General features: G+C 69.9%; 49 protein-coding genes (1 of these 49 running past the window's edge). 15 read left to right on the forward strand and 34 right to left on the reverse strand.

Annotation, left to right across the window (positions count from 1 at the left end; translation table 11 throughout):
* Positions 1-13: 13 nt before the first annotated feature.
* Together Pka01_RS26750 and Pka01_RS26755 are read right to left on the reverse strand one after the other, a co-directional pair.
* The gene (locus tag Pka01_RS26750) at positions 14-814 is read right to left on the reverse strand and encodes a hypothetical protein (RefSeq protein ID WP_203885656.1); all 801 of its coding nucleotides are present in this window, start codon (positions 812-814) and stop codon (positions 14-16) included.
* Between the two features lie 2 nt (positions 815-816).
* A complete protein-coding gene (locus Pka01_RS26755; protein WP_203885657.1) occupies positions 817-1,722 on the reverse strand; it encodes a hypothetical protein in 906 nt (301 codons plus the stop codon).
* Positions 1,723-2,340: 618 nt separating this feature from the next.
* On the opposite strand from Pka01_RS26755, the gene Pka01_RS26760 reads away from it, so the two are divergent.
* The gene (locus Pka01_RS26760) at positions 2,341-6,780 is read left to right on the forward strand and encodes an FtsK/SpoIIIE domain-containing protein (RefSeq protein ID WP_203885658.1); all 4,440 of its coding nucleotides are present in this window, start codon (positions 2,341-2,343) and stop codon (positions 6,778-6,780) included.
* A 127-nt stretch (positions 6,781-6,907) separates the two neighbouring features.
* Here the strand turns inward: Pka01_RS26760 and Pka01_RS26765 are convergent, their stop codons facing one another.
* On the reverse strand, positions 6,908-7,180 hold the full coding sequence (locus Pka01_RS26765; RefSeq protein ID WP_203885659.1) for a WXG100 family type VII secretion target: 273 nt from the start codon (positions 7,178-7,180) through the stop codon (positions 6,908-6,910).
* Positions 7,181-7,369: 189 nt separating this feature from the next.
* Between Pka01_RS26765 and Pka01_RS26770 the strand changes: the two genes are divergently transcribed.
* From Pka01_RS26770 to Pka01_RS26780, 3 genes are all read left to right on the forward strand, one after another.
* On the forward strand, positions 7,370-9,115 hold the full coding sequence (locus tag Pka01_RS26770) for an acetyl/propionyl/methylcrotonyl-CoA carboxylase subunit alpha (RefSeq protein WP_203885700.1): 1,746 nt from the start codon (positions 7,370-7,372) through the stop codon (positions 9,113-9,115).
* A gap of 262 nt (positions 9,116-9,377) precedes the next feature.
* On the forward strand, positions 9,378-10,766 hold the full coding sequence (locus Pka01_RS26775; RefSeq protein ID WP_203885660.1) for a hypothetical protein: 1,389 nt from the start codon (positions 9,378-9,380) through the stop codon (positions 10,764-10,766).
* Between the two features lie 581 nt (positions 10,767-11,347).
* Positions 11,348-12,547 carry a pentapeptide repeat-containing protein gene (locus tag Pka01_RS26780; protein ID WP_203885661.1) on the forward strand — a complete coding sequence of 400 codons (1,200 nt, stop codon included), beginning with the start codon at positions 11,348-11,350 and terminating at the stop codon, positions 12,545-12,547.
* Here Pka01_RS26780 and Pka01_RS26785 read toward each other — a convergent pair.
* Positions 12,524-13,915: an NAD(P)H-quinone dehydrogenase gene (locus tag Pka01_RS26785; RefSeq protein WP_203885662.1), complete on the reverse strand. Its 1,392-nt coding sequence runs from the start codon at positions 13,913-13,915 to the stop codon at positions 12,524-12,526. The genes Pka01_RS26780 and Pka01_RS26785 overlap by 24 nt on opposite strands.
* Before the next feature lie 142 nt (positions 13,916-14,057).
* Between Pka01_RS26785 and Pka01_RS26790 the strand changes: the two genes are divergently transcribed.
* The 3 genes from Pka01_RS26790 (at position 14,058) to Pka01_RS26800 (ending at position 17,065) form a co-directional block, all read left to right on the forward strand.
* Entirely contained in the window at positions 14,058-14,510 is a 453-nt protein-coding gene (locus Pka01_RS26790; RefSeq protein ID WP_203885663.1) for a gamma-glutamylcyclotransferase family protein, read from the forward strand.
* A 73-nt stretch (positions 14,511-14,583) separates the two neighbouring features.
* Positions 14,584-15,387 carry a purine-nucleoside phosphorylase gene (locus Pka01_RS26795; protein ID WP_239115331.1) on the forward strand — a complete coding sequence of 268 codons (804 nt, stop codon included), beginning with the start codon at positions 14,584-14,586 and terminating at the stop codon, positions 15,385-15,387.
* A 28-nt stretch (positions 15,388-15,415) separates the two neighbouring features.
* Entirely contained in the window at positions 15,416-17,065 is a 1,650-nt protein-coding gene (locus Pka01_RS26800; protein WP_203885665.1) for a phospho-sugar mutase, read from the forward strand.
* Between the two features lie 7 nt (positions 17,066-17,072).
* On the opposite strand, the gene Pka01_RS26805 is transcribed toward Pka01_RS26800, so the two are convergent.
* From Pka01_RS26805 to Pka01_RS26820, 4 genes are all read right to left on the reverse strand, one after another.
* The gene (locus Pka01_RS26805) at positions 17,073-17,672 is read right to left on the reverse strand and encodes a PH domain-containing protein (RefSeq protein WP_203885666.1); all 600 of its coding nucleotides are present in this window, start codon (positions 17,670-17,672) and stop codon (positions 17,073-17,075) included.
* Entirely contained in the window at positions 17,669-18,757 is a 1,089-nt protein-coding gene (locus tag Pka01_RS26810) for an adenosine deaminase (protein WP_203885667.1), read from the reverse strand. Before Pka01_RS26810 ends, Pka01_RS26805 begins: the two co-directional genes overlap by 4 nt.
* A gap of 79 nt (positions 18,758-18,836) precedes the next feature.
* Positions 18,837-19,190 (reverse strand): cupin domain-containing protein, encoded by a 354-nt coding sequence (locus Pka01_RS26815; RefSeq protein ID WP_203885668.1) that lies wholly within the window; start codon positions 19,188-19,190, stop codon positions 18,837-18,839.
* A 13-nt stretch (positions 19,191-19,203) separates the two neighbouring features.
* Positions 19,204-19,878: an AMIN-like domain-containing (lipo)protein gene (locus tag Pka01_RS26820; protein ID WP_203885669.1), complete on the reverse strand. Its 675-nt coding sequence runs from the start codon at positions 19,876-19,878 to the stop codon at positions 19,204-19,206.
* Positions 19,879-20,016: 138 nt separating this feature from the next.
* Between Pka01_RS26820 and Pka01_RS26825 the strand changes: the two genes are divergently transcribed.
* The gene (locus Pka01_RS26825; RefSeq protein WP_203885670.1) at positions 20,017-22,206 is read left to right on the forward strand and encodes a hypothetical protein; all 2,190 of its coding nucleotides are present in this window, start codon (positions 20,017-20,019) and stop codon (positions 22,204-22,206) included.
* Between the two features lie 45 nt (positions 22,207-22,251).
* On the opposite strand, the gene Pka01_RS26830 is transcribed toward Pka01_RS26825, so the two are convergent.
* Positions 22,252-23,667, reverse strand: coding sequence for an MFS transporter (locus Pka01_RS26830; RefSeq protein WP_203885671.1), 1,416 nt, complete (start codon positions 23,665-23,667; stop codon positions 22,252-22,254).
* A gap of 108 nt (positions 23,668-23,775) precedes the next feature.
* On the opposite strand from Pka01_RS26830, the gene Pka01_RS26835 reads away from it, so the two are divergent.
* Positions 23,776-24,246, forward strand: a complete 471-nt coding sequence (locus Pka01_RS26835) for a MarR family winged helix-turn-helix transcriptional regulator (RefSeq protein ID WP_203885672.1) — start codon at positions 23,776-23,778, stop codon at positions 24,244-24,246.
* A 9-nt stretch (positions 24,247-24,255) separates the two neighbouring features.
* Here the strand turns inward: Pka01_RS26835 and Pka01_RS26840 are convergent, their stop codons facing one another.
* From Pka01_RS26840 to Pka01_RS26870, 7 genes are all read right to left on the reverse strand, one after another.
* A complete protein-coding gene (locus Pka01_RS26840) occupies positions 24,256-25,542 on the reverse strand; it encodes a thymidine phosphorylase (RefSeq protein WP_203885673.1) in 1,287 nt (428 codons plus the stop codon).
* An 8-nt stretch (positions 25,543-25,550) separates the two neighbouring features.
* Positions 25,551-25,940 carry a cytidine deaminase gene (locus Pka01_RS26845; protein ID WP_203885674.1) on the reverse strand — a complete coding sequence of 130 codons (390 nt, stop codon included), beginning with the start codon at positions 25,938-25,940 and terminating at the stop codon, positions 25,551-25,553.
* Positions 25,937-27,208, reverse strand: a complete 1,272-nt coding sequence (locus tag Pka01_RS26850) for an ABC transporter permease (RefSeq protein WP_203885675.1) — start codon at positions 27,206-27,208, stop codon at positions 25,937-25,939. The genes Pka01_RS26845 and Pka01_RS26850 overlap by 4 nt, the downstream gene beginning before the upstream one ends.
* Before the next feature lie 67 nt (positions 27,209-27,275).
* Positions 27,276-28,400, reverse strand: coding sequence for an ABC transporter permease (locus Pka01_RS26855; protein ID WP_203885676.1), 1,125 nt, complete (start codon positions 28,398-28,400; stop codon positions 27,276-27,278).
* A complete protein-coding gene (locus Pka01_RS26860) occupies positions 28,397-29,929 on the reverse strand; it encodes an ABC transporter ATP-binding protein (protein ID WP_203885701.1) in 1,533 nt (510 codons plus the stop codon). The genes Pka01_RS26855 and Pka01_RS26860 overlap by 4 nt, the downstream gene beginning before the upstream one ends.
* A gap of 100 nt (positions 29,930-30,029) precedes the next feature.
* A complete protein-coding gene (locus Pka01_RS26865) occupies positions 30,030-31,064 on the reverse strand; it encodes a BMP family lipoprotein (RefSeq protein WP_239115334.1) in 1,035 nt (344 codons plus the stop codon).
* 189 nt (positions 31,065-31,253) lie between these two features.
* A complete protein-coding gene (locus Pka01_RS26870) occupies positions 31,254-32,273 on the reverse strand; it encodes a BMP family lipoprotein (protein ID WP_239115336.1) in 1,020 nt (339 codons plus the stop codon).
* Between the two features lie 331 nt (positions 32,274-32,604).
* On the opposite strand from Pka01_RS26870, the gene Pka01_RS26875 reads away from it, so the two are divergent.
* Entirely contained in the window at positions 32,605-33,852 is a 1,248-nt protein-coding gene (locus Pka01_RS26875) for an AI-2E family transporter (RefSeq protein WP_203885678.1), read from the forward strand.
* Between the two features lie 69 nt (positions 33,853-33,921).
* Here the strand turns inward: Pka01_RS26875 and Pka01_RS26880 are convergent, their stop codons facing one another.
* From Pka01_RS26880 to Pka01_RS26890, 3 genes are all read right to left on the reverse strand, one after another.
* Positions 33,922-35,133, reverse strand: coding sequence for an amidohydrolase (locus Pka01_RS26880; protein ID WP_203885703.1), 1,212 nt, complete (start codon positions 35,131-35,133; stop codon positions 33,922-33,924).
* 275 nt (positions 35,134-35,408) lie between these two features.
* On the reverse strand, positions 35,409-36,581 hold the full coding sequence (locus Pka01_RS26885; protein ID WP_203885679.1) for a glutamate--cysteine ligase: 1,173 nt from the start codon (positions 36,579-36,581) through the stop codon (positions 35,409-35,411).
* 28 nt (positions 36,582-36,609) lie between these two features.
* The gene (locus Pka01_RS26890; RefSeq protein ID WP_239115346.1) at positions 36,610-36,810 is read right to left on the reverse strand and encodes an SCO4848 family membrane protein; all 201 of its coding nucleotides are present in this window, start codon (positions 36,808-36,810) and stop codon (positions 36,610-36,612) included.
* Between the two features lie 98 nt (positions 36,811-36,908).
* Between Pka01_RS26890 and Pka01_RS26895 the strand changes: the two genes are divergently transcribed.
* Positions 36,909-38,219 (forward strand): D-alanyl-D-alanine carboxypeptidase family protein, encoded by a 1,311-nt coding sequence (locus tag Pka01_RS26895; protein ID WP_239115348.1) that lies wholly within the window; start codon positions 36,909-36,911, stop codon positions 38,217-38,219.
* Here the strand turns inward: Pka01_RS26895 and Pka01_RS26900 are convergent.
* The 3 genes from Pka01_RS26900 to Pka01_RS26910 all read right to left on the reverse strand — a co-directional run bounded on the left by Pka01_RS26900 (position 38,210) and on the right by Pka01_RS26910 (position 41,609).
* On the reverse strand, positions 38,210-39,151 hold the full coding sequence (locus Pka01_RS26900; RefSeq protein WP_239115350.1) for a YihY/virulence factor BrkB family protein: 942 nt from the start codon (positions 39,149-39,151) through the stop codon (positions 38,210-38,212). The two genes, Pka01_RS26895 and Pka01_RS26900, sit on opposite strands and share 10 nt — an antisense overlap.
* A gap of 75 nt (positions 39,152-39,226) precedes the next feature.
* Positions 39,227-40,231 (reverse strand): tryptophan--tRNA ligase, encoded by a 1,005-nt coding sequence (trpS, locus tag Pka01_RS26905; RefSeq protein ID WP_203885681.1) that lies wholly within the window; start codon positions 40,229-40,231, stop codon positions 39,227-39,229.
* Positions 40,232-40,274: 43 nt separating this feature from the next.
* Positions 40,275-41,609 (reverse strand): hemolysin family protein, encoded by a 1,335-nt coding sequence (locus Pka01_RS26910; protein WP_203885682.1) that lies wholly within the window; start codon positions 41,607-41,609, stop codon positions 40,275-40,277.
* A gap of 166 nt (positions 41,610-41,775) precedes the next feature.
* Between Pka01_RS26910 and galE the strand changes: the two genes are divergently transcribed.
* Positions 41,776-42,738 carry a UDP-glucose 4-epimerase GalE gene (galE, locus tag Pka01_RS26915; protein ID WP_203885683.1) on the forward strand — a complete coding sequence of 321 codons (963 nt, stop codon included), beginning with the start codon at positions 41,776-41,778 and terminating at the stop codon, positions 42,736-42,738.
* A gap of 49 nt (positions 42,739-42,787) precedes the next feature.
* Here the strand turns inward: galE and Pka01_RS26920 are convergent, their stop codons facing one another.
* Together Pka01_RS26920 and Pka01_RS26925 are read right to left on the reverse strand one after the other, a co-directional pair.
* Complete coding sequence (locus tag Pka01_RS26920; protein ID WP_203885684.1) at positions 42,788-43,618, reverse strand: COG1361 family protein; 831 nt, start codon at positions 43,616-43,618, stop codon at positions 42,788-42,790.
* 96 nt (positions 43,619-43,714) lie between these two features.
* A complete protein-coding gene (locus Pka01_RS26925) occupies positions 43,715-45,160 on the reverse strand; it encodes an MDR family MFS transporter (protein ID WP_239115352.1) in 1,446 nt (481 codons plus the stop codon).
* Positions 45,161-45,215: 55 nt separating this feature from the next.
* Between Pka01_RS26925 and Pka01_RS26930 the strand changes: the two genes are divergently transcribed.
* The gene (locus Pka01_RS26930; RefSeq protein ID WP_203885686.1) at positions 45,216-45,779 is read left to right on the forward strand and encodes a PadR family transcriptional regulator; all 564 of its coding nucleotides are present in this window, start codon (positions 45,216-45,218) and stop codon (positions 45,777-45,779) included.
* Here Pka01_RS26930 and Pka01_RS26935 read toward each other — a convergent pair.
* The 4 genes from Pka01_RS26935 to Pka01_RS26950 form a co-directional block, all read right to left on the reverse strand.
* Positions 45,776-47,899, reverse strand: a complete 2,124-nt coding sequence (locus Pka01_RS26935; RefSeq protein ID WP_203885687.1) for a serine/threonine-protein kinase — start codon at positions 47,897-47,899, stop codon at positions 45,776-45,778. The genes Pka01_RS26930 and Pka01_RS26935 overlap by 4 nt on opposite strands.
* 221 nt (positions 47,900-48,120) lie before the next feature.
* Complete coding sequence (locus Pka01_RS26940; protein ID WP_203885688.1) at positions 48,121-49,338, reverse strand: NADP-dependent isocitrate dehydrogenase; 1,218 nt, start codon at positions 49,336-49,338, stop codon at positions 48,121-48,123.
* A gap of 93 nt (positions 49,339-49,431) precedes the next feature.
* On the reverse strand, positions 49,432-49,719 hold the full coding sequence (locus Pka01_RS26945) for a DUF3017 domain-containing protein (RefSeq protein ID WP_203885689.1): 288 nt from the start codon (positions 49,717-49,719) through the stop codon (positions 49,432-49,434).
* A gap of 10 nt (positions 49,720-49,729) precedes the next feature.
* Positions 49,730-50,851, reverse strand: coding sequence for a citrate/2-methylcitrate synthase (locus Pka01_RS26950; protein ID WP_203885690.1), 1,122 nt, complete (start codon positions 50,849-50,851; stop codon positions 49,730-49,732).
* A 181-nt stretch (positions 50,852-51,032) separates the two neighbouring features.
* On the opposite strand from Pka01_RS26950, the gene Pka01_RS26955 reads away from it, so the two are divergent.
* Complete coding sequence (locus Pka01_RS26955; RefSeq protein ID WP_203885691.1) at positions 51,033-51,689, forward strand: FHA domain-containing protein; 657 nt, start codon at positions 51,033-51,035, stop codon at positions 51,687-51,689.
* A gap of 10 nt (positions 51,690-51,699) precedes the next feature.
* On the opposite strand, the gene Pka01_RS26960 is transcribed toward Pka01_RS26955, so the two are convergent.
* The 4 genes from Pka01_RS26960 to Pka01_RS26975 are packed head-to-tail and all read right to left on the reverse strand — an operon-like array spanning position 51,700 to position 54,820.
* Positions 51,700-52,170 carry a hypothetical protein gene (locus tag Pka01_RS26960; RefSeq protein WP_203885692.1) on the reverse strand — a complete coding sequence of 157 codons (471 nt, stop codon included), beginning with the start codon at positions 52,168-52,170 and terminating at the stop codon, positions 51,700-51,702.
* Entirely contained in the window at positions 52,163-52,735 is a 573-nt protein-coding gene (locus Pka01_RS26965) for a hypothetical protein (protein ID WP_203885693.1), read from the reverse strand. The genes Pka01_RS26960 and Pka01_RS26965 overlap by 8 nt, the downstream gene beginning before the upstream one ends.
* Positions 52,736-52,741: 6 nt before the next feature.
* On the reverse strand, positions 52,742-53,569 hold the full coding sequence (locus tag Pka01_RS26970) for a hypothetical protein (protein WP_203885694.1): 828 nt from the start codon (positions 53,567-53,569) through the stop codon (positions 52,742-52,744).
* A 21-nt stretch (positions 53,570-53,590) separates the two neighbouring features.
* Complete coding sequence (locus Pka01_RS26975; protein ID WP_203885695.1) at positions 53,591-54,820, reverse strand: hypothetical protein; 1,230 nt, start codon at positions 54,818-54,820, stop codon at positions 53,591-53,593.
* A 205-nt stretch (positions 54,821-55,025) separates the two neighbouring features.
* On the opposite strand from Pka01_RS26975, the gene Pka01_RS26980 reads away from it, so the two are divergent.
* Complete coding sequence (locus Pka01_RS26980) at positions 55,026-55,274, forward strand: hypothetical protein (RefSeq protein ID WP_203885696.1); 249 nt, start codon at positions 55,026-55,028, stop codon at positions 55,272-55,274.
* Positions 55,275-55,390: 116 nt separating this feature from the next.
* Here the strand turns inward: Pka01_RS26980 and Pka01_RS26985 are convergent, their stop codons facing one another.
* Both Pka01_RS26985 and purH read right to left on the reverse strand, forming a co-directional pair.
* Positions 55,391-56,236: a bifunctional methylenetetrahydrofolate dehydrogenase/methenyltetrahydrofolate cyclohydrolase gene (locus tag Pka01_RS26985; protein ID WP_203885697.1), complete on the reverse strand. Its 846-nt coding sequence runs from the start codon at positions 56,234-56,236 to the stop codon at positions 55,391-55,393.
* 62 nt (positions 56,237-56,298) lie between these two features.
* Positions 56,299-57,671: the 3' portion of a bifunctional phosphoribosylaminoimidazolecarboxamide formyltransferase/IMP cyclohydrolase gene (gene purH / locus Pka01_RS26990; RefSeq protein ID WP_203885698.1), read on the reverse strand. The gene runs 172 nt beyond the window's last position; 1,373 of the gene's 1,545 nt are visible here — the last part of the coding sequence; the start codon falls outside the window, past its right edge; its stop codon occupies positions 56,299-56,301.

The raw sequence follows: 57,671 nt of genomic DNA on the forward strand, positions 1-57,671 counted from the left end.
CAACGTTCATCGCTCACTCCCCCGTGTACGCGATCGCCTCAGACCCGCGAGCAGTGGCGGACAGGCGCGAGACGATGGTCGCGGCCACCTCGCGCGCCGAGCGGATGAGAAGCGTGCGGTCGAGCCGGCCGCCCCACTCCCCGCGCAGCAGGTCGGCGCCCTTGACGTCGAAGGCCAGGCCGCCCAGGACCACGTCGGGCAGGCCGGCCGCCTGCATGACCCGGCGCACCTCGGCGAGCGACTTGCCGTACTCCCGTTGCTCGGCGATGACGACGACACCGATCTGCGACGGTTTCTGACTGCGCTGGCGAAGCGTGCGCTGGAGCGCGATGACGCGTTCGCGCAGGTGCGCGACCTGCTCCAGAGTCGGTCGTGCGAACAGGAGCACCATGTCCGCCTGCGCGACCAGGCCCAGGGTCTCGGGATTGGATCCGACGCGGCCGCAGTCGGCGAGGACGTCCGCTGGCATCGTGCTCAGAGCCTGGCCGAGGGGTTCCCACAACCAGGCGAGACCGCCGGCCTGCTCGCTCGTCTGAACCCCGACCAGTACCTCGAGGCCGCCGACCAGGTGTTGCGTGTGCTCCTGGATCTGCTGCGGGTGAAGGCCACGACGGGCGGTCGCACCCAGGCTGAGCAGACCACGGGACGGGTCGAGCGCCGTCCCGTCCTCTGCGGGCAACCGGTACACGAGGTCGCCTCCCGCCGCGTCGCACTCCGCCACGAGGACGGGACGCGGCCACACGGCGCCGAGAGCCGTGGCAGCGGTCGTCACGCCGGGGGCGCCCTTGTCCGCGGCCAATGCGATCAGCGCCATGGTCAGCCCTGTCCGTTCGCGGGAGGGGAGTTGCGCGGAGTCTGAGACTGCTGGCCGTTCTGGGTGTTCTGACCGTTCTGGCCGTTCTGGGTGTTCGACTGAGTGCCCTGCTGATTACCCTGCCCGGTCGTGGACCCCGTGCCGGTGGCCCTGCTGGACGGCGTCGTCCGGGGAGTGGGAGCCGTCGCCGGATCGGATTGCGCCGAGGGCTTGGCCCCGGGCAGGTAGGCGAGAGCGATCCGCCCGCTCGCGGCGTACCCCACGACCTGCGGAGAGATGCTGTCGTTCACCACGACGGAGACCGTGACGTTGGCCGAGCCGGTCGCACTGTCCCCGCCGCGCACCGAGTTCACCAGCGCGCTGCGCGCGAGGAGCCTGGACGAGCCGTCACCGTTGTCGCCTGGCACGTAGACGACCTGGACCCGCTGCCCCGCCTGGAGGTTGGGCGGCATCTGGTTCGGCTTGAGCGAGAGACCCACGACCGCCTTGCCGGGGACCAGCTCCGCCGAATCCTCACTGATCATGTTCTGGTTCAGCAGGGTGCCCGGCATGAGGTCGACCGCGGCGTAGTACCGGGTCATCTCCTCCGCGGCCGACCAGTAGACGAAGGCCGGGCCGTCCTGTGCGATCTGCACCTCTTTCATGGCGCTGATCGGGATCGGCTGCCCCGCACCCACCCGCTGGCTGATCTCGATCGCGGCCACCCGGTCCCCGCTGCGCAGGACCAGCGTCACGGTCAGCAGCGCGCCCCCCACGATCAGCAGGACGGCCAGAGCGGCGAGGCCGGGCTTTCGGTCCCGGGGCGCCGTGGGGAGCCCACGTCCGGACCTTGAGGGCTTCGACGGCGTCTGGTCGGCCAGACGTTGTGCCTCAGGACTGCGCGACGGCGCTTGTTCCGTGACCCTCATCAGCAGGACTCCACAGCCGGGGACGCTGGTGCCGAAAACAGACAATAGCGAGACAAGAGCGTGTACGTATCTCTGGCCCCGTCAGACGATATTTCCACATGACGCATGAAAGTACTTGCCCCCACAATCCCGCCCTCGGAAGCACTTAAATTGACAAACCGGACAAACAGCCCAACTCACCCTCTCGACCAAGCGGAGGTGGCTATGCTGCGGCTGTGGCGGAAGTAACGAATCCCCTGTATAGCCATTTGACGCAACTTCTAACCCGAGTCCACAAAGTACAGGATGAACTCCGGACGAAGCTGGATAATCCCACTAAGAACATGGCCGGGGGCGGGGTGTGGACGAGTCCCACAGCTCAACAGTGGGGCGGCCGACTTTCTGACCAGCGCAATAAGTACAACAGCGCTGTCGACCGCCTCGATGACGAACTGGTTGCGATGATCGCGAGGACACCGGAGAACTCGTCCCGCTGATGCCCGACGGTCTCCCGGACGCCGATGTCGCGGGGATCGCCGCGTACCTGACGGACGAAGGCGAGCGGAAGCCCGGCGAGCCCTAGCAGCCCCCGAACCGCGAGCGACCCCCCGACCACCAGAGACTTCAGGAAATCGAACGTTGCGTATCTCTCTTACGGCGCTCACCCCCGACGGCCCGCGGGACGTCCTGGCCAGCGCCGACGACCAGGCCACGGTGAGCGGGCTCGCCGAGGCGCTCGCGCGGACGCTGGACGTGCGCGGGGAGCGCCTGGCCGAGGTGGTCCGGCATCCCCGCTGGGGCGGCGACGAGCGCATCCCCGCCCGCGTGGACCTGTGGGCCAACGGGCTGCGGCTCGACCCGCAGGCCATCGCGGGCCAGGCGCTGCGCGACGGCGACCTGGTCACGCTCGACTCCGGCGCGGCCGCGGCGACCCGGCTGGACGAGCCGCGGGGCGTCGTCGAGATCAGGATCTCCGGCGGGCCGTCCGCGGGGAGGGTCCACCGGCTCGGCTTCGGCACGGCCGCCCTGGGCGGCGCCGGCGCGATCGCGGTCGACGACCCGCTGATCCCGCAGACGGTCGCCCACGTGCACGTGTCCGCCGGTCAGGCCGTGGTCGAGCCCGTGGCGGGAGCCGTGCTCACCCTGGACGCACGGCCGCTGACGGAGGCCGCCCCCTGGCCGGACGGCGGGGTGCTGCGCGCCGGCGCGTCGACGTTCACGCTCCGGACCCCCGAGAACCCCGACGCCCATCTGACGCCGCTCCCCGACGGAGGGCGAGCCTACAACCGGCCGCCCCGGCTGGTCGGCCCTGCGCGGACGCGGAGCATCGAGGTGCCGGTGGAGCCCAGACGTCCAGAAGGCCACCGGCTGCAACTGCTGTCCACCATGATCTTCGCCGTCGGCGGCATCGTCATGGCGACCGTGTTCCACCAAGCGCTGTTCCTGCTCATGGCCCTGCTGACCCCACTGGGCATGGTGGGGCAATGGTGGAGCGACCGCCGCTACGGCAGGAAGCGGCACCGGCAGGCGCTCAAGGAGTACCGCGAGAAGAGGGCCAGCTTCGCCGCCGAACTCGACCGCCTCACCGACGTCGACCAGGCGGAACGCAGGGCTGAGTGCCCCGACCCCGCCGAGGTGCTGCTCACGGCGACCGGCCCGCGCAGAAGACTGTGGGAGCGGCGGATCCACGACGTGGACACGCTGAGCCTGCGCGTCGGCCTGGCCGACCAGCCCGCCAACATCGAGCTCGTCCCCGAGCGGGGCTTCGGCGACGACAAGGACCTGCCCGAGGTTCCCCTCTCGCACGCCGTGCCGGTCACCGTGCCCCTGGCCCGGCTCGGCGTGATGGGCGTCACCGGTGCGCGGCCGGCCTCCAGGGCACTGGCACGCTGGCTCGTCGCCCAGGCGGCGGCGCTGCACAGCCCCCGCGACCTCGCCATCGTCGTGTTGTCCGCCGACCCTGAGGCGGAGCGCAGCTGGAGCTGGGTCCGGTGGCTGCCGCACTGCGCTCCGCACGAGGGAGAGGACTGCGTCGCTCTGGTCGGAACCGACCAGGAGTCGGCGGCGCGCCGGGTCACCGAGCTCGTCAACAAGATCAACGAACGCCGGGCGGCCGCCTCGTCGGCCACCGGGTTCTCGGACGCGCCCCAGGGATACGCGAACGCCCGGCCGTACAACATCCTGGTGGTGCTCGACGGCGCCCGCGTGCTCCGCGGCCTCCCGGGCATGCCCCAGGTGCTCCAGCTCGGCCCGACCGCGGGCGTACACGCGATCTGCGTGGACGACGACCAGCGGTTGCTGCCGGAGGAGTGCGCCGTCGTCGCGGCCTGCGACGTCGAGCGCCCCTGGCTCGTACGGCTGCGCGGCGCCGGGCTCGACCTGCAGCAGGAGATCCTCGGCGACCAGGTGACCCTCGGCTGGTGCGACCGCACGGCCCGCGCGATGGCCGCCGTGCGCGACGTCAGCCGGGAGGACGCCGACTCGGCCATCCCGAACTCCGCCCGGCTTCTCGACCTGCTCGGCATGCCCGATCCCCGTCCCGAGCAGATCGAGTCCTTCTGGCGGCACGGGCGCACGACCAAGGTGCCCATCGGCCTGGGCGCCGACGGGCCGTTCCTCGTCGACCTCCGTCTGGACGGCCCGCACGGCCTGGTCGCCGGCACCACCGGCGCCGGAAAGTCCGAACTCCTTCAGTCGATCATCGCGTCGCTCGCCGTGGCCAACCGGCCGGACGAGATGACGTTCGTCCTCATCGACTACAAGGGCGGCAGCGCGTTCAAGGACTGCGCCAAGCTGCCTCACACGGTCGGCATGGTCAGCGACCTCGACGGCCACCTGACGATCCGCGCGCTCGAATCGCTGGCGGCCGAGCTCAAACGGCGTGAGCACCTCCTGCTCGACGCCGACGCCAAGGACATCGAGGACTACAACGACCTGCGCGACCGCGCCATGGCCTCCCCCCAGTACGGCCAGGCCGAACTGGAGCCGATGCCGAGACTGCTGCTCGTCATCGACGAGTTCGCGGCGATGGTTCAGGAGCTGCCCGACTTCGTGGTGGGCCTGGTCGACATCGCCCGGCGTGGACGCTCGCTGGGCGTGCACCTCATCCTGGCCACGCAGCGGCCCGCGGGTGTCGTCACCCCGGACATCGCCGCCAACACGAACCTGCGCATCGCGCTGCGGGTGACCAGCGGCGGCGAGTCGAGCGACGTCATCAACTCCCCCAACGCGGCGGCCATCTCCAAGTCGACGCCGGGCCGCTGCTACGTGAGGTCGGGGGCGTCGTCGCTGCACGCCGTGCAGTCCGCCCGGATCGGTGGGAGGCGCCCAGGTAACGGACCGGCGAAGGCCGAGCCGATCGACGTGCTCCCGCTCGGCTGGACCCGCCTCGGCCTCCCCCTCCCCGCGCGGAAGGACGACGACGGCGACGAGTCGATGGTGACCGACCTCGCCGTCCTCGTGGACACGATCGGCCAGGCCGCGCGTGCGGCCGGCGTGCCCGTCCAGCGCAGCCCCTGGCTTCCGCCGCTGCCCGACGCGCTCACGCTCGGCTCGCTGCCTCTGGAGCACTGGAGCCGGCTGCCGTTCGGCCTCGCCGACGTCCCCTCGCAGCAGAAGCGCGCACCGGAGTGTTACGACCTCGCGGCCTCGGGCCACCTGCTCATCAGCGGCGCGAGCCGCAGCGGCCGCTCGACGGTTCTGCGGGCGCTCGCCGGCGCGGTCGGCGTCCACACCGACCCGCGTGACGTGCACCTGTACGCGGTCGACTGCGGGAACAACGCCCTGCTGCCCCTCGTCGGCCTGCCCCACACCGGTGCGGTGGTCGGCCGTGACTCCCCCGAACGGCTCAGCCGCCTCACCGACCGGCTGCTGGCCGAGATCTCGCAGCGGCAGCAACTCCTCGCCACACAGGGGTTCGCCGACGTGTCCGAGCAGCGCGCCGCCTCCGACGTGCCGCTGCCGTACGTGCTGGTGTTGTTCGACCGGTGGGAGGGCTTCATGGCGGCCTTCGAGTCCTACGACAACGGCACCCTGGTCGACAAGTGGCTGCAGATCCTGCAGGAAGGCGCGGGCGCGGGCATCAAGGTCATCATGTCGGGCGACCGCTCGACTCTGGTGGGCCGGATCTCCACGCAGTTCGACGACCGGCTGGTGCTCAAGCTGACCGATCCCATCGACTACTCCTACGTCGGCATCAAGGCCAAGGACGTGCCAGAACACCTTCCGCCTGGGCGCGGTTTCCGGGCCGCGACCGGCATCAGGGAGGTACAGATCGCGTTGCTCGCCGAAGACCCGGCCGGCACCGCCCAGGTCGCCGCCCTGCACGAGATAGCCCGTACGGCACGGGCACGCGCGGGCGACGTGCCCCGCGCCGCGCGGCCGTTCCGCGTCGACGCGCTGCCGGCCGTCATCGACCTGCCGGAGGCGCTCAAGCTCGCGGAGGGCCCGGTGCCGCAGGACGCCGTCGTGTTCGGCGTGGGAGGCGACACGCTCGGCCTGCGCTACTTCCGCGCGGAGGAGCACGGCCCCGGCATCGTGGTCGCCGGGCCGCCGAAGACCGGCCGCAGCACGGCGCTGTGCACCATGTTGTGCCGGCTGCTCGACCATTCGTACGAGGCCGTGCTCATCACCCCGCGGCGCAGTCCGCTGCGTGACTTCGCGGACCGTCCGGGTGTGCGGGGCTCCTTCACGGCCGAGGCATCCGTCGACGAGGTCAGGCAGGCGCTCGGATCAGGCAGGCACGTGCTGATGATCGACGACCTGGAACTCCTGGGCAGCGACAGTGAACTGGCCGAGTGGGTGACCGAGCACGTCGGGCTGCTGCGCGACACGGGCTCGCTGGTGATCGGCGCGGGCAGCGCCGACGACCTCGACTCGATGTATCGGGGGCCGATCGTCGCGATGAAGAAGTCCCGCACCGGCCTGCTCCTGCGCCCCAGTTCGACCGGGCAGGGCGACCTCCTCGGCGTACGGCTGCCGCGCAGCCTGGCCAGTGGAGCCGGCCCGGCCGGACGCGGACTCATGGTGATCGGCGGATCCTGGGAGCAGATCCAGGTCGCCGCGCCGTCGGCGACGTGAGCTCTTGGGGAGGGGCCTCTCGGTAGGGCCTCACGCGGCCATCGGGTGAGAGTAGACGCCTCTCAGGGCCGGAAAACGAAAAAAGGGGCCGCGGCCTGATCGGCCGGGGCCCCCTGCGTCCCGAGATTCACGAACCGGTCGCGGCGGCGATCGCCTCACGGTTCTTCTTGATGCCGTCCTGCGCCTCGATCAGGGTCTGCTGGACGTTCTCGAAGGTCTTCTTGTAGCTCTCCCACGCGTCGAGGAACTTCTGGGCGTTCGGGCCGGACCAGGCGACCGGGATCTTCTTGGCCTCGGCGTCGAGCGCCTTCTGGACCGAGATCACGGCGTCCCCCTGCGCGCGGAAAACCTGGGCCATCTTGTCCATGTCCGGCAAGATTCCGCCGACCTTGTCGCTCATTGGAATTACCCCCTTCGTCCCATTTGTCTCATGGTCAATCCGGACCCACAATAACGAGTTAGATCGACTTGGGAGGCTTTTCAGGAAATCTGAGCAGACGCGCTATATCGGGGCCGCGGATCTCACGCCAGGGGTGGCCGCTTACACTCCATGGAGGCTCGCCAGGCCGAGAAGGAAGGTAAGACGCCGGTGCACAAGGTCCTGATCGCCAACCGTGGCGAGATCGCCGTACGGATCGCCCGCGCCTGCAAGGACGCGGGACTGGCAAGCGTCGCGGTGTACGCCGACCAGGACCTGGACGCCCTGCACGCCCGGGTCGCCGACGAGGCGCACGCGCTCGGCGGCCAGACCCCCGCGGAGACCTACCTCAACATCGGCAAGCTCCTCGCCGTCGCGAAGCAGACGGGCGCCGACGCCGTCCATCCCGGCTACGGCTTCCTGGCCGAGAACGCGGACTTCGCCCAGGCCGTCCTCGACGCGGGCCTGATCTGGATCGGCCCGCCGCCCGCCGCGATCACCGCGCTCGGCGACAAGGTCCAGGCCCGCCACATCGCGCAGCGCGTGGGCGCGCCGCTCGTGGCCGGGACGCCCGACCCCGTCTCCGGAGTCGAGGAGGTCGTCGCCTTCGCCGAGCAGAACGGCCTGCCCGTCGCCATCAAGGCGGCGTTCGGCGGCGGAGGCCGCGGGCTGAAGGTCGCACGGACGATGGAGGAGATCCCCGACCTCTACGAATCGGCGGTCCGGGAAGCCGTGACCGCCTTCGGCCGCGGAGAGTGCTTCGTCGAGCGCTACCTCGACCGCCCGCGGCATGTCGAGACGCAGTGCCTCGCCGACCAGCACGGCGACGTCGTCGTGGTGAGCACGCGCGACTGCTCGCTGCAGCGCCGCCACCAGAAGCTCGTCGAGGAGGCCCCCGCGCCCTTCCTCAGCGACGAGCAGCTCGAACTGCTCTATTCGTCGTCGAAGGCGATCCTCCGCGAGGCGGGGTACGTCGGGGCCGGCACCTGTGAGTTCCTCGTCGGCCAGGACGGCACGATCTCCTTCCTCGAGGTCAACACCCGCCTGCAGGTCGAACACCCGGTCACCGAGGAGGTCTCGGGGATCGACCTGGTCAGGGAGATGTTCCGCATCGCCGACGGCGAGCCTCTCGGCTACGGCGACCCCGTGCTGCGCGGGCACTCCATCGAGTTCCGGATCAACGCCGAGGACGCGGGCCGCGGGTTTCTGCCCGCTCCCGGCACGCTGACGGCGATGCGCACCCCGTCGGGCCCGGGCGTGCGACTCGACTCCGGCTACGAGACCGGGATGACGGTTCCGCAGTCGTTCGACTCCCTCGTGGCCAAGCTCGTCGTCACCGGCGCCTCCCGCCGCCAGGCCCTGGAGCGGTCGCGGCGGGCGCTGGCCGAGTTCGAGATCGAGGGCATGCCCACCGTCCTGCCGTTCCACCGCGCCGTGGTCGAGGACCCGGCCTTCACCTCTGAGCCCTTCTCGGTCCACACCCGGTGGATCGAGACGGAGTTCGCCAACGACATCCCGCCCTTCGAGGGACCCGCACTGGAGGCCGAACCCGCGGCGCGCGAGCGGATCACGGTCGAGGTCGGCGGAAAGCGCCTGGAGGTCGTGCTGCCCGCAGGCCTCGGCGGCGCCGGCCGTACGCAGGCGAAGGCGTCGCCGCGGCGAAGCGCCCGCGGCGGCGGCAACCAGGCAGCGGCGGGCGGTGACGCGCTGGTGAGCCCGATGCAGGGCACGATCGTCAAGGTCGTCGTGTCCGACGGGGACACCGTGGCCGCCGGCGACACCATCGTCGTGCTCGAGGCGATGAAGATGGAGCAGCCCCTGCAGGCGCACAAGCCCGGCACCGTCACCGGCCTGGCCGCCTCGGTCGGGCAGACCGTCTCCGCCGGCGCCGTGATCTGCGAGATCAAGGACGTGTGAGCCGCTCGGGCCGTACGGCATGACCCGGGCCGGACAATCGCAGGGTAAATGTCCGTTATGGCGCTTTGCTGCACATTTTCATTAAACGGTGCTCGTGGGGCGCCTGAGGGTTGAACGCGTTGTCCGCGAGACCCGTGATGCCGACGCGCGCTCATCGCCGTCGGGAACATCGAGGCGGTTCCGCCACGAGAGCCGATAGCGTTTTCCCGAGGAACTATCGCGCCCTGTCGTTCGTCCAGTAGGGCGAAGGAGGCTTGAAGCCGTGACGATCAATCATCCGCTGAGCCGCGTGGGGGCCACGCTAGCGGCGCTAGCCGTCGGTCTCTTGGCGTTGTTCGCGTTCTCCCCGGCCGCCCTGGCCGCGGCCCCGCCCGACCCCGCCACCGTGCTCGCGGGATGGCGAGGCGGAGACCCGCTCTTCGTCCAGAGCGGTTCGCCTCTGTCAGGTGGCCAGCAGGGCGACATCCGCAAGGCGCTGGAGGAATCCAAGTCCAAGATCTACGCGGTCGCAATGCCCGACGGCACCGTGACCACGGCTCAGGCCGGGCAGTTCATCACCACCCTGGGCACGGAGCTCGACAAGGCCGGCCGGTCGAGCGCGACAGTGATCGTCCTTGACGGCACCAGCGTCTTCGCCGGCTCGAGCGCCCTGCCGCGCGGCGTCACGGCGGGCCAGCTGGCCAGGCTCTCCACGGGTAACAACCCCGGGGAACTGGTCACCGGCATCCAGGACTTCGTCAACCGGGTGAACAAGGCCGTTGAGGGCGACGTCAACGGCGCCCGCGAGAGTGGCAGTGCGGCAGGCGGCGGTGGCGGCACCGGCATCCTGGTGGGCATTCTCGGAATCGCCGTCGTCGGAGGTGCCGGTTTGTGGGTCGTGTCGCGCCGGATGAAGCGCAAGCGCGAGGAGCGGGAGGCCGCCGGACTCGCCGCCGTGAAGCAGACCGTCGAGGAGGACGTCACCAAGTTCGGTGAGGAGATCACCGCCCTCGACGTCGACGTCAAGATGCTGCCGCAGGCCGAGACCTCGGGCGACTGGCAGCGCGCCCTCGACTCCTACGAACGCTCGAAGACCGAGCTGGCCGCGGTCAAGCGCCCGGATGACCTGCGGGCCGTGACCTCCTCCCTCGAGGACGGCCGCTACGCCCTCGCGTGCGTCAAGGCCCGCGTGAACAACCAGCCGCTGCCCGAGCGGCTCCCGCCGTGCTTCTTCAACCCGCAGCACGGTCCGTCCGTCCGCAACGTGCGCTGGGCTCCGCCCGGCGGCGCCGTCCGCGAGGTCCCGGCCTGTGCCGCGGACGCCGAGGCGGTCGAGCGCGGCTTCGACCCGCAGATGCGCGAGGTCGTCGTCAACGGTCAGCGGCGGCCGTACTGGGACGCGGGCCCGGCCTACCAGCCCTACGCCTACGGCTACTACGGCGGTTTCGGCGGCGACCTCATGACCGGAATGCTGGTCGGCACCATGCTGGGCGGCGCCTTCGGCGGCTGGGGCGGCGGTTACGGCTACGGCGGCGGATACGAGGCCGGCTACCAGGACGGCGTCGACGCGGGCGGAGGCGACTTCGGAGGCGGCGGCGACTGGGGCGGCGGAGGCGGCGACTGGGGTGGCGGCGACTTCGGCGGAGGAGACTTCGGCGGCGGCGACTGGTGACCCAGCCCCACCCTTGGGTGTGATCATGCACAGGTTCGGGATCGTGCCGGTCGACCTGCGGTCATCTTGTTCGTGATCATGCACAGATTCGAGATCTTGGGCTTCTACCAGCGGATTCACAGTTCGTGATCATGCAAAAGCCCCGAGCGGGCGGGCATTGACCCACCGCACCAACCGTGTGGCCTTGCACTCCATTCGAGAGTGCAAGGCCACACGTGTTCCATGGCATCGCGTTCCGACCTGGCCCGCGCATCAACCTGACCCGCGCATCTCAACCTGACCCGCGCTCCCAACCTGGCCCGCGCTGCATGATCACCAAATGAGACACCCCCGGTCAGCTGTCCCGCAGCCGAATCCGTGCATGATCACGAGCTGAGAATCCGCAGGTCGAGCGGCGCGATCCCGAACCTGTGCATGATCACGCCGGGTGAAGGCGCAGGTCACGAGCCGCGACCGCGAATGTGTGCATGATCACGCCCAAGGGTGGGGGTGGTCAGACGGCTCGATCCCGAACCTGTGCATGATCACCACCAGCGGTAGGATCGGGTGAGACACTCGGGGGGTTTGTTCAGGAGGCCCCTTTGCGTCGCGTCACCCCCCTTGTTCTCGCCGCATTCCTCGCAATCGCCCCGGCGACGGCCGTACTCGCGGCTTCGCAGGCCGCCGCAGCGTCGGCGGCGCCGTGCAAGAAGGGCAGCGGGCCCCATCTCCGCGGCAAGGACTTCACCGACGGCACTCCCCTCCCCTCCGACCTGCGGTGCGCGGACCTCACCAGGGCCAAGCTCGACGAGGTGGACCTGACGCGGACGGACCTCACCGGGGCCGTCCTGCGAGACGCCTCCCTCAAGGAGGCGGATCTGACGCAGGTCCACGTGGAGTACGCCGATCTCCGCGGCGCCGACCTCAGCGAAGCGGACCTCGGCCAGTTGCGGGCCAAGCAGGCCGATTTCCGCGGGGCCGTCCTCATCGACGCGGAGGCGGGCCAGGCCGAGTTCCCGCACGCGGACCTCACCGAGGCCGTCCTCACCAGGACCGTGCTGACCCAGGCCGATCTCACCGACGCCACGCTCAAGGCGGCCGACCTCCGGGGCGCCGAGCTCGGCCAGGTCAGGGCGCGTACGGCGGACTTCACGGGAGCCCGTCTGCGGGACGCCACCTTCGACCAGGCGGAGCTGCAGTACGCCGTGTTCAAGGACGCCGACCTGACGAAGTCCTCGTTCACCCAGGCCAACCTCCAGGGGGCCGACCTGCGGGGGGCCGACGTCGAGGACGCGAGCTTCACCCAGGCCGACGACCTCAATCTCACCGGGGCACGGGGCTCGGCCGAGGACGTCCCCGACGACGCGATCGTGCCCGACGGCGCAGGCAACCCGATCACCGGCGTGCTCGGCGGCTCAGGCCAGGGCCCGTCGACGGCCGTGGTGCTGATCGTCCTCAGCACGCTCGGGCTGGGCGCGACGCTCATGATCTGGGGGGCGGCCCATCGGCACCGGCGGCGCTCCGCGGCTGCCTACGCGGCCGCCCGCCGGGCGGCGGAGGAGGACGTCACCCGGTTCGGCGAGGAGATCGACGCGCTGGACTTCGACATGAAGATCAACCAGCTCAACGGGCCCAACGGCGAATGGCAGGCGGCCCTGGACGCCTACGAGGCCGCCAAGCGGTCGCTGCTCATCGCGCAGACGCTGCAAGAGCTCGACGGCGCCGCCGCGGCCGTACGGCACGGGCGGCAGGCGCTGGAGGCGGTCAGGAGACGGCTGTCAGATGTCCACCGACAGGGGTGACGTGAGCCGCCGGGCAGCCTCGGGGATCGAGCCGGACAGCGAGGGGTACACGGCGAAGGTGTGAGCGAGCTGGTCGACGGTCAGCCGGTGCTGGACGGCGACGGAGACGGCGAAGATCAGCTCGGACGCCCTGGGCGCGACCACGACGCCGCCGAGGACGATGCCCGTGTTCGGCCGGCAGAACAGCTTGACGAAGCCGTCGTTGAAGCCCTGCATCTTGGCCCTGGCGTTCGTGGCGAGCGGCAGTTTGACGACGTTGGCCTCGATGTCGCCGCACTCGATCTGCTTCTGCGAGATGCCGACGGCGGCGATCTCGGGGTCGGTGAAGATGTTGGAGGCGACCGTGGCGAGCCTGATCGGCTGTACGGCCTCGCCGAGGGCGTGCCAGACGGCGATCCTGCCCTGCATGGCCGCCACGGAGGCGAGCATCTGCACGCCGGTGCAGTCGCCCGCCGCGTAGACGCCCGGCGCCGAGGTCCTGGAGACCTTGTCGACCTCGATGAAGCCGTTCTTGTCCAGCCGCACGCCGTTGTCCTCGAGGCCCAGCCCGGCGGTGTTGGGGATCATGCCGACGGTCATCAGGCAGTGGGTGCCCTCGGCTGTCCTGCCGTCCTCGAGGGTGACGACCACGCCGTCCTCGGTCCGTTTGACCGACGCGGCCCGTGAGCGGCCCATGACGTTCATGCCTCGGCGGCGGTAGACCTCTTCGAGGACCTCGGCCGCGTCGGCGTCCTCGTTCGGCATCATCCGGTCGCGGGAGGACACCAGTGTCACCTCGGAGCCGAGGGACCGGTAGGCCCCGGCGAACTCGGCGCCGGTCACGCCGGATCCGACGACGATGAGGTGCTCGGGGAGCTCCTTCAGGTCGTACAGCTGCCGCCAGCTCAGGATGCGCTCTCCGTCGGGCTCGGCGCCGGGCAGCACGCGAGGGTGCGCTCCGGTGGCCACGATGACGACGTCGGCGCGGACGGTCCGGTCGCCCGCGCGGACCCGCTGCGGGTCGACCAGCCGGCCCTCCGCCTTGATCACCTCGACGCCTTCGGCGGCCAGCCGGGCCGCGACGTCGCCGGACTGCGCCTGGGCGAGCTCCTTGACACGCTTGTTCACCAGCGGCATGTCCGCGAGGACGCCGCCGACGTCGCCGTCCTCGCCGCCGCTGAAATGCACGCCGAGCGACGGCGCGTCGAGCAGTGCCTGTTTGCGGACCGATGTGGCGATCAGGGTCTTCGACGGCACACAGTCGGTCAGCACACAGGCCCCTCCGGGGCCCTCCCGCTCGACCACTGTGACCTGTGCTCCCAGTTGCGCGGCGACGAGCGCCGCCTCATATCCTCCGGGTCCGCCGCCGATGATCACGATTTTCGTCACGCCGTCCATTCTTCCGTATCCCGCCGGGCTGCTCCCGAACAGGGCCGCGTAACCACCCGACTACACCGATTTCCCTCCGACACCGGGTGTCCGGGCGCTCTCTTCGTTCAACTTTCGGGATCTTGGATTAATCTTGTGTGCCGTGCCTGTTTACGCCGCCTATGGCAGCAACATGGACCCGAAGCAGATGGCGGAGCGTGCTCCGCACTCACCGGTGCGCGGCACCGGCTGGCTGTCGGGCTGGCGACTGACGTTCGGCGGGGAGGACGTCAGCTGGGAGGGCGCGCTCGCCACGATCGTCGAGGACGCCTACGATCAGGTCTTCGTCGTCCTCTATGACGTCCCCGAGTGGGACGAGACGTCCCTCGACAAGTGGACGGGCACCGAGCTGGGCTATTACCGCAAGGTACGGCTCCGCGTCGCCACGCTGGACGGCGACGTGCTGGCCTGGTCCTACGTGCTCGACTCCTATGAGGGCGGCCTGCCCTCGGCGCGCTATCTCGGCATCCTGGCCGACGCGGCGGAGAAGGCGGGCGCCCCCGACGACTACGTGAGCGCGCTGCGGACCCGCCCCTGCAAGTCCCTCGGCGACTGATGCCGTCACGGGCCGGGAGCATCGTTCAGGTGTCCTGGTCGGGATGCTTCGCACCTTCTGTACGCTCACTAAAGTGACCAACGACGCTTACGGCTTGGCGGCAGAGGCCGCGACCACGCTGAGGAATCTGACCGGTATCGGATCCTTCGACGTCGCCATCGTCCTGGGGTCGGGCTGGGTGCCCGCCGCGGACGCCATCGGCGAGACCGTCGCCGAGTTCCCCGTGACCAAGCTGCCCGGTTTCACGCCCCCCTCCGTCGCGGGGCACGCGGGCACCCTGCGGGCCGTACGCACCGCCGCCGGCCTCAACGCGCTGATCTTCCTCGGCCGCACGCACCTCTATGAGGGCAGGGGCGTCGAGCCGGTGGTCCACGGAGTCCGTACGGCCGTCGCGGCCGGAGTCCGCACGGTGGTGCTGACCAACGCGGCGGGCGGGCTCCGCCCGGAGACGCAGCGCGTCGGGGAGCCGGTGCTGATCAGCGACCACATCAACCTGACGGGCAGCAACCCGATCACCGGCGCGACCTTCGTCGACCTCACCGACGTCTACACGCCGCGCCTGCGCGAGCTCGCCAGGGAGGTAGACCCGTCACTGGCCGAAGGCGTCTACGTGGCGTTCCGCGGCCCGACCTACGAGACCCCGGCCGAGATCCGCATGTTGCGGACGCTGGGCGGCGACCTGATCGGCATGTCGACCGTGCTCGAGGCGATCGCCGCCCGCGAGGCGGGCGCCGACGTGCTGGGCGTCTCGCTGGTCACCAACCCGGGCGCCGGCCTCGTCGGCGAGCCGCTCAACCACGAGGAGGTCCTCGAGGTGGGCCGGGCCACCGCGGCCCGCATGGGCGGGCTCCTCGCCCAGGTCGTCGACAAGCTGTAGCCCCGTTTCCGCGCACTGGAGAACGACGTTGACCTCCACCGACTTCGTACGGCCGGCTCTCGAATGGCTCGCCCAGGACCCCGACCCCGCGACCCGGGCGGAACTCGAGGACATCCTCGGCCGGGAGGACCACGCCGAGCTGGCGGAGCGGTTCGGGGCCAAGCTGGAGTTCGGCACCGCGGGGCTCCGCGGTGAGCTGGGCGCCGGGCCCAACCGGATGAACCGGGTCACCGTCATGCGGGCCGCGGCCGGGCTCGCCCGCGTGCTCGGGCCGGGCAGTCACGTGGTCGTCGGGTACGACGCCCGGCACAACTCGGACGTCTTCGCCGCCGACACCGCCGCGGTCCTGACCGGAGCGGGCCTGCGGGCGTCGGTCATGAAGAGCCACTGGCCCACGCCGGTGCTGGCCTTCGCCGTGCGGCACCTCGGCGCGGACGCGGGCGTCATGGTCACCGCCTCGCACAATCCGCCGCGGGACAACGGCTACAAGGTCTACTGGGGTGACGGGGCGCAGATCGTGCCGCCGATCGACGCCGACATCTCCCGCGCCATCGACGCGGTCGGCCGCGTGGACGAGCTTCCCCGGGGCGAGGGCTGGACGACGCTGGGATACCAGGACATCGTCGAGCCGTACCTCGACGCGGTCACGTCCCTGCCGATCGGGGAGGCCCGGGAGCTGACGATCGCCTACACCCCGCTTCACGGCGTGGGCGGGCAGGTCCTCTCCGACGCCATGGTCAGGGCCGGTTTCAAGGCGCCGGTGATGGCGGAGCGGCAGGCGGCGCCCGACCCGGACTTCCCCACGGTGTCGTTCCCCAACCCGGAGGAGCCGGGCGCGATGGACCTCGCGCTCGAACTGGCCGGTGAGTCGGGCGCGGACCTCGTGCTGGCCAACGACCCGGACGCCGACCGGTGCGCCGTCGGCACTCCCCTGCCCGGCGGCGGCCACCGGATGCTCACCGGTGACGAGGTGGGCGGCCTGCTCGCCGAGCACGTGCTGACGCACACGTCGGGCGACGGGCGTCGCGTGGCAACGACCATCGTCTCCTCGTCGCTGCTCGGGAAGATCGCCGCGGAACATGGCGTGGCGTACACCGAGACCCTCACCGGCTTCAAGTGGATCATGAAGGCGGGGGCCGGGCTCGTCTTCGGATACGAGGAGGCACTCGGGTACAGCGTCGGCTCGGACACGGGCCTGCCCGTCCACGACAAGGACGGCATCGGTGCCGCGCTCGCGATGGCGGGCCTGGCGGCCCAGGCCAAGCGGGACGGCAGGACGCTCATCGACCTGCTCGACGACCAGGCGCGCCGCCACGGGCTGCACGCGACCGCCCAGCTCTCCGTCCGCGTCGGCGACCTCTCGCTGATCACCGACGCGATGGCGCGCCTGCGGGCCGTGCCGCCCGCCGAACTGGCGGGCCGCGCCGTGGTCTCGGCCGAGGACCTGGCGGCGGGTACGGCAGGCCTGCCGCCGACCGACGGGCTCCGCTACCACCTGTCCGGCGACGCCCGCGTCGTCGTACGGCCCAGCGGCACCGAGCCCAAGCTCAAGTGTTATCTGGAGATCGTGATCCCGGTCGGGGACGACTCCGAAGGCGGCGTGGCCGCCGCGCGGGCGCGAGCCGTCCGGGACCTCGACGCCCTCAAGAGCGACGTGGCCGCCGTACTGGGGCTGTAGCGGGGCCTCAGATCGAGGCGACGATCGTCACCACGACGAGCACGGCGGCCGCGGCCACGGCGGCGATCGCGTAGGGCGACCAGGTCACCGTCGTCTCGCCCGTCGAGTCCGCGGCCTTGGAGACGCTCAGCTCCGTCAGCTGCAGCGCGACCCAGTCGGCGTGCGTGCGGCCGACCAGCAGTTCCGCGGCCGCCTGCTCGCCCTTGGAGACGTTCGCCTCCATGACCGGCTTCTTGCCGCGCTCGGCCCGGCGGGTCGCCTTGGCCCGCTCACGGGCCGTGGTCTGCGGCGTCCAGCACCGGATGGCCGCGTGTCCCGTCTCGATGATGATCGCGTGGGTGACGAGCACCTCGCCGACGTCCTTCCAGGGGACGTAGGCGTCCCTGAGCGGATTGCGGACGCGGACGCCCCCCGCCTCGGCCACGATCGCGGGGCGCAGCGCCAGCAGGAACACCAGCGCCGTGAGAACGCCGAGCACCGCACCCGCGATCAGCGCCGAGGGCATCGTGCCGTGGGCGACGAGGTCGTAGACGTTCCAGGCGACGAACACCAGCCACACCCAGCCGAACAGCCAGGCCACCTTCGACCGGAAGATCTGCTTTTTCACCCGCGCCGCGCCATCTGGGCGAAGCCCGGCTTGATCACGTCGTTGATGAGGGCGAGCCGTTCGTCGAACGGGATGAAGGCCGACTTCATCGCGTTGACCGTGAACCACTGCAGGTCGTCCCAGCCGTACCCGAACGCGTCGACCAGTGAGGCGAACTCCCGCGACACGCTGGTGTCGCTCATCAGCCGGTTGTCGGTGTTGACGGTGACGCGGAAGTGCAGCCGCCGCAGCAGCCCGATCGGATGCTCGGCGATCGACGGAGCGGCCCCCGTCTGGACGTTGGACGCGGGGCACATCTCGAGGGGGATGCGCTTGTCGCGCACGTACGCGGCCAGCCTGCCGAGCTTGGCCTCGCCGTCGCCCGACACCGCGACGTCGTCGATGATGCGGACGCCGTGGCCGAGCCGGTCGGCGCCGCACCACTGGATGGCCTGCCAGATCGAGGGCAGCCCGAAGGCCTCACCCGCGTGGATGGTGAAGTGCGCGTTCTCCCGCTGCAGGTACTCGAACGCGTCGAGGTGACGCGTGGGCGGGTAGCCCGCCTCGGCGCCCGCGATGTCGAAGCCGACCACGCCGACGTCGCGGTAGCGCACCGCGAGCTCGGCGATCTCCATCGACCTCGCCTGGTGCCGCATCGCGGTGAGCAGCGTGCCGACCCGGATCCTGGGCCGGCCGTCCGGGCCCGCCGACCCCGCGCGGAAGCCCTCCAGCACGGCCTGTACGACCTCGTCGAGGCTGAGGCCCCCGGAGGTGTGCAGCTCCGGGGCGTACCTGACCTCCGCGTAGACGACACCGTCGTCGGCCAGGTCCTGGGCACACTCCGCGGCGACCCTCTCGAGCGCCTCGCGTGTCTGCATGACACCCACGGTGTGCGTGAAGGTCTCCAGGTAACGCTCGAGCGAGCCCGAGTCCGAGACCTCACGGAACCAGGACCCGAGCGCGCCGGCGTCGGTCGTCGGCAGCGTGTGACCGCAGTCGCGGGCCAGATCGATGATCGTCGCAGGACGGAGACCGCCGTCCAGATGGTCGTGCAGCAGCACCTTGGGGACCGCGCGGATCTCCTCAAGAGTCGGCAGCCGGCTCATGCGCCCTCCTCGCTCCCGTCACTCATCCCTCAACCCTACCTTCGCCGACATGGGCGATCTCGCAGGATATGACGGGAGATCACTCGTCCCGGTTGGCCGTCTCGGGCGAGAAGGCGGGAAGGCAGATGGCGACGTATTCGGCGCCGGAGGGCCCCGAGCTGTACCGGATCTTCTCCCCCGCGTCGCTGGAGAACGCCTGACCGGCCTCCACGACCGTGGTGCCCCCGGCGTGCTCGACGATCACCGATCCCTTGAGGACCACGGTGTACTCGGCGAACCCCGGTGTCTGCGCCGGCTCCTCCCATCCGGGGGGCGCCACCATGTGCGCGATGGACACCTGGTCGTCGCCGCTGTTCACGCGGCCGAAGTACTCATCTATCAGCTTGCCGCCGGGCACGGGAACGCGTGCCGGCGCGTCGATCTTCCTGACCATGCCGTCCAGTGTGTCAGTGCGCCACGTCGATCACGAGCCGGGTCGGCGACGACTGCTCGGACACGCGGAAGCCGGCCTTGTGCTTGAGCACGAGCCCGACGCCGACCACGCCTTCGAAGTCGCCGGTCTTGACGACGTGGGTGACGTTCGGCAGCTTGGCGGCGACCTCACGCGGGCCCTTCCAGGTCGGCCGGCCCGCGTCGTCGTGCGCGTAGGCGGGGAACAGCGTCACCTGGAGGTAGGCACCCCCCTTGATCTTGACGACGGCTCCCGAGCCGTCCTGGACGAGCCTGGGCACGAACTTGACCGCGTAGCCGGTCCTCGCCCCCGCGAAGTCGACGACGACACGGTCGAAGGCCGGGTGGCGCGCGTACCTGACTCCGGTGACCGTGGGAGGGGGCACGGGGGAACGTTCCACACTGATCGGCGCCGTCGAGGACGGCGGCGGAGGGGCGGCGGGCCTGGGCTGAGTGACGGGCTTCGCCGACGCGGTCGGCGTGGTCGGGACGCCCTCGGCGGGTGACTCGACGGGCTCGGGCGTGTCCTCTCCGCCCGTGTCCGGGGATGTGGGGGCGGACGCGGCCGGAGTCCCTCCCTGGGACGGCAAGGCCGACGACTCCGCCGAGGTGCCTGCGCAGGCCACCAGGCCGGCGAGGGGCAGCGCCGCAAGGGCGAGACGGGTCTTCATGGCGAACGGCTCTCTTTCTCCTGATCCTGACCCATTAGACGTGATGATCAAGCGCTCGGTTCGCGAGTTCGCCGGAAAACATGGCCTGAGCAGCAAAGATCAGCTATATGCTTTTCCGGCTAGAAAGCGAGGAAAGCCGTGAACGTCCCACCTGGTGCCCGGCCCTTCCCGAACGCTCCGACGGGAGCGGCCGCCAGGGACCTCCCCGGCTTCGACGCCTTCGCCGCGGACCAGGCCCCCGCCCTCGCCCGTACGGCTTTCCTGCTCACCGGGGACGGCAGGGCCGCACGCCTGCTGGTCGTCGCGGCGGTCACCTCGGTCGCCAACCGGTGGAGCACTCTGCGGTGGTCCTCACCCGCCCGGGCGGCGACGAGGGAGCTGTTCGCGGCCTTCCTGACCCGCCCCCCGAAGGCGGTGCCGATCGTGACCCGGCCTCCGAGCGGCGAGCCGGGGACCTGGCAGGGGGCACGGCAGGACGACGAGGGCCTCCTTCCGCTGGCAGAGGCGCTGGGGGCGCTGACCCCTCGCCGCCGTGCGCTGATCGTGGCGCGCTTCCACGTGGGCGTGCCGGTGGAACTGGCGGCCGCCCTGTGCCGCGTGGACGTCCGCACGGCCTGGGCAGAGATCGGCGCCGCCCTGTCCGAGCTGATCGGCCGACTGCCCGTCCTCACGGCCGCTCCCGGTCCGGCCCCGGCCTCCGCCGCGCCCGCCGAGCCGCTACCTGCCGAGCCGCTACCTGCCGAGCCGGACGAGAGCGGCGCCACCGAAGCACCGGCCGCGGCGAGCATGGCGACCCGGGAAGGCGCCGCCGGCCCTGAGCCCGCGAGCACCCCCTGGGCTGCCCCTGAGCCCTCGAGTTCGCCCTGGGCGCCCCCCGCGCCCCAGAGCGCGCGCTGGGCCGCCCCCGAGCAACGGAACACCCCTGCGGCCTCCTGGGCGCCGCCGGCGCCCCCGGTGCCCCACAGCGGCCCGCACGGCGTCCCCGCCGGCCCGCACGGCGTCCCGGCCGGCCCGCCTCCGGTCGCCGCCACGCGGCCACCTGTCGCCGCCCCACCGCACGCGAGGCCGCACCCGGCCCCCCTCCCGGGGCCTCTGGTGGCCGAGGACCCTGCGCACGAGGCGCTGCGCCGCCACATCCACCTGCTCGCCGCGCAGGCCCCCGCCGTCGACGTCCCCGGTGTCACCGGCGAGATCCTCCGTACGGCACGGCGGCGGCGCATACGGCGGCGCGTGGTGGGCGCGACGGCCGGGATCACGGTGGCGGCGCTCGTCGGCACCGCCGTCATCGCGGGGATGTCCGCCCTGGTCGACGGGGTCCGCGACAGCGCCCGCCGTGCGGACCCCGGCCTTCAGGCCATCGACGACGGCGGCGACCACGGCGAGGACGGCGGCGCCCGATCCAAGCTCGACGATCTGCCCGGCACGGTCGCCGGCTCGTTCCAGTACGCCTACCGGCCTTACTGCGACCCCGACGACTCGATGTTCGGCGAGGAGACGGGCGACTGCACGAGCTGGCGTGTCCTGGGCGGGGCAGTCGAATGGCGCATCCCCGATGCGGAGACCCGCGCCGACCGCGCGTTGTTCGCGATCAGCTCGAACGGCCACCGCCTGGCCTACTACGACACCCGGCTGTCCTCCCTGGTCATGGCGGACGTGGACGACACCCGGCCGCAGACGACCGACCTCGTCCCGGACCCCGGCCAGATGGACTACGGCACCGATCTGCTGTTCTCGCCCAAGGGGCGGTGGCTTGCCGTCGACTTCGGACAGGACAGGGGCGCACCCGCGCCCCGGCTGCACGACTTCTCCACGCACCGGACCTGGCCCCTGCCGCTGTACATGGATCTCCTGGCCGTCTCCGACGACGGCACGGTCACCGCCACGATGACCGACGACGTGAAGAACGAGGCCGGCCGCGTACACACCACCACCCTCGTCCGGATGCGGCCGGACGGCCACGTGCTGAGCCGCGTACGTGTGGAGCCTGAGTTGTTCGACAACGGTGAGGCGCTGTCCGGCGACGGCAGGGTCCTCGCCCTCTCCGTGGAGTCGGCCCATCCGAGAGACGACGGGCAGAACCGGCTGGTCATGCTCGACGCACGCACCGGAAAGGTCCGCGCTCTGCTGGATGCGGCCCTTCCGATGTACACCTACATCGACGACATCCGTGGCTGGGTGAACGATCGCGAGGTCCTCGTCGACGTTTCCGACGACGATGACGAGTACTACACCTACGTCGTCGACGTGACCACGGGATCCGTACGGGAGATCAGCGACACCGCCCAGTACGGCACCACCGAGGTGTGGGCCGCCGGGACGCTCGAATAGGCCGAAGGGGCGCCCCGGCACCGGGACGCCCCCACGATCCGGCGATCAGATCATCTCGTAGACCTTCTCCTCCGAGGTGGTCCGCACGCGGGACCGGAACCGCACGCCCGTCAGGGCGACGACGAGCCCGACGAGCGCGAACGCGACCGACACCGTGATCGCCGCCTTGAAGCCCCCGATCGGGTCGGACTGCGTGCCAGACGTCAGCACCGCGGTCACGACCGCCAGGACGACGGCTCCTCCGACCTGGCCCGACGTGTTGAGCAACCCCGAGGCGAGGCCCTGCTCCTCGTCGCGGACGCCGTTCGTGGCCTGGATGTTGAGCGAGGGGAAGGTCAGCGCGAACGCGATGCCGAGCAGGACCATGCCGGGCAGCACCATCGTGGCCAGGCTGGGGTGCTCGTCGATCCTGAGGAACTGGACGTAGCCGGCGATCAGGGAGAGCGTGCCGAGGGCGATCAGCTTGGCCGTACCGAACCGGTCGGCCAGCTTGCCCATCTTCGTCGAGGTGATCGCCACCAGAAGGCCGGCCGGCAGGAACGCGAGGGCGGTGTGCAGGGCGCTCCAGTCGAGCAGGTTCTGGAAGTACTGCATGGCGACGAACTGGAAGCCCACGTACGAGCCGAACAGGATCACGAGCCCGATGTTCGCCCGTACGAGCGGCGCCGAACGCAGGATGCCCAGGCGGACCAGGGGATGCCTCACCCGGCGTTCGATCACGACGAACAGGGCGATCAGCGCGACGACCCCGACGGCGGACAGGGTGGTGCGGACCACGCTGACCTGCGGCGCCTCCACGACGGTGAAGACCAGGAGCAGCATGGCCGCCGTGATCGCGGCCGCGCCCAGCAGGTCGTGCCCGCCCTCGCCGCGTTCCCCATCGCGGCGGAGCAGTCGCAGGCCCGCGACGAGGGCGATGATGGCGAACGGCACCGGCATGAGGAACGTCCAGCGCCAGCCGATCTCGGTCAGCAGGCCCGACAGCACCAGGCCGAGGGAGAAGCCGCTGGCGCCACAGGCGGAGAAGATGCTCAGCGCCCGGTTGCGGGCGGGCCCCTCGGCGAAGGTCGTCGTGATGATGGACAGGGCGGCCGGAGCGGTGAAGGCCGCGCTGACGCCCTTCACGAAGCGGGCGGCGATCAGCAGGGTTCCGTCGGTCATGAGCCCGCCGAGCAGCGAGGCGACGGCGAAGACGGCCAGGGCCGTGAGGAACACCCTGCGCCGGCCGAGCAGGTCGGCGGTCCGGCCCCCGAGAAGCAACAGGCCGCCGTACCCCAGCACGTAACCGCTCACCACCCACTGCAGCGACGAGGTGGTCATACCGAGGTCGGACTGGATGGCGGGCAGGGCGACGCCCACCATCGAGACGTCGAGGGCATCGAGGAACAGGACTACACACAGAACCGAGAGGGCACCCCACAGGCGCGCCCCCCAGCGCTCATCCTTAACAGGAGGGGTCATGGGGTAGAAGGTACATGCACATGCATTGAATGCACAAACATTTAATGCTTTTGCATATATTGCACAATCATGGTATGGTCGCGCGCAGAAAGGCGGTCGTGAAGACGCATGGATGACACCGGCTTCGTGGTTATGGCATGGCGTGAGCTGCTCGCCCGGCACGCCCAGGTGTCGTGCGCGCTGGATCGCGAGCTCGGCGACAAGCACGGGCTCGGGGTGAGCGAGTTCGAGGTGCTCGACCGGATGGCCGAGGCCAGGAGCTGCGGCGACGACACGGCCAAGTTCAAGTTCCGGGTGCAGGAGCTGGCCGACCAGGTTCATCTCAGCCAGAGCGCGATGTCGCGGCTGATCGCCCGCCTGGAGCGCGAGGGCCTGGTCGCCCGGGCGATGTGCGCCGACGACCGGCGGGGCGTGTTCGTCCAGATCACCGAGGACGGCCTCCGGCGGCAGGCCGAGGCCGCCCCGACACACCGGGCCGTGCTCAGCTCGGAGCTCTTCCCCCACCTCGCGAACGTGCGATGCCTGGACAACGCCCCGGACGCGGAGCACAGCGGCTCCGCGCCCGTCCCCTCCGCCTGACGGTGACGGCTACGCGGTGATCCGGCCGATGACCAGGGGAAGCAGGTCTGCTTCGCCGTCCGCGCCGATCGTGTAGGCGCCTTCCAGCGCCTCCAGCGCCCGCTCGAACCTCGCGGTCTCGTCCGCGTGCAACGTCATGAGGGGCTTGCCCTCGGTGACGACGTCGCCCGGCTTGGCGTGCAGCATGACGCCGGCTCCCGCCGACACCGGGTCCTCCTTGCGGGCCCTTCCCGCTCCCAGCCGCCAGGCGGCCACGCCGACGGCCAGCGCGTCCAGCTTCGTCAACACCCCCGACGCGGGCGCGGTGATCTCGACGAACTCGCCCGACTTGGGCAGGGCCGCGTCGGGGTCGCCTCCCTGTGCGCTGATCATGCGCCGCCAGGCGTCCATCGCCGAGCCGTCCTTCAGCGCCTCCTCGGGGTCCTTGGCGCCCCGGACGCCCGCGGCCTCCAGCATCTCCCGTGCCAGCCGTACGGTCAGCTCCACCACGTCGGAGGGGCCGCCTCCGGCGAGGACCTCGACCGCCTCCTCGACCTCCAGTGCGTTGCCCACGGCGTATCCCAGGGGGCGGTCCATGGCGGTGAGCAGGGCGACGGTCCGCACGCCCGCGTCCGTGCCGAGCTCGACCATCGTCCGCGCCAGTTCCCTGGCGTCGTCCACGTTCTTCATGAACGCGCCGGAACCCGCCTTCACGTCGAGCACCAGGGACCCGGTGCCTTCGGCGATCTTCTTCGACATGATCGACGACGCGATCAACGGGATCGACTCGACGGTGCCGGTGACGTCCCGCAGGGCGTACAGCTTCTTGTCCGCTGGGGCCAGGCCGCTGCCCGCCGCGCAGACGACCGCCCCTGCGGCGCGGATGACGTCCAGCATCTCGGCGTTGGACAGGGACGCGCGCCAGCCCGGAATGGACTCCAGCTTGTCGAGCGTGCCCCCGGTGTGGCCGAGCCCGCGGCCGGACAGCTGCGGGATGTAGGCGCCGCACGCCGCGACGAGCGGAGCCAGCGGCAAGGTGATCTTGTCGCCGACTCCGCCGGTGGAGTGCTTGTCCGCGGTGGGCCGGTCGAGGACGGACCAGTCCATCCGCTCCCCCGACCGGATCATGGCCTGGGTCCAGTCCGCGATCTCCCTGCGGTCCATCCCGTTGAGCAGGATCGCCATCAGCAACGACGACATCTGCTCGTCGGCCACCGCGCCCCGCGTGTACGCGTCGATCACCCAGTCGATCTGGGCGGTGGACAGCGCGCCACGCTCCCGCTTGGTGATGATGACGTCGATCGCGTCGAAACCCATGCTTCCCCCTATCGCGACAGGTCGTCGGGGCCGAAGGCGAACGGCACGAGGTCCGCGAGCCGCCACGGCCCCTCAGGCGTCTCCACCAGCAACTCCGGCCCGCCGTGCTCGAAGAGCAGCTGGCGGCAGCGGCCGCACGGCATCAGCAGCTCACCGTGGCCGTCCACGCAGGTGAACGCCACGAGACGGCCGCCTCCGGTCGCGTGGAGCGCGGAGACCAGCCCGCATTCCGCGCACAGCCCGAGGCCGTACGACGCGTTCTCGACGTTGCACCCGGTGACGACGCGCCCGTCGTCGACGAGCGCTGCCGCGCCCACCGGGAACTTGGAGTACGGAGCGTACGCCTTCGCCATGGCCTCCCTGGCCTCGGCGTGAAGCGTCTCCCAGTCGATGGTCATGTCGTCTGCCCCCTCCGGTACGGAATGCCGTCGGCGGCCGGCGGACGCAGCCGTTGCGAGGCCAGCGACAACACCAGCAGCGTGGTCAGGTAGGGGGTGAACGAGGTGAACTGCTCGGGCACCGTGTCCGTCACCGCGAACACCACGAAGACCACGACCGCGCCGATCCCCGTGATCAGCGCCGCCTTGTTGCGCCTCTGCCGTACGAGCTGGTAGACCGCCACGGCGGCGAGCAGCAGCGCGACGACGAACAGCAGCGCGTGGACCGAGGTCCCGCCCTGCCGGAGTTGCAGCGCGTCGGTGTATCCGAACAGTGCCGCGCCACCGGCGAGGCCTCCGGGCCGCCAGTTGCCGAAGATCATGGCCGCGAGGCCGATGTATCCGCGGCCGCCTGTCTGCCCATCACGGTAGATACCCGCCGCCACAAGGGACAGGAACGCGCCGCCCAGCCCGGCGAGGCCGCCGGAGAAGAGCACCGCGATCCACTTGTACAGGTAGACGTTGACGCCGAGGGACTCCGCGGCGACGGGCCGCTCGCCGACCGACCGCACCCGCAGGCCGAACGCGGTGCGCCACAGCACGTAGTACGTCAGCGGCACGAGCAGGATCGCCAGGATCGTGAAGGCGGACACGTTCTGGGTGAGCCCGCGCAGCACTCCGGCGAAGTCGGAGAGCACGAACCAGTGCTTCGCCTCGAGCGTCCGCAGCGGTTCGCCGATCCACGGGACGCTCAGCGTGCTCATCGAGGGGAGCGGCGGGGACTGCTTGGCGCCGCCGCCCGGCATCCCGTCGAAGACGAGCTTGGACAGGTACTGCGTGAAGCCGACGCCGACGATGTTGATCGCCACACCGGAGATGATGTGGTCCACCCCGAAGGTGACGGTCGCGACGGCGTGGATCGCGCCGCCCAGCGCACCGCCGATCGCGCCCGCGACGACCCCGGCCCAGGGGTTGTCGAACTGGAGCGCGCCCCAGGCGCCGAACCACGTGCCGAGGATCATCATGCCTTCGAGGCCGATGTTGACCACGCCGGCCCGCTCCGACCACAGGCCGCCGAGGGCCGCCAGCCCGATCGGCACGGCCAGGCCCAGCGCCGCGCTGACGGTGCCGCCCGAGGTGATGTCGTTCGCCCCCGTGACCATCCGCGCGACGGACAGCAGCACGATGAGGCCCGCGACGCCGAGCAGCAGCATCGGGAAGGTCAGCCTGAACCGCCGGTTCGGCGGCGCCTCCACGGGACGGTCCGCAGTGAGGCCCGTCGCGCTCATGACTGCTCCTCGGTGAGCGTTCCGGCGGCGCTCACCGGCCGCCGGCAGTCTTGTGTGGGTCGCTGGCTCATGCCGCGGCACCTTCCGCCTGCTGGGGGGTGGCCAGCTCGCGGCTGACCCGCCGTTGCTCCGCCACGATGCGGTACCGATGGACCAGCTCGTACGCGATGATCACGGAGAGCACGATGACTCCCTGCATGATCGCCACGATCTCCTTGGAGATGTCGAGCAGCTGGAGCGTGTCGGACGAGTTGTCCAGGAAGCTCCACAGCAGCGCGCCGATCGCCATGCCCACCGCGTTGTTGCGGCCGAGCAGGGCGATCGCGATGCCGGTGAATCCGAGGCCCGTGGGGAAGTTGGTGCTGTACTTGTACGACGCGCCGAGCAGCTCGGGCATGCCGATCAGTCCCGCGACCACGCCGGAGACGACCATCGTGATGACGATCATCTTCTTGACGCTGATCCCGCTGGCCACCGCTGCCGTCTCCGACTGTCCCGTGGCCCGCAGCTCGAACCCGAACCTGGTCCGGTTCAGCAGGACGTAGTAGGCGACGCCGAGGACGAGCGCCAGCACGATGAAGCCGGTGACCTGCAACTGGGTTCCGGGGATGAGCGCCATGCCCGGCACTCGGGAGTCCCCGGGGATCTCCTTGGTGGCGAGCTCGTTGCCCCTGAGGACTCCGAAGTGGTTGGTCACCAGCCACGAGCCGATGCCGGTGGCGATGGAGTTCAGCATGATCGTCGAGATGACCTCGCTCACGCCGCGGGTCACTCTCAGCAGGCCCGCGATCGCGGCCCACAGGGCGCCCACGACCACCGCGACCACGACGATCAGGATGATGTTGAGCACGCCGGGGAGCAGGGCCGCGCCGCCGACGCCCGCCGCCACCACGGCGGCCAGCCGGTACTGGCCGTCCACGCCGATGTTGAACAGATTCATGCGGAAGCCGATGGCCACGGCCAGGGCCGAGATGTAGTACTCGGTGCCCGTGTTGACGATGACGGCCATCGTCCGCGGCTGGGAGCCGTACTGCGCGAGGGCCTGGAAGGTCTCCAGCGGAGCCTTGCCCGTGGCGAGGAGCACGACAGAGGTGATCACTACGGCGAACAGGACGGCGAGCAGCGGGGCGACCAGGGCCAGCCAGCCGCTCAGCTTCACCCGTCCGAGGAGCCGGTCGACAAAGGTGCTCATGCGCCCTCCCCGGCGCCCGTCATGGCCGAGCCGAGCCGCTCGGGAGTCACGGAGGTCGGGTCGATGTCCGCGACGATCCTTCCGCGAAGGATCACCTTGAGTGAGTCGGACAGGCCGATGAGCTCGTCGAGGTCCGCCGAGATCAGCAGCACGGCGAGACCGGCGGCTCGTGCCGTCCTGAGGTGGTCCCAGATCGCCGCCTGCGCGCCCACGTCGACGCCGCGCGTCGGGTGGCTGGCGATGAGCAGGACGGGGTCGCCGCTCATCTCCCGGCCCACGATCAGTTTCTGCTGGTTGCCGCCGGACAGCGCGGCCGCGTCCACCTCGATGCCGGGGGTGCGGACGTCGTAGTCCTGGACGATCCTGCGGGTGTCCGCCCGCGCTCCCGCGCGGTCGACCCACAGGCCCTTGACGTTGGGCCGCCGGGTCTGGTGGCCGAGGATCCGGTTCTCCCAGAGCGGCGACTCGAGCAGCAGCCCGTGCCGGTGCCGGTCCTCCGGGATGTACCCGATGCCCGCCTCCCGCCGTTTCAGCGTGGACCACTGGCTGATGTCCTCGCCGGCGAGGGTGATGTCGCCGGTCGAGCCGCGCATCCCCATGATCGCTTCGACGAGTTCGGCCTGCCCGTTGCCCTCGACGCCCGCGATGCCCAGGACCTCGCCCTTGTGGATCTCCAGGGTGACGCCGTCGACGATCGCCCGGCCCGTGTCGCTGCGTACCGTCAGGTCCCGTACGGCGAGCGCCACGACGTCGGTGACGGTCGACTCGCGGGTCTCGGGGCTGGGCAGCTCGCTGCCGACCATGAGCTCGGCGAGCCGGCGCGCGGTCACGCCCTTGGGATCGAGCGTCGCGACGGTCGTGCCGCGGCGGATGACCGTGATCGCGTCCGCGACCCGCAGCACCTCGTCGAGCTTGTGGGAGATGAACAGGATCGTGAGGCCCTCGCGGACCAGTCCTCGCAGGTTGTCGAAGAGCTCGTCGACCTCCTGGGGAACGAGGACGGCGGTCGGCTCGTCGAGGATGAGGATGCGGGCGCCGCGGTAGAGGACCTTGAGGATCTCGACTCGCTGGCGGGCACCGACCCCGAGCTCCTCGACGGGGACGTCGGGCTCGATCGCGAGGCCGTACGCGTCGGAGATCTCCTTGATCTTCTTGCGGGCGGCGCGGAAGTCGAGTGCGACGCCGCCGCGGCGGGGCTCGCTGCCGAGGACGACGTTCTCGAGCACGGTGAGGTTGTCGGCCAGCATGAAGTGCTGGTGGACCATGCCGATGCCGTGGGAGATGGCGTCACCGGGCGTGTGGAAGACGACGGGGGAACCGTCGACCTTGATCTCGCCCTCGTCCGGACGCTGCATGCCGTAGAGGATCTTCATGAGGGTGGACTTGCCGGCGCCGTTCTCTCCGACGATGGCGTGGATCCGGCCCTTCGCGACCTGCAGATCGATGTCTCGGTTCGCGACGACTCCGGGGAATCTCTTGGTGATTCCGGCGAGCTCTACAGCAGGTTCTGTGGCGGTCGCGGTGGAAATGGCGGCCTCCTCCTTGCGGAGTGCCTGGTGACGGACATTGTTTTGTGACAGTAGACCAAGGGGCCCGGGGCTATGCCCGCGGGCCCCACGTCAGTGCAGATCAGGAGGAAGGAACCGTGATCTCGCCGCTGATGATCTTCTGCTTGTAGTCGTCGAGCTGCGACTTGATGTCGTCGAGCTGGCCACCGGTCACGGAGTAGTCGACGCCGCCGGCCTTGAGGTCGTAGATGGTGGGGCCTTCCTTGACCGTGTTGGACACGTAGTGCTGGAGGAAGTCGAAGACCGCGACGTCGACCTTCTTGATCATGGAGGTCATGATGACGTCCTTGACGCCGCTGTAGGCCGGGAGCGCGCCCTGGTCGGAGTCGACGCCGATCGCGAGGCCCTTCGCGGCCTTGGCCGCGTCGAAGACGCCGCCGCCCGAGCCGCCCGCGGCCTGGTAGACGATGTCGGCGCCCGCGTCGAACATGCCCTCGGCCGCGGTCTTGCCCTTGGCCGGGTCACCGAATCCACCGAAGTCCGGGGGCTGGGTGAGGTACTTCGACTGGATCTTGATGTCCGGCTTGACCGCCTTGGCGCCGGCCTCGTAGCCCGCCTGGAACTTGTGGATCAGCGGGACGTCGACGCCGCCGACGAAGCCGATGTTGCCCGACTTCGACTTGAGCGCGGCCGCCGCGCCGACCAGGAACGAGCCCTGCTCCTCGGCGAACAGCAGGTTGGAGATGTTCGGGGCCGCGACCGGGTCGTCGACGATGGCGAACTTCGTGTCGGGGAACTCCTTCGCCACCTTCCCGAGCGGCACGGAGTAGGCGAAGCCCACCGCGATGACCGGGTTGTACCCGCCGGAGGCGAGCAGCCGGAGGCGCTCCTCCTTCTGGGCGTCGGTCTCGCCCTGGGTCGCCTCCAGTTCCTTCTTCTCGACCTTGAGTTCGGTCACGGCCTTGTCCAGGCCGGCCGCGGCGGCGTCGTTGAAGGACCCGTCTCCGCGACCGCCGATGTCGTATGCGAGACCCACCTTGACCGCGGCGGCGGCAGGCGCCGAGGCACCGGTGGTGGATTCCGATGTCGTGCTGTCACTACCTCCACACGCGGCGGCGGCCATGAGCATGGCCCCCGCGGCAGTGGCGGCGGCCATCTTGCTAACTCGATTGCGGAGCAAGGTGTACTCCCCTTCCGTGTCCGCGCCGTCCAACTTCCGGTGCACGCACGCAGAACGCACGGCAACCCTGCACGGAAGATAGTTGTTTGACCTGCATAGACCAAACCCGCACACAAGTCCGCAATAGGTCCGTTATGCAGCTCACGCCGCCCCGTGACCAGGAGGTCAGGCGGCACGCACCTTGATCTTGCCGACGATGATCTGCTGCTTGAGCTCCTCGAGCCGTGGCTGGATGTCCCGGATGTGGCCTCCGGTGGTCGAGTAGTCCACTCCGCCCAGCCTCAGATCGTAGACAGTCGGGCCCGACCTCACCGTGCCGTCCAAGATGTTCGCGATGTAGTCGTAGACGGCCACGTCGACCTTCTTCAACATCGAGGTCAGGATGTTGCCGCGGACGTCGGGCGCGGCCGTCCTCGCCTGGTCGGAGTCGACGCCGATGGCCCACGCGTGATGCTCGTACGCGGCCTCGAACACGCCGGCCCCCGATCCCCCGGCGGCCTGGTAGACCACGTCGGCCCCGGCGTCGTACATGCCCTGGGCGGCCAGCCGGCCCTTGGCCGGGTCGTCGAACCCGGTGAGGTCGGGCGGCTGGGCCAGGTACTTCACGTCGACGGTGTCCTCAGGTTTGATGTGCTTGACCCCCTGGACGAAGCCGATCTCGAACTTCTTCACCAGAGGCGACTCGACGCCGCCCACGAAGCCGACGTGTCCCGTGCGCGACTTCAGCGCGGCGGCGGCGCCGACGAGGAACGAGCCCTGCTCCTCGGCGAACAGCAGATTCGAGATGTTGGGCCCCCTGGCCATCGTGTCGTCCACGATGGCGAAGCGGGTGGCGGGGAAGTCGGGGGCGACCCTTTTCATCGGTTCCGAATAGGCGTAACCCACCGCGATGATCGGGCTGTATCCCGCCTCGGCCAGAACACGCAGCCGCTCGGCCTTCTGCGCGTCGGTCTCCCCGTGAGTGGCCTCCAGTTCCTTCACGGTCCGGAGTCCGAGGTTTCTCTTGGCGTCGTCGAGCCCGGCCGCGGCGGCGTCGTTGAACGACTGGTCCCCGCGCCCGCCGATGTCGTACGCCAGCCCCACCTTCATCGAGGAGGCGTCCGATCCGGAGAATTCAGGCGGTTTGCCACCGCACGCGGCGGCTACGACCAGAGTTCCGGCCATGAGCACGGCGATCGACCGCAAGAGACCTCCTTCACTGACGTTGACCCACTAATGTGGCTTATGTCGGGTAAGAGATAACTAGCGACCAATACAATATTTGTCCAAATTTGTGGACTTTATTCCGAATTGTGGGTGACCGCGGGCCTGGCGGCACCACCGGCGTCCCACTCTTCACCTGAGAACGCCTTTTCTCGCGCCGTACGGCGAAGCCGGCCGTGATGTGCCCGTTATCGGCAATTTCACGCGTTTCTCATCGGTCACCGCCGCGAATTCCGGTTCGGACCGACCGCCCGTCCTCGAGGTAGAGCGACCGCCTCGGGATGGCGAGGCGTCGACGAGAGGAAGTGCCGCCATGGCGGACGAGCACGCCACCGGCAAGGGAGTGAATCCGGCCGACAGCGGCACCGCGCAGGAGGGCGGCACCGGACGGCAGACGGACGAGACCGGCTCACCGCCGGCACGGCCCACCGCGCAGGGACACGGCCGCACGGACCCGGCCGCCGCACAGCCTGCGCAGGTCGCCGCGGACGCCCGCGCCGGCGACGACCGGCCGCTCGGCAGGCTCGGCCGCCCCTTCAACCACCGGTCGCCCTTCTTCATCGGGATGGCCGGCGCCGCCGGGATCGCGGTGACGTACGCCCTGATCCAACTGGTGATCAGCGTGCGCGACGTCCTGGTGCTGATCGGGCTCGCGATGTTCCTGGCCATCGGCCTCAACCCGGCGGTCGAGTGGCTGGTGGGCAGACGCCTGCCGCGATGGGCGGCGGTGACCGCCATCGTGCTGGCGACGCTGGGACTGGCGGGCGGATTCCTCGCCCTGGCCATCCCCGCCCTGGTCGACCAGGGCGGCCAGTTCGCCAAGCAACTCCCCGGCTACGTCCACAGCCTGCAGGACCGTCACTCCGTGCTCGGCAGCCTCAACCAGCGCTTCCAGATCGAAAGGCGCATCACCGAACTGACGACGTCCGGGACCGGGCTCTCGCTGGCGGGCGGCCTGCTGGGCGCCGGCCGGATCGTCCTGAGCACGGCCGCGTCCTTCCTCATCGTCTGCGTGCTGATGATCTACTTCCTGGCGGACCTGCCGCGCATCACCGGCACCGTCTACCGGTGCATCCCCCGCTCCCGGCGGGCGAGGGCCGTCCTCATCACCGACCAGGTCCTGATGAAGGTCGGCGCGTACGTGCTGGGGAACCTGATCACCTCGGTGATCGCCGGCGTGGCCACCTTCCTGTGGCTGGTCATCTTCGGAGTGCCGTACCCGGCGCTGCTCGCCCTGTTCGTCGCCCTCGTCGACCTCGTGCCGGTGGTGGGGTCCACGATCGGCGGAGTGGTCGTCTGCCTCGTGGCGCTCCTGGTCTCGTTCCCGGTCGCGCTCGCCACGCTGGGCTTCTACCTCGCCTACCGGTTCGTGGAGGACTACCTGATCGTCCCCAAGATCATGGGGAAGGCCGTCGACGTGCCCGGAGTGGTCACGGTTCTGGCCGTCCTGATCGGCGGAGCCCTGCTCGGCATCGTCGGCGCGCTGATCGCGATCCCCGTCGCGGCCGCCATCCGGCTGCTGCTGAACGAGATCGCCTTCCCACGCCTGGACCGCTCGTGACCGCCCCGCGCCGGGGCGGCCGGCCAGCGTCAGTTCTTGACCGCCCCGCGCCGGGGCGGCCGACCGGCGTCAGTGGGCGTCGGCCCCCCAGAGCGCGGTCAGTGTCGTCGCGGCCATGACCTTCACCCCGTAGCCGATCGCCCGCTCGTCGACGTCGAACTCCGGACGGTGGATGTCGACCTCGTCGATCGCGCCCGGCGACCTGGTGCCGAGCCGTGCCAGAGCGCCGGGCACCGACTCGACGTACCACGAGAAGTCCTCGCCGCCGAGGCTCTGCGGCGTGGGGACGGCCGCTCCCTCTCCGAGGATCTGGTCGATGGCGTCGTGCAGCATCTGGATGCTCGTGGCCTCGTTGACCGTGGGAGGCGTGCCGCGCTTGTAGTTCAGCTCCGCGTCCACGCCGTACGCCCCGGCGACCGAGTCGAGCAGCGCCTTGACGAGGTCGGGCGCCTGGTGCCAGGCGTTCTCGTCCAGGGACCGGATGGTCCCCTGCGCAGTGCCGACGTCCGGGATGGTGTTGAAGGCATAGCCGGCGGTGATCTGACCCCACACCAGGCTGAGGCTCGACCGCGGGTCGACCCGGCGGGACAGGGCGGCGGGAAGCTCCGTGATGATCTTGCTGAGCGCGTAGACGAGGTCGACGGTCAGGTGCGGGCGGGCGGTGTGCCCGCCGGGGCCGGACACCTTGATCTGGATGTGGTCGCAGGACCCGGTGATGGGACCGGTGCGCAGGCCGATCTGCCCGACGTCGATCCTGGGGTCGCAGTGGAGGGCGAAGATCCGGTCGACCTCGTTGAGGCCGCCGTCACGCATGACCTCGAGGGCGCCGCCCGCGACCTCCTCGGCCGGCTGGAAGATCAGACGCACGCGGCCGGGCAGGGCGCCGGCGTCCGCCTGCGAGGCGAGGAACAGCCCGGCTCCGAGGACGACCGCGGTGTGCACGTCGTGCCCGCACGCGTGGCAGGCCTCCGGGTTCGTCGACCGGTACGGAACGTCCTTCTCGTCCTCCATGGGCAGCGCGTCGATGTCGGCGCGCAGCGCCACCGTGGGCCCGCTGGCCTCGCCGAGGTCGACCCACAGGCCCGTGCCACGGGACAGCAGCCGGGGCGTCAGGCCCGCGTCCGTCAGCCGCTCAGCGATCTTCTCGGTGGTGCGGTGCTCGCTGAAGGCGATCTCCGGGTGGGCATGGACATCGCGCCGGAACTCGATCAGCTCATCGTTGTGCTCGCGAAGGAAGCCCGCCAGCTGCCCAGCCAGGTCGTTTCCCCCGGGCGGAGCCATGTCAGGCGGGGCGAGCTTCGATGAGGTGGTCACAGGTCTTCCCTTCTCCGGCGAGCCGTCCAGCCACGGATCGCGGGATCGTCGAAAGCAATCGAGCCGAGGAGATCGCGCTGAAAGCTCGAAAGGGTCGTGCGGGCGTCACGCCACCACCGACCCTTCCTTCACAATCTTTCCACGCATCGACCGTCCTAGGCGGTGGATTGCCCAGTATTTACACCGGCAACTGCGTGATGCCAGAAGTCGGTTTCCTTTGACGTACAAATCAGACATACGTATCAGGCACTCGAATGTCCGGACCCTCGGTTGGGGTTCGAGGTCACGAACCGGTCCTCGGCGAGTTCGATCAACGTCGCGTCCACGATGTCCTCGAGAGTTCCCCCTTCAGCGAGGATCGCCCGCTGGCGCTCACAGGAACTCCCTTGTTCCAGCACGTCGGTCATGACGGCGAGCTCCTCGGCACAGCCGAGTCTTTCTGCCACCGGTTCCAGTTCGCGCTGAAGTTCATACAATACGTCGCGCATGGGCGCGGTGCTGCCATGGTCGTCGGTGATGACGTCCGCGTCGAGGCCGTAGCGCGTGGCGCGCCACTTGTTGTCGCGCACGACCCAGGCCGCGGGATGCGGCAGCTTGTACCCCCGGTCGATCTGCTGGTCGAACTGGTGCACGAGGCACTGGCTCAGGGCGACCACCATGCCGACCTCGCGCGGTGTGGGGATGCCGTCGAACATCCGCACCTCGATCGTGCCGAAGTCGGGATGCGGCCGGATGTCCCACCACACCTCCTTGATGCTCCTGATCGTCCCCGCGCGGAGCAACGTGCTCATGTACTCCTCGAACTCGGCCCAGTCGGCCAGCAGGTGCGGCGGGCCCGCGGTCGGCAGGGCGCCGAAGACGATGGCGCGGCTCGAGGACAGCCCCGTGTCCTGCCCTCCCCAGTAGGGGCTGGACGACGTCAGGGCGAGGAAGTGCGGCAGGTGCGCCGCCAGGGCGTTGACGATCGGGATGACCTTCTCCCGATCCGTGACGCCCACGTGGACGTGCACCCCGAACGTCTGGATCCGCCACGCGAGCCACTGCATCTCCTCGACCAGCTCGGCGTACCGCTGCACCGGCGCGTAGACCGCGTCCCGCCAGTCGCTGATGGCGTGCGTCCCGGTGCAGGCCAGGCCCGTTCCGCGCGGCTCCACCACCTCCTGGAGGCGCCGGAGGCTCCGCTTGAGGTCCTCCACGGCCTCGCCCGCCGTGTTGCAGACGTCGGTGACGATCTCGATCTGCGACTGCATCAGCTCGTGCATCGCCTTGGGACGCCGGCCCTCGCTCAATTCGGGAACGGCGGCGAGCACCTCCTTGGCGTCCTGCCGGAGCTGACGGGTGTGCCTGTCGACGAGCTGAAGCTCCCACTCCACACCGAGCGTCGTACCGCGCGAAGGGTTGAATTCGATCGCCACCGCATGCCTCCGTGACTCGGGATCTCGTCTATGGCCTACCCCTCTTCCACGCCCGCACGCCGATGGTCCCGAGCACGAGGGCGAGGATGATGTTGACCGCGATCAGCACGCCGTGGACGACATAGAAGGCGGTCGGATGCCCGTCCGCCAGGTTGAATCCCAGGTTGATCCATTCAAAGATCATGAAAGCGGCGAGGGCCAACAGAAAGCCCGATACACGTCTCGTCATCCTCACAGTATCGGCGGAGGCCTCCGGGGACTGTGTCTTCGATCTTTGGGGGACATGTCCTCACATGCGAAAAGACGCGAAGCTAGGCTGATCCCCCTATGGGGACGAACCACCGGGCCCTCGTGGCCGCGCTCATGACGACGACGCTGATCGGGCTGACGGCCGCACCCGCCGCCGGCGCGACGATCGTCCGCGGAAGTCTGGCCGACGGGTCCGGCCTCGAGACCGGCGCCCCCGACACGGCGACCCTCGACGCCGAGAGCTCCGCGTCCGCCAGTCCCGACACCGGGAGGCTGAACGGCACTCAGACGGCGGCGAACCCGATCGGCGGGCAACTGCTGGGCCGCCGCGGCCTGATCGTCCCCGCGGGGATCGCCCCGCCGCCCAAGACCGAGGCGTCGGCATTCCTCATCGCGGACGCCGACACCGGCCAGGTGCTCGCGGCGAAGGACCCGCACGGGCACTACCGGCCGGCGAGCACGCTGAAGACCCTCACCGCGGTGACGCTCATCCCCAAGCTCGACAAGGACCGCTGGGTGAAGCCGAGCCAGTGGGCCTGCAACGAGGAGGGCAGCGCCGTCGGCATCGTCCCCGAGCCGATCTACCAGATCGACGACCTGATGCGCGCCATGCTGATCGTCTCCGGCAACGACGCGGCCGACGCCCTCGCCGAGGCCAACGGCAGCCTGGCCAAGACGCTGGCCGACATGAACAAGGAGGCCAAGAAGCTCCAGGCGTACGACACGGTCGCCAAGACGCCGAACGGCCTCGACAAGCCGGGGCAGCGCAGCTCGGCCTACGACCTCGCCCTGATCGCCAGGGCCGGGCTGGCCATGCCCGACTTCCGCAAATACGTCAGCACCAAGACCGCCAAGTTCCCCGCGCCGAAGGACCACGGCAAGAAGAAGGATCGCGACAGGCAGGGCGACGACGACCGTGAGTCACCCACCCCGACGACTACCCCGCCCGCCTACTACGAGATCGCCAACCACAACAAGCTGCTCGGCAAGTACAAGGGCATGATCGGCATCAAGAACGGCTACACCACGAAGGCGCTCGGCAGCTTCGTGGGGGCGGCCACCCGCAACGGCCACACGATCATCGTCGTGATCATGCATCACCCCGGCGGGTTCTGGGAGGAGGTCGCGAAGCTGCTCGACTGGGGCTTCGCCGCCGACGGCAAGGTCACCCCGGTGGGCGAGCTGGTCAAGCCCGCTGCCCCGCCAACGCCCAAGCCCTCGTCCCTGGCCGTACGGCACTCGCCCGCGGCGCAGGCGCCGGTCTCCGGCGGCGGGTGGACCGACCACGCCCCGCTGGTGACCGCCGCGGTCCTCGGCGTGGGGCTCGCCGGAGCGCTCGCCCTCGGGTACGGCCTGCGCCGCCGCAGGCGGGCCGCCGATCAGCCCTGACCTCCGAGGGCGGACGGCACGGGCGTCGGCTCGGGAGGCGGGCCCAAGGTGGCCGTCGCCGTCCAGGCCGCGGAGTAGAGGATCACCCTGGCCGCCAGGTTGATCCACAGCAGCAGGCCCACGATCACGGCGAAGGCGCCGTAGACCGGATTGCGCAGCGTGCCCGCGAGGATCAGCGCCGCGAGCTGCTTGAGCAGCCCGAACATCACGGCCCCCAGCAGTGAGCCCTTGAGGATCACCAAGAAGGGCTGCGCGGGCTTCGCCAGCCAGCCGAGCATGATGAGGAACAGCAGGATGTCGGCCGCGAGACTCACGAGAAGTCCGGTGATCCACACGGACGGCCCCGAGAGGATCGTGCCGCCCAGCCCGAGCCAGCCGGTGACCGTGCTGGTCGCGCTGGTCGCGAATCCGCCCACGGCCACGGAGACGAGCATGGTGACGCCGACGAGCACGAGCGCGACCAGGTCCCTGAGCTTGCCCAGGAAGTAGTTGAGCGGCGGCTCGGCCACCATCCAGATTTCCCGCAGGGCGGAGCGCAGCGCCTCCATGGCGCCCAGGCCCGCGTAGAAGAGGCCGACCAGGCCGAAGACGCCCGCGCTCGTCTGGACGTCCTTCAGCTTGTCGATCTGCAGCCTCGACGCCAGCCCGGGGAGCTGCTCGTTGATCGCCTTGATGAGCGTCTCCACCACGTCGGGCGTGAAGAACTGGATCACCGCGAAGGCGAGCGCGATCAGCGGGAAGAACGACAGGAACGCGAAGTAGGTGAACGCCCCGGCCAGCCGGTCGCCCGACTGCACCTGGTACCGCTGGACCGTCCGGATCAGATGGTCGATCCAGCGGTGACGGATGCGCTGGGTCTCGATGACGTCGCGGCCCCGCGCCCTCAGCGCGTCGGCGCGCCGCGTGACCCGCTGGACGATTCCTGTTCCCACGGCCGGTGCCTACCCCACGAGGCGGTCACGACGCAAGGGCGCGGCTCTGTGTGGGTGCCCGCCGCTCATGAGCCGTCAGGGCGTGGGGAGCAGCCCCAGCCGGTCGCGGACCTTCTCCATGGTCTCCTGGGCGACCGCACGAGCCTTGGCGGCGCCCGCGGCGAGCAGCCGGTCGAGCGCGGGCTCGTCGGCGAGCAGTTTCTCCGTACGCTCGCGGATCGGCCCGAAGGCCTCCACGACGAGCTCGGCGATCTCCTTCTTGAGGGTGCCGTAGCCCTGGCCGGTGAACCGCGCCTCCAGGTCGGGGATGGAGACGCCCGAGATCGCCGAGTGGATCCTGAGCAGGTTGGTGACGCCCGGCTTGTTCTCCTCGTCGGCGACGATCTCGCTGCCGGTGTCGGTCACGGCCCGCATGACCTTCTTGCGCAGCGCCGCCGGGTCCTCGAGGACGTCGAGGATGCCCTGCGGGCTCGACGACGACTTCGACATCTTGGCCGTCGGTTCCTGGAGGTCGCCGATCTTCTCGACCTCCTTCAGGATGTACGGGTTCGGCACCTTGAAGGTCGGGCCGTACCGGCTGTTGAACCGCTGCGCGAGGTCGCGGCTGAGCTCGAGGTGCTGTTTCTGGTCGACGCCCACCGGCACCTGGTCGGCCTGGTAGATCAGGATGTCGGCGGCCTGGAGGATCGGGTAGGTGAACAGGCCGACGCTGGCGGCGTTCTCTCCGTACCTGGCGGACTTGTCCTTGAACTGGGTCATCCGGCCGGCCTCGCCCATCCCGGTCTGGCAGATGAGGTACCACGCGAGCTCGGAGTGCTCGCGGACGTGGCTCTGCGCGAAGACGGCGGCCCGCTCCGGGTCGAGCCCCGCCCCGAACAGCTGGGCGGCGGCGACCCTCGTCCGCCGGCGCAGCTCGTCCGGCTTGGGAGTGACGGTCAGCGCGTGGAGATCGGCGATGAAGTAGAACGCCTCATGCGTCTCCTGGAGCGCGACGTACTGCCGCACCGCGCCGAGGAAGTTGCCCAGGTGAAAGGAGTCGGCGGTGGGCTGGATGCCGGACAGAACGCGAGGTCGGGCCATGACATCCCATTCTGGCAGGGTTCGACGGGTAGCCGCGACAGGGTCACTCCCCGGCCTGCGGCGCGTCGCCCTCGGTGTGCCCCTCGACGGGCGGAGCCGTCGCCGTCGGGGCGACGCGGACCCGGGACACCCGCCTGCCGTCCATCTCGGTCACGGTGAGCCTGACGCCGGGCGCGTCCGCTGAGTCGCCGTTCTGCGGCAGATGCCCGAGGGCGGCCATCATGTACCCGCCGAGCGTCTCGTAGGGCCCGTCGGGGAGCCTGACCCCGGTCTGGTCGGCGAACTCGTCGAGGTTGACCAGCCCCTCGACCTCCATCTCGCCGGCGATCACCCGGACGGCCCGGCCGTCGTCGTCGTACTCGTCCCTGATGTCGCCGATGAGTTCCTCGACCAGGTCCTCCAGGGTGACGATGCCGTCGGTCCCGCCGTACTCGTCGACGACGATCGCCAGGTGGTGACCCTCGTCGCGCATCTCGGCCAGGGTCACCAGCACCCGTTTGCTCGCGGGGACGAGTTTGACCGGCCGGATCGGGATCAGCTCGCTGATCGGCTCGATCCTGCCGGTCAGCACCGGATCCAGAAGGTCCCGGACGTGGACGAAGCCGATGATGTCGTCGTAGGAGTCCCGGTAGACGGGGAAGCGGGAGTGCGGGAGGCCGGCGGCGAGGATCGCGGCCTCGGCGAGCGGGGTGTCCGCGGCCATGAACTCGACCTCGGTGCGGGGTAGCAGCACCTCCCTGAGCTGCCGCTTGCCCGCGGCGAAGACCTCGGCGATCACGTCGCGCTCGTCCTGGGTGAGCTCCTTGTGGCCCACCACGATGTCCCTGAGCTCTTCCGTGGTCATCGCGGCGCGGTCGGCCAGCGGGTTGCCGCCGAGCAGCCGGACGATCCCGTTGGTCGACTTGGACAACACCCAGATCACCGGCCTCGACAACGTCGCGATGCGATCGAGCAGCGGCGCGACCAGGAGGGAGAACGACTCGGCGCGCTGGCGCCCGAGGCGCTTGGGCGCGAGTTCGCCCAGCACGAGCGACACATAGGAGATGGCGAGGGTCACGATCACGAACGCCACCGGGGCGGCCACGGCCTCCCTGAGGCCCCAGCCGGTCAGCACCGGCCGCAGCCTGTCGGCCAGCGCGTCGGCGCCGAGCGCGGCGGACAACACCGTGGCGACGGTCACGCCGACCTGGATGGCGGACAGGAACCTGTTCGGGTCGCGGGAGAGCTTCTGGACCCGCGCACCCCGGCGGCCGGCCCCGCTCAACCGCCGGATCTGGCTCTCCCGCAGTGAGACCAGGGCCATCTCCGCGGCGGCGAAGAAGCCGCCGATCAGAATGAATATCAGGACCAGTGTGATGGTCAACGCGACGTTGTCCACGTCATCAGTCCGTTCACATGCTTGGGATCGCGCCTGCTGGCCATTCGCGATCTCGTGCCGGCGTCTTAGATCACGGTACTGCCTGGGGCCCCGACCCTCTCCCCCGCGAAGCGCGTAAGCTAGGGCCAGCCGTACATAATCAAACAAAACCCAACAGGAGTACACAGTGAAGCTGCTGGTTACTGGTGGAGCAGGGTACATCGGCAGCGTCGTGGCGTCCCAGCTTGCCGAGGAGGGGCACGACGTCACGGTGCTGGACGACCTGTCGACCGGGCACAGGGACGCCGTACCGGCCGAGGCCCGGTTCGTGGAGGGCTCGATCACCGAGGCGCACGGCCTGCTGACCGAGGGCTTCGACGCGGTGTTCCACTTCGCGGCCAAGTCGCTCGTGGGCGAGTCGGTCGAGAAGCCGGGGCTGTACTGGTCGCACAACCTGGGCGGCACCCTGACCCTGCTCGACGCCATGCGCCAGGCGGGAGTCGGCCGGATCGTGTTCTCCTCCACCGCCGCGACGTACGGGGACCCGTCCGCCGACGGCACCGCCGCCCGGCCGATCGTGGAGACCGACCCCACCCGGCCGACCAACCCCTACGGCGCGTCGAAGCTGGCCGTCGACACCGCGCTGACCGCGTTCGCCGGTCTGTACGGACTGGCCGCGGTGAGCCTGCGCTACTTCAACGTGGCCGGCGCCTACGGCCGGTACCGCGAGCGCCACACGGTCGAGACCCACCTGATCCCCAACGTCCTCAAGGTCGCCCTGGGCGAACGGGAGTCGGTGAGCGTGTTCGGCGACGACTACCCGACCCCCGACGGCACCTGCATCCGCGACTACGTGCACGTCTCCGACCTCGCCCGCGCCCACCTGCTCGCCCTCGACGCCTGTACGGCCGGCACCCACCGGATCTTCAACCTCGGCAACGGCACGGGCTTCTCCGTGCGGGACGTCATCGACGTGTGCAAGGAGGTCACCCGGCACGAGATCCCCGTGGTGACGGCGCCGAGGCGGCCCGGCGACCCCGCCTTCCTGGTGGCGTCGTCGGACAAGATTCAGCGGGAGCTCGGCTGGAAGCCCGACCACACCTCACTGGAGGGCATCGTCGCCGACGCCTGGGCGGCGCTCACACGCTGACCTCGCGGACCGTGCCGGAACCGGCCGTCTCGGCACGGACGGCACGGGTCTAGCCGCGGCGGAGCGCGACCCGCATCCGCGCCTTGTTGTTGGCCGGCCGGCGGTCGCCGAGACGGCGGGAGTACACGGTGGCCATCGTGGCCACCGCGTGCGACGCCCGGGACGGCACCCGGAACACCAGTTGCAGCAGGCCGGTCGACCCCGACCTGATCGGCGGGAGGGAGCACCCGACGAAGGCGGGACCGCGGCGGCACCTGCCCCCGGTCGCCGACTCGAGCCTGGCCTCCCGCGGCTGCAGGAAGACGTAGGCGTCGCGGACGACCCGGGGCCCGCGGTTGCGCACCTCGGCGCGCACCGCGAACCAGTGGCCGGGCCTGGTGAACCTGGTGGACCGGCCGAACCGCACGGCGAGGTCGGCGCCCCCGTCGACCTTGGTCACCGTCTCCGCGGTGTTGTCCGACCTGTCGGAGTCCACGATCTCCGACGACAACGTCGCCTCCGCGCGGAGCGGTCCTTCCGCGCCCGGCTTGATGAGCCCGGTGATCGTCATGCTTCCCGAGCCGCCCGCCAGGACGTCCTGCGACGCCCTGCAGATCACCTCGTTCATCCCCCGGCCCGGCGTGCATTCGGCGACGTCGACGTTGATGATCTGAAAGTCGCGGGGCGTGTGGACCCGCAGAACCGGCAGCACCGCGTCTCCGGGGCCGTCATTGTGCACCTTGATGCGATAGGTCAGCGGCTGGCCCGGCTGTGCGACCTTCGGCGAGGCGGCGATCCCGACCGAGAGGTCGGCGGTTCCCCATTGCTCCCCAGCGAGCGCCGGTTGCGGCGCTCCTGCGACCAGAACGCACATCAAACCCGTGACGACCCTGCGACCCATACCGTTTCCCCCGAAACACTCGAGATCAATTCAATCGTGTGCGGGCGCGCTCCCATCCGTTCGACACGCTGGGGAGACCTTCGTTCTCCCGGGATGTCACACCGGTTCCGGACGGACCTGTGCGGCTGCGAGGTCGGGAGCGGTCGACGAGCGCCGCAGGCCGCCCTCCGGCATCAGCGCGAGCGCCAGCAGGGCGATGACGGCCCCCGCGACGCCGAGCCACGGGATCACGGTCGCGGTCGCCGCGGCGTGCGCGGACGGAAGGCCGTGCAGCGGGGCCTCCCTGACCACCACGGAGCTGTAGGCCGTGCCCGCGAGGGCCAGCGCGACCGAGCCCCCGATCTGCCGGAAGAAGGTCAGGTTGGCGCTGGCCGTCCCTGTGTGGCGGGGCGGGACGGACCCCTGGATCGCCACCGTGAGCCCGGACAACATCGGGCCCATCCCGAGGCCGATGAGGGCCATCCACACGACGAGCGCCGGCGTCGCCGTGTCGACGGCCAGGTTCGCGCACAGCAGCGTGCCGGCGATGAGGAAGACCGGCGCGACGAGGAGCCAGGGCTTGTAACGGCCGGTCCTCGAGATGAGCGCACCCGTCAGCCCGCTCCCGACGACCATGGCGAGCATCAACGGGTAGATGTGCAGGCCCGATGAGGTGGCGCTGAGCCCGTGCGCCTCCTGGAAGTAGCGGGGCAGGAACACGACCCCCGCGAACAGGCTGAACGCCGTGGAGAACGAGGCCACGTTGACGAGCGTGTAGGTCCGGTTGGCGAACAGCTCCAGCGGGACGATGGGCTGCTCCGCGCGCCGTTCGACGCCGACGAAGACCGCGAGCAGCACGAAGGCCGCCGCGATCGGTCCCAGGACCGGTGCGCTCGCCCACGTGTGGTCGTCGAGGCCCTTCTCTGTGAGGCCGAGCAACAACGCGCTGATCGCGGCCGCGAAGATCGCGATGCCGAGGTAGTCGGGGCGCGCGCCGCGCCCGGTCCCCGGCCGGTGGGGCAACCTCAGCCAGATGATCACGAGCAGGGCGACGCCGATCGGCACGTTGACGTAGAACGCCCACCTCCAGCTCGCGTGATCGGTGAACAGGCCGCCGAGGAAGGGGCCCGCCACGTAGCTGAGCGCCATCACGCCGCCGAGCGCGCCCTGGACGCGCCCGCTGCGCTCCGGCGGGAACAGGTCGACCACCAGCGCCAGCGACAGCGGGAGCAGCGCGCCGGCGCCGAGCCCCTGGAGCCCGCGGAAGGCGATGAGCTGGCCCATGCTCTGCGCGGCCCCGCAGAGGATCGAGCCCACGAGGAAGACCACCACACCGATGAGCAGCAGCGGCTTGCGGCCGTGGACGTCGGACAGCCGGCCGTACAGGGGGACGGTGATGGTGGAGGTCAGCAGGTAGGCGGTCACGACCCAGGTGTAGAGGTCCGTGCCGTCGAGTTCGGCGGTGATCCGGGGCAGCGCGGTGCCCACGATCGTCTGGTCGAGCATCGCGAGGAACATCCCGCCGAGCACGGCGAGGAGGAGGATTCCGTTCTTGCGTGGCATGTGTCGAAGATGACATGTAAGGATTGACATGTCAATTCTCAGATAAGGTGAGGACATGTCCCTGCGGATCGCGCTGCTCGGGCTGCTCACGGCCTCCGGGCCCTCGAGCGGCTACGACCTGGCCAAGAAGTTCGAGACGTCGGTCGCCCACGTGTGGCAGGCCGGGCACAGCCAGATCTATCCGGAGCTGGCGAAGATGTCGGCCGACGGGCTCGTGGCCGTGGAGGCCGAGGGAGCCCGGGGCCGGAAGATCTACCGGGTCACTCCTGACGGCGACGCCGAGCTGCGGCGGTGGCTCCTCGCGCACGATCCCTCCACGACGGTGCGCAGCGAGACGGCCCTGCAGTCCTTCCTCGTGCCGCTGCTCGAGCCAGGCGAGGCGCTGACGGTGATGCGACGGCTGAAGGATCGGGGCGAGGCGCACCTGTCCGAACTCGAGGCGCTGCGCGTCAGGAAGGACGCTGTGATGGACCCCGCGCACCGGTGGGGCATGTTCGGCGCGTACGCCCTCGACCTCGGCCTCCGTCAGGCGCGCTGCTTCGTGGAGTGGGCCGACGACTCGATCGCCGACATCGAACGGCGAGCGGGCGCGGGTCAGGGAGCGCCGGACCCGACCTAGCGGCAGAGCAACATCGGCGGCGCCTTCTGCTCCATGTCGAACCTGACGTGCGCGAAGTGCTTCTTGGCGAGGGTCCTGAAGGTCCCGTCCGCGTACATCTCCACGATGGCGTCCCGGACGGCCTCGCAGGTGCGGGCGTCGCCGGCCGGCAGCCCGACGGAGTAACGCTGGTCGGTCAGCCCGAGCCCGAGGACGGCGAGATTCATGCCCTGTGCCCGGTCGGCGAACCCGGCGAGGATCAGGTCGTCACCGGGGACGCCGTCCACCCGGCCCTGCGCGAGCAGGTCCATGCAGACCGCGTAATTCGCCGCCGGCAACCCCTCGACGTCGCCTTCCTCGACCGCCTGCTGGACGATCCGGTAGGCGTCCGTCCCCTGCGGCGCGCACAGGACCTGTCCCTCGAGGTCCTTCAGCCCGCGGATCCCTGAGTCCTCACGCACGAGCACGTCGGAATGGGCGGTGTAGTACGGCCCGGCGAAGGTGACGCCGTCGCCGCGGCTCTCGTCGTAGGCGTATGTGGCCAGGACCATGTCGGCCTCGCCGTTCTTCAGCACCCCGCCCCTCTCGCTTCTGGCGACCCGGCGGAAGGTGATCCCGCTCGCCGGCACCCCGAGCTTGCCCGCGATGTACGTGGCGACGTCAACCTCGAAGCCGGTGTAGGCCCCGCCGGTCTCGAGGCCGACCCCGGGCAGGTCGCCCTTCACCGCGACGGTCAGCCGGTGCGTGCTCCGCGCCTTGTCGATCACCGGGACGATCGCGGCCGGGCTCGTCGCACCGCTCGTGGCGGACCCGCTGGGATCGGCGCCGCCGCCCTTGTCGGACGCGAGCTTGTTGGACAGCACGATCGCGCCGGTCGCGGCCAGGGCCACCACCGCCGTGGTGACGGCGATCCATCGTGCCCGGCCTCCGGTCCGGCGCGGCCGGGACCCGCCGCCGCGGCCCCCCGGCGGCGAGCCCGCGCGGAACTCGGTGGAGGCCGGGATACGGGGGGCCGGCCGATCGGCGATGTCCGGGCTGCCCCTGAAGATGGCGATCCAGTCCGGGCTCGTGGTCTCGGCCGGCCCCTCCTCGGCTGCGGGCGCGGCGGTGAGCTCGCGGGCGGATTCCGCGACGGGGGCGGCGGTGGATTCGGCGGCCCGGTCGACGGCGAGGCCGTGCCCGGGCTCCTGGACGACGCCTTCCACCGGTGCCGGGGCCCTGTCCTGAGCGGACGCGGCGCCCGAGCTCACGCCGACGCCCGTGCCGGCGGCGACGGCCGTCAGGCCGGCGTTCCCCGACGCGCCCGGCTCGTCCGCGGCCGGCCCCTGCGACTCGGCGTGGCCGAGCAGGCGGAGCAGCAGTTGCTCCGCGGTGGGCCGGTCCGCGGCCGACTTGGTGAGACAGGAGCTCACGACACCGCGGATCGGCTCAGGCAGCAGGCTTTCGTCGATGTCGTGGTTGAGGATGCGGTTCAGCACGGCCGCGATCGACGATCCGCCGAACACCGCCGTGCCCGTAGCGGCGAACGCCATGGTCGAGCCCCACGCGAAGATGTCGGCGGCCGGCCCGACAGGTTCGCCGGAGATCTGCTCGGGGGCCATGTAGGCGGGCGTCCCGACCGCACGGCTGGTGACCGTTCCTGTGGAGTCGATGATGCGCGCGATTCCGAAGTCGACCACCCGCGGCCCGTCCTCGGCGATGAGGACGTTGTCCGGTTTGAAGTCCCTGTGCACGATCCCGGCTCGATGGATCGCGATCAAGGCGGTCGCCGTGCCGACCGCGAGACGCTCCAGGGCCGCGCCGTTCAGCGGGCCATGCGATTCGACGGTCTCCCGCAGGGATCTCCCGTCGATGTACTCGCTCGCGATGTACGGCGCGTCGCCGTCCAGGTCCGCGGCGATGACACGCGCGGTGCAGAAGCCGGCGACCCGCTGGGCGGCCTTCAGCTCCCGGGCGAAGCGCGACCTCGCGATCGTGTCTCCGCTGAACTTGATGTGCAGCAGCTTGACCGCGGCGCGGTCCCCCGCCTCGTTCTGCCCGAGATAGACCACACCCTGGCCGCCCTCGCCGATGCGCCCGGACAACACGAACGGGCCCAGGTGTGTCGGATCACCCCGACCGAGCGGTTCGACCTCCGGCATCCAGGATCCCCACGATTCGGCAAAACGATGACGAGAAAACTTTACGTCCCACCGGGCTCGTACTCAGCCTTCCGAGACCGCGCCGTAACTTTCGGATTCGTGGTGTTTTATGCGGCGGAAACCGTTATGGCGAGCCGTAATCATTGTTCCGCGCCCTGATGAATTGGTGTCCGAAAACCCGAAAGGGCCGCCCGAAGGCGGCCCTGAGGGAAAACGACGGCCTAGAGGGCCATCTTCTTCTTCAAGTTCTCGTCCAGAGCGGCGAGGAAGTCCTGCGTGGTCAGCCACTCGGCGTCGCCGCCGACCAGGAGCGCGAGGTCCTTGGTCATCTGGCCGCCTTCGACGGTCTCGATGCAGACCTGCTCGAGCTTCTCGGCGAATTCGATCACCTCGGGCTGGTTGTCCAGCTTGCCGCGGTGCTGCAGGCCGCGAGTCCACGCGAAGATCGAGGCGATCGGGTTCGTGGAGGTCGGCTTGCCCTGCTGGTGCTGGCGGTAGTGCCGGGTCACCGTGCCGTGGGCGGCCTCGGCCTCGACGGTCTGGCCGTCCGGCGTCATGAGAACGCTGGTCATCAGCCCGAGCGAGCCGAAGCCCTGCGCGACGGTGTCGGACTGGACGTCGCCGTCGTAGTTCTTCGCCGCCCAGACGTAGCCGCCCTCCCACTTCAGGGACGCGGCGACCATGTCGTCGATCAGGCGGTGCTCGTAGGTGATGCCGGCGGCCTCGAAGTCGGCCTTGAACTCGGTCTCGAAGACCTCGGCGAACAGGTCCTTGAAGCGGCCGTCGTAGGCCTTCAGGATCGTGTTCTTCGTCGACAGGTAGACCGGGTAGTTGCGGGCCAGGCCGTACCGCATGGAGGCGCGGGCGAAGTCGCGGATGGACTCGTCCAGGTTGTACATGGCCAGCGCGACGCCGCCGCCGGGGAAGTCGAAGACGTTGAGCTCGATCGGCTCGCTGCCGTCCTTCGGCGTGAAGGTGAGCGTGAGCGTGCCCTCGCCGGGGATCTTCAGGTCGGTGGCGCGGTACTGGTCGCCGAAGGCGTGACGGCCGACGACGATCGGCTTCGTCCAGCCGGGAACGAGCCGCGGCACGTTCGACATGATGATCGGCTCACGGAAGATCACACCGCCGAGGATGTTGCGGATGGTCCCGTTCGGGGACTTCCACATCTTCTTCAAGCCGAATTCCTCGACCCGCGCCTCGTCCGGCGTGATCGTGGCGCACTTCACGCCGACGCCGTACTTCTTGATCGCGTGAGCGGCGTCGATCGTGACCTGGTCGTCGGTGGCGTCCCGGTGCTCGATGCCGAGGTCGTAGTACTTCAGGTCAACGTCCAGGTAGGGCAGGATCAGCTGGTCCTTGATGAACTGCCAGATGATCCGGGTCATCTCGTCGCCGTCGAGCTCGACGACCGGACCCGCTACCTTGATCTTGGGCATGCGTGGAATTCCCCTTCTGAACTAACTCGGCCATACAGTCCTTTTGAGGCTCACTGGCCGTGAGGCTATCGGACGGGCGTGTTGCGCCCGTGACTAGGTGTTGTGCAGCTTGAGCAGCAGGCTGAGCGATCCGCCCACGAGAGCGAGCCCGAGGACGGCGAACACGACCACGTCCGTCTTCTTGGTCCTGATCGCCAGTGCGCCCGCCCGGCCCTCGGACAGGATCAGCCTCATGGCCGAACCCAGCAGCAGAGCACCTCCGGCGATCACGCCGCCGACCCAGGGTGTCCCGCCGAAGGCGATCACACCGAGGCCGGCGGCCACGCCCACCACCACCAGCAGGTACGACCCCCAGGTCGTGCCGTTGTCCCTTGTCTTCAATTCGTCGCACTCATCGCTCGTCGATCGGGACCCACTTCTGATCGCGCTCGCCGATGTACTCGCTGTCCGGCCGGATCAGACGGTTGTCGGCGTGTTGTTCGATCACGTGGGCGGTCCATCCCGACATCCTGCTCACCGAGAACACCGGCGTGAACAGATCGGTCGGAATGCCAAGGTAGTGGTAGACGGTCGCGGCGTAGAAGTCCACGTTGGGATACAGGCCCTTCTCCGCGAAGACGACCTCCTCCATCTCCTTGGACATCCGGTAGAACGTGTCGTCCCCGGACGCCTCGCCGAGCTCCTGCGACATCTTCCGCAGATGCGTCGCCCGCGGGTCCTCGGTCTTGTACACGCGGTGCCCGAATCCCATGATCTTCTCGCCCGCGGCCAGCTTGTCCCGCACGGCCTGGGCCACCCCGTGGGGGTCCAGCCCTTCCAGGGTACGCATGACCTGCTCGTTGGCACCGCCGTGGAGGGGGCCCTTGAGCGTCCCGATGGCCGCGACGATCGCCGAGTGCATGTCCGACAGGGTGGCCGCGCACACGCGGGCGGCGAAGGTGGAGGCGTTCATCGTGTGGTCCGCGTGCAGCACGAGGCACTCGTCGAAGATCGCGACCTCGCGCGCGGACGCCTCGCGCCCGGTGATCTGCCGCAGGAAGTTGGCGGCGACGCTCAGCTCCGGATCGGGCTCGAGCACGGGCCCGCCCGTACGTGCGGCGTGATACCTGGCCACCAGGATCGGTTGCTGCGCGGTCAGCCGCGCCGCCTTGCGGCGGTTGGCCTCCGGCGTGTTGGAGTCCTTCTCCGGATCCTCGGCGCCGCTCAGCGAGACCAGGGTGCGCAGCGCCTCCATCGGTCCCTGCTTGGCGGCGATCTCGGGGATGTTGCTCTCGACGAGCGCTCCCAGACTCCGGCCCCTGACCAGCTCGGCGCCGTAGTCCGCCAGTTGCGCGCGGGTGGGCAGCGAGCCGTGCTGCAGCAGATGGGCGGTCTCTTCGAAGGTCGTGCGGCCGGCCAGATCGTGGATGTCGTAGCCACGATAGAAAAGGCGACCGGCCTTGCCGTCGATGTCGCTCAGCGCTGTGGACGCGGCGACGACATCGGCGAGGCCTTTGGTGGGCTTGTCCGCCATAACTGTTTCCTCCGCTTATCTTGGCCCGAAGTCTACCCGTGAGCAGGTAAACCGCTCCTCAGAGGTCCAGACCAATTTCACGAATCATTCTCCTTATGGCAAAGGCGATTCCCCATCGCCACGTCTGGGTAAGCCGGAGCTGTAGCGAAAGTAACGGCGGGCTACCTGGGGAGGAACTGCCGTGGAGGGGCCGTTCATTCGGATCGAGGACAGCGGTGAGGTCGTCCCGCTCCGTCCCGAGGTAACCACGATCGGCCGAGGCCGCGGCGTGGACATCCGGTTGACGGATCCGAGCGTGTCCCGGCTGCACGCCGAATTCGTCCGCCGAGGGCCCTACCTGTACGTCGTCGACCTGGGCCTTTCCCGCAACGGCACCCGTGTGAACGGCAGGCCGATCGCCAGGAGGGTGCTCGACGACGGCGACGTCGTGTCGTTCGGCGCGGCCCGCGCACGGGTCGGCGGCATCCCGCGGGAGGACTTCACACCCGAGGTCGAGCTGCGCAGGGCCGCGGCGCCCGAGCTGACCCGCCGCGAGGTCGACGTGCTGACCTCCCTGTGCCGTCCCGCTCTGTCCGACGAGGCCTTCGTGGCCCCCGCGACGGCCCGGGAGATCGCCGACGACCTCGTGGTGACGGAGGCGGCGGTCAAGCAGCACCTGCTCCGGCTCTACCAGAAGTTCCGCATCCCCGAGGGCACCAACCGGCGGACGCGTCTGGCCAACGAGGTCGTGGCCCTGGGCCTGGTCCGGCCCACCCCCGTGGTTCCGCCGCAGCGGGCGACGGGACCGGCCGAGCCCGAGCAGCAGCAGCGTGCTCCCGTGGGCCGCCGGGCCTCCTAGCGTAAGTGCGTCAGCCCTGCGAAGACTGCGGGATCACGCGTCCGAGAGCGGCGAGGAACGCCTCGGGGTGACCCGTCGCCACGAGGTGACGTTCCCCGCCGGACCCGCCGAGGACGACCTCACGCATGCCCATCGGCACGCCCGGGGCCCCGCCCAGCAGGCGAGCCGGCCTGCCGGAGTCCGGCGGGTCGAGCGTGATGCCCTCCACGGGTAACGTGTCCCGGCCGACGCGTAGCGTCCCAGACGTCAGGGTGATCGTGTGATAGCGGCGCTTGCTGTACGACACCAGTCCGGGAATGGAGAAGACGGCGAAGAACAGCGGGCCGAGGATCAGCAGCGCGCCGACGTCGACCTCTCCGGTCCGCGCCCAGTGATCCCAGAAGCTCCAGATCATGAGGACGGCCCAGGCGCCCCAGGGAACGCCGAACCACAGTCCCGGCCTGCCGGGCCGCTCCCGGTACACCACATCCGTGTCAGACATCGGCCTTGCCGTTGTTGAGGAACGACAGGACGCCGGAGACGGCCGACTGGGTGAGCGTCAGCCCGGTCCGGTCCGCGCCCTGCAGGACGAGAGCCAGCGCGAGATCGCGCGCGTCGGCGGCCGCCATGACGGCGACAGTGACCTTCGACGACGCGAAGGGGCTGCTCACGCGCACCAGCGGGCCGCGGTCCCGGTCGCGCAACTCCTCCTCGGCGACGGCGGAGCTGACGTAGGTGTAGTCGCGGTCCTCCAGCCTGATCCCGATTCCGCGGCCCTTCTTGCCGAGGGAACGCCGGTTCTGGCTGAGGACCGCGGAAACTCCGCCGACGCTGAGCCGGGTGCGGTCGTCGACCGAGATCAGCCCCTGTCTCTGCGTGTCGGGATGGGAGACGGAGGCCTCCGGCAGGCCCGCCGCCGCGAGGTCCGCCTGCCGGGGAACCCTGCCCACCGTGACCGTCACCTCCCCGTACGGCCCCGCCGTACCGGTCAGGACGAGGTGGGCGACCCGCATCTCGGCGGGCCGGGTGGGCGTCCGCCGTACGAGCTCGAAGGTGAAGCCGGACATGTCATCTCACCTTTCGACGGGGACGGGCAGGTCCCCGGCGTCGGGCAGGAGGTCGGTGATCAGTTCCCACACCTGCCGGACGTCGGTGTAGACCAGCCGGAGGTCGCTGTCGGGGGTGACCGTCCCCGGCCCGATCGGCTCGGCCGGGAGCTCGCGCACCCAGTAGCCGAGTGGCCCGCAGTCGAGGACGGCGATGCCGCGGATGTCGGTGCCCCTGCCCTCCCGGTTGTTCCAGGCGACGGTCATCCGCCAGTTGCCGTTGAGCTGGAGCAGCAGATGCGTGAAGACGGTCAGCTCGGGATCGGCGAGCCCGGTCTCGGAGAACAGCGCGCGCAGCCGTTCGGCCGCCTCCACCACGTCGTCGCTTTCCAGCTCGGTCAGGGCGGTGAAGCCGGCGTCCATCACGCCGATCTTCGTGGTGACGACCGGCGCGGCGGGCGGCTTGGCCTCCTTGTCGCGCAGTCCGACGATCCGGGCGAGCGACCACACCAGCATGCTGAGGTCGGTGCGGACGTACTCGGACTCGATCTCGCCCGGCCACGTCTCGTACGTGTAGACGGCGTCGTTGCCGATGACCGCGCCGTGGTTGGTCAGCCCATGTGCTCCGGTGATCTCGATCACGACGAGCACGATCGGCTCCGCGAGGGCGCCCGTGAGGTCGGCCAGCTCGGGAAGGACAGCGTCGTCGTCGCTGATGAGACCGGCGGCTCTCAGTTCGTCATGGGCGTCCGCCAGGTCGGAGGTGACGCGCTTCCCCTCGTACAGGCAGCCCAGCACGCCCAGATGGGCCGGGCTGAGCCGGAAACGGTCACGTGCGCTGTCGAAGGACGGCATTGGTTGATCTTCCTACCTGCGCTAGCCGAACGGATTGAGACTCTTGAACAGTTTCTTGGCGCCGTCGCCGACCTTCTTGGCGCCGTCGCCGATCGCGTCGCCCACCTTCTTGGCGCCGTCCTTGATGTCGTCCCAGTGCTCGACGACCTTCGCGCCGACGTACACGGCTCCGAAGACGACGGTAGCGCCGATGGTGACGGGATTGGGGCAGACCATGGCGGCGGTGAGGGAGGCGTTGAAGCCCAGCTCGGCGACGTCGGCCACGTAACCCGCGCCGTTGCGTTTGAAGGCGTCGACCGGATTGCCCTGCGAGATCACGTTGGCGCCGCTGTAGAGGGTGGAGGCGACGCCGCCCACGACTCCGAGCGTCCGCAGGGCGCCCGCGCTCTTGGCGACCAGCCCCAGCCTGCCCATCGAACCCAGCCGGCTCAGGGCGGCGGCATCCACATTGAGAGCCCTGGCCGCGTTCGCCAGTCTCGTGGAGTCGGCCGTGCCGGCCCAGACCTTGAGCAGGCTTGCCTGGCCCGCGGCCTTCACCGGCACGCCCGAGTGAGTGGTCACGGCGAGGGCCTTGGCGAGCTCGGTGTTGCCGAACGTCATGTTCAGGAAGCTGTTCACCCGGGCCCCGAGCAGGGCCCTTCCCGCGTCCGCCGCCCGGCCGACCTGGTCCATCTCCATATATTCGGGAAGCATGGACACGTAGTCGCGGTAGAGGCCGCTCTTCATGAACAACTGGCGGGTGAGGGAGGCCACGCCGGTGCCCGGCGATGCGGCGGACCTCGTCTGCAGTGTCCACCGGCCGCCTGTGGCCAGGTTGGAGAGCGGTCGCCAGGCGTAGTTGTTCAGCAGAAGCCGGCTCAGCGACGCGCCCTGGGCGATGACGATCGGGCCCGTCGTCGTCACCCCTCGGACGTCGCCGGCGATCTCGAGCACCTGCGCGAGGGTCTCCTCGTGCGGCTTGAGGTCAGGGATGACCTTGGTGATGACCCCGGCTTCCAGCCGCTTCAGGTAGTCGTCGAGCGACTCACCGGACTGGCGCTCGAACGTGATGTTCCCGGTCTTGTTCGCCCAGTCCGCCACGGTGTTGATGAAGACGAGCGTGGTCGGGTCCAGCTTGTCGCCGCTCGCCGCGATCTCGACCGGATCGAATCCCGCCCAGGCGAGCCCGGAGAAGGGGTCGCCGGTCGACAACCGTCCGAGTGCCGCGCGTTTGGTCAGGTCCTTCGAGGTGTCGGTTCCCCACCTGGGCATTTCCCGAAGCGAATTGAGGAATTGGGACGCCTGCAGGGAAGACGCGCGTTTGAACATCTCATCTGTGGAGGTGGTGAGATCGGCCATCAGGCCTGCGAGGCGCTCCAGTTGGTCGGGTTTGAAAGCGCGCTTGTCATCTCCACCCACGAGCGGCGAGTGTACATGTAACTTATCGGCTGAATGCGTGTTTTGACGAGGAGGTAATGTGCCGCCGCCCGAGGTGGAGGAGCTCAAGAGCAGGGCCCTCAAAATCCACAAATTAGCCGATGACGTGGAGAAACTCGCGAATGTGGTGCATACCGAAGCCGGCAGGATGGAGTGGTCCGGCCCGTTGACCGACCGCGTCCGCGGCGAGATCAGGACCTGGAAGACACGCTGCGGGAACGCGGCGGAGTTGCTTCGCGAGGAGGCCGACCGGCTGAACAGCCAGGCCCGCGACATGCTGAAACCCTGACACGCGGACAGGGACGACCAGAGCGGGGGCTGGAGCGTCGGCATGTTCCACACGCGCGCCCTGAGATCCGTCGTGCGCCCGCCGCGGAAGGCCGCGGCGGGCGCGTCGGACGCCGATCAGAGCCGCTCGGCGGCTTCCACCACGTTGACCAGCAACATCGCCCGCGTCATCGGGCCGACGCCACCCGGGTTGGGGGCGACGAACCCCGCGACCTCCCTGACGTCCAGCGCCACGTCGCCGGCGAGCTTGCCGTCCAGACGCGAGACGCCGACGTCGAGGACTGCGGCGCCGGGCTTCACCATCTCAGCGGTCACCAGACCGGGCACCCCCGCGGCCGCCACGACGATGTCGGCATTGCGCACGTGCTCGGCCAGATCCCGCGTGCCGGTGTGGCAGAGCGTCACCGTGGCGTTCTCCGACCGGCGGGTGAGCAGCAGGCCGAGCGGACGGCCCACTGTGATGCCACGCCCGACCACCACGACCTCGGCGCCCTTGATCGGCACGCCGTACTCCCTGAGCAGCACGACGATGCCGCGCGGGGTGCACGGGAGGGGGGCATCGACCATGTGGACGAGCCTGCCCAGGTTGATCGGGTGCAGGCCGTCGGCGTCCTTCTGCGGGTCCATCCGCTCGATCAACGCCTGCGTGTCCAGGTGGCGAGGCAGCGGAAGCTGGACGATGTACCCGGTACAGGCCGGATCGGCGTTCAACTCGTCGATCGCGGCCTCGACCTCGGCCTGCGTCGCCGTGGCGGGCAGATCCTTGCGGATCGAGGCGATGCCGACCTCGGCACAGTCGCGGTGCTTGCCCGCGACGTAGATCTGGCTGCCCGGGTCGTCACCGACCAGGATCGTGCCAAGACCCGGCGTCACGCCCTTCGCCGCCAGCGACTTCACCCGTACGGCCAGGTCGCCCTTGATCTTGGCCGCCGTGGCCTTGCCGTCCAGAATCTGCGCACTCATGACTCGTCATCCTTCCATGTGTCCGTTTGGGTGCCTTCGCGACGCCCGTGTCGCTCAGTGCATTAATGGAAGAAGTGACGCGTCCCCGTGAAGTAGAGCGTGATGCCCGCCGCCTCGGCCGCGGCGACGACCTCCTCGTCGCGGACGGACCCGCCCGGCTCGACGATCGCCTTCACCCCGGCCTCCGCCAGGACTTCCAGGCCGTCCGCGAACGGGAAGAACGCGTCCGACGCCCCGACGGACCCGCGGGCGCGCTCACCCGCCCGGCTGACGGCCAGCCTCGCCGAGTCGACCCGGTTGACCTGGCCCATCCCGACGCCCACGGTCGCCCCGCCGGACGCCAGCAGGATGGCGTTGGACTTCACAGAACGGCAGGCCCGCCAGGCGAACGCCAGGTCGGCGAGCACCTCCGGCGAGGCCGCAGAGCCCGACTTGAGCTCCCACGTGGCGGGGTCGTCCCCCTCGGCGTCCACCCGGTCGACCGTCTGGACGAGCAGGCCGCCGTCGATCCGGCGGAACTCGGTCGCGTTCACCGGTCCGGCCGGGCACACGAGGAGCCTGATGTTCTTCTTCTCCATCAGGACGGCCACGGCCTCCGGAGCGAACGACGGGGCCACCACGACCTCCGTGAAGATCGGCGCGATCTGCTCGGCCAGCTCTCCGGTGACCTCACGGTTGACGGCGATCACACCGCCGTACGCCGAGACGGGGTCGCACGCGTGGGCCTTACGGTGTGCCTCGGCCACGTCCGCGCCCACCGCGACGCCACAGGGGTTGGCGTGCTTGATGATCGCCACACAGGGGTGGGCGAAGTCCCAGGCCGCCCGCCACGCGGCGTCGGCGTCCACGTAGTTGTTGTACGACATCTCCTTGCCGTGCAACTGCTCGGCGTTGGCGAGGCCGCCGGCCTGCACGGAGTAGAGCGCGGCCGCCTGGTGCGGGTTCTCCCCGTACCGCAGGGCCGTCTTGCGCTTCCAGGTCGCGCCCATGAACGCCGGCCAGCGCTCGTCGTCTGCCGCGTAGCCGCTGGCGAACCACGAGGCCACGGCCACGTCGTACTGCGCGGTGTGCGCGTAGGCGGTCGCCGCCAGCCGGCGCCGGTCCTCCGTCGTGAACCCCCCCTCGCCGACCGCCGCGAGCACGTCGCCGTACGCCGAGGGGTCGACGACCACGGCCACCGTGTTGTGGTTCTTGGCCGCCGCCCGGATCATGGCCGGACCGCCGATGTCGATCTGCTCGACGCACTCCGCGGCGGAGGCCCCGGACGCGACCGTCTCCGCGAACGGGTAGAGATTGACCACCGCGAGCTGGAACGGCTCGATCTCGAGCTCTTCGAGCTGCTTGACGTGCGAGGGATTGTCGCCGTCGGCGAGCAGGCCCGCGTGGACCCGGGGGTGCAGGGTCTTGACCCGCCCGTCCAGGCACTCGGGGAAGC

It is taken from the genome of Planotetraspora kaengkrachanensis (assembly GCF_016862895.1).
In the GTDB taxonomy this organism is placed as follows: Bacteria; Actinomycetota; Actinomycetes; order Streptosporangiales; family Streptosporangiaceae; genus Planotetraspora; species Planotetraspora kaengkrachanensis.

Coding starts and splice junctions, on each gene's coding strand:
- Pka01_RS26815 (WP_203885668.1), bottom strand. CDS start 19,190: ATGGTCAGGAAGATCGACGCGCCGGCACGCGTTCCCGTGCCCGGCGGC.
- Pka01_RS26855 (WP_203885676.1), bottom strand. CDS start 28,400: ATGAGCACCTTTGTCGACCGGCTCCTCGGACGGGTGAAGCTGAGCGGC.
- Pka01_RS26920 (WP_203885684.1), bottom strand. CDS start 43,618: ATGGGTCGCAGGGTCGTCACGGGTTTGATGTGCGTTCTGGTCGCAGGA.
- Pka01_RS26875 (WP_203885678.1), top strand. CDS start 32,605: ATGGCGGACGAGCACGCCACCGGCAAGGGAGTGAATCCGGCCGACAGC.
- Pka01_RS26835 (WP_203885672.1), top strand. CDS start 23,776: ATGGATGACACCGGCTTCGTGGTTATGGCATGGCGTGAGCTGCTCGCC.
- Pka01_RS26845 (WP_203885674.1), bottom strand. CDS start 25,940: ATGACCATCGACTGGGAGACGCTTCACGCCGAGGCCAGGGAGGCCATG.
- Pka01_RS26880 (WP_203885703.1), bottom strand. CDS start 35,133: ATGGCTCCGCCCGGGGGAAACGACCTGGCTGGGCAGCTGGCGGGCTTC.
- Pka01_RS26985 (WP_203885697.1), bottom strand. CDS start 56,236: ATGAGTGCGCAGATTCTGGACGGCAAGGCCACGGCGGCCAAGATCAAG.
- Pka01_RS26890 (WP_239115346.1), bottom strand. CDS start 36,810: ATGACGAGACGTGTATCGGGCTTTCTGTTGGCCCTCGCCGCTTTCATG.
- Pka01_RS26935 (WP_203885687.1), bottom strand. CDS start 47,899: ATGCCGGAGGTCGAACCGCTCGGTCGGGGTGATCCGACACACCTGGGC.
- Pka01_RS26830 (WP_203885671.1), bottom strand. CDS start 23,667: ATGACCCCTCCTGTTAAGGATGAGCGCTGGGGGGCGCGCCTGTGGGGT.
- Pka01_RS26950 (WP_203885690.1), bottom strand. CDS start 50,851: ATGGCGGACAAGCCCACCAAAGGCCTCGCCGATGTCGTCGCCGCGTCC.
- Pka01_RS26865 (WP_239115334.1), bottom strand. CDS start 31,064: ATGGCCGCCGCCACTGCCGCGGGGGCCATGCTCATGGCCGCCGCCGCG.
- Pka01_RS26765 (WP_203885659.1), bottom strand. CDS start 7,180: ATGAGCGACAAGGTCGGCGGAATCTTGCCGGACATGGACAAGATGGCC.
- trpS (WP_203885681.1), bottom strand. CDS start 40,231: ATGGCCCGACCTCGCGTTCTGTCCGGCATCCAGCCCACCGCCGACTCC.
- Pka01_RS26940 (WP_203885688.1), bottom strand. CDS start 49,338: ATGCCCAAGATCAAGGTAGCGGGTCCGGTCGTCGAGCTCGACGGCGAC.
- Pka01_RS26925 (WP_239115352.1), bottom strand. CDS start 45,160: ATGCCACGCAAGAACGGAATCCTCCTCCTCGCCGTGCTCGGCGGGATG.
- Pka01_RS26750 (WP_203885656.1), bottom strand. CDS start 814: ATGGCGCTGATCGCATTGGCCGCGGACAAGGGCGCCCCCGGCGTGACG.
- Pka01_RS26895 (WP_239115348.1), top strand. CDS start 36,909: ATGGGGACGAACCACCGGGCCCTCGTGGCCGCGCTCATGACGACGACG.
- Pka01_RS26930 (WP_203885686.1), top strand. CDS start 45,216: ATGTCCCTGCGGATCGCGCTGCTCGGGCTGCTCACGGCCTCCGGGCCC.
- Pka01_RS26960 (WP_203885692.1), bottom strand. CDS start 52,170: ATGTCTGACACGGATGTGGTGTACCGGGAGCGGCCCGGCAGGCCGGGA.
- Pka01_RS26810 (WP_203885667.1), bottom strand. CDS start 18,757: ATGAGCCGGCTGCCGACTCTTGAGGAGATCCGCGCGGTCCCCAAGGTG.
- Pka01_RS26840 (WP_203885673.1), bottom strand. CDS start 25,542: ATGGGTTTCGACGCGATCGACGTCATCATCACCAAGCGGGAGCGTGGC.
- Pka01_RS26970 (WP_203885694.1), bottom strand. CDS start 53,569: ATGCCGTCCTTCGACAGCGCACGTGACCGTTTCCGGCTCAGCCCGGCC.
- Pka01_RS26965 (WP_203885693.1), bottom strand. CDS start 52,735: ATGTCCGGCTTCACCTTCGAGCTCGTACGGCGGACGCCCACCCGGCCC.
- Pka01_RS26850 (WP_203885675.1), bottom strand. CDS start 27,208: ATGAGCGCGACGGGCCTCACTGCGGACCGTCCCGTGGAGGCGCCGCCG.
- Pka01_RS26975 (WP_203885695.1), bottom strand. CDS start 54,820: ATGCCCAGGTGGGGAACCGACACCTCGAAGGACCTGACCAAACGCGCG.
- Pka01_RS26820 (WP_203885669.1), bottom strand. CDS start 19,878: ATGAAGACCCGTCTCGCCCTTGCGGCGCTGCCCCTCGCCGGCCTGGTG.
- Pka01_RS26755 (WP_203885657.1), bottom strand. CDS start 1,722: ATGAGGGTCACGGAACAAGCGCCGTCGCGCAGTCCTGAGGCACAACGT.